Consider the following 48,876-nt stretch of genomic DNA (forward strand, 5'->3'; position numbering starts at 1 on the left):
TGCAGGTTTACAAGCGATGCCGATTACCAGTACGGCTCCAGAGCTATGGATGTTAGGATCTTCTAACGCAAGTGCCATCATGGCCGCCAGCAAAGGAACTGCCTATTCATTTGCACAGTTTATTAACGGAAATGGTGGGGTTCCCTATGTTCAACAATATAAAGAACAATTTAGGCCTTCCGCTATATTGCAAGAGCCGAAAGTAAATGTAGGGATTTTTGTCATCTGTGCAGAAACAGATGAAGAGGCTGAATTGATTGCGAGTAGTTTGGACTTAGGTCTACTCCTTTTAGAACAAGGGATTCGTTCCAAAGGTATTCCAGACATCGCAACGGCTCAATCTTATTCCTACTCTGAATTAGAAAAACAGCGAGTATGGTTTAACCGCCAACGTATGATTGTCGGTGGCATCGATTCTGTGAAGCAGCAATTGTTACAACTCAGCGATGCGTATGGAGCAAATGAATTGATTGTCGTGACGATCACCCATGACATGGAGCACAAACTTAACTCTTACCGCTTGTTAGCAGAAGCGTTTGGTTTACAACAACGTCCATCTTAATTATCTCTGTATAGAAAAGTGAAAGAAAAGCCAAAAGCCTCCTACTCTTCTCATAGAGTCGGAGGCTGTATGTCATATACGACTAGATCACTACATAAAAGATGTACACTACACAAGTACAGTTGAATGCGCACATACCCCTTGTTTGTTCACAAGAAGAAGTGGAAAACAAAACCATGCGTTGTGCATAACGTTGTGCATAAATACATTTAGTTAGAAGGTTTTAGCAGGTGAATCGGGTGAATCTAGTTTCACAGGCACCCATTTTCTGACACTATTCAGTAACCACATGTGCGTTGCTTGTTCTAAGTGATGTTTATACAACACTTTTTCGCTTAGTTGTCCTTGCTCCAGTAAGTATTCTCTGTACGTTCCCGCTAGTAATCCACAGTGTCGTGGTGGCGTATAGTGGACCCCATCTATTTGCAAAACAATATTACCAATCGTAAATTCAGTGAGTTGTTCTTGTTCGTTCCATAACAATACATCAAATGCGGATGGAAATTGCTTTATATGGTATTCATATATCGTTCTATTTGTCGTTTTATAATGTAAAAATAGGTCATGCTTATCGATTGGTTCTTTCGCTAATGCTACAGTGTATGCTTCTTCTGTATGTGACATCGTCAAAGCACTTCCGCTTATATCGATATGTCCATTCACATCTGCCACTAACCTAACACGCCACCGCCCGTTTTTATACTGAGAAATGAATGATTGTATACTATGCATGACATGCGATTCTTTAATGGAAAATTGAAGTTGTTGGGCAGAACGAAGTAATCGCTTTACATGATACGATAACAAAAAGATGCTTCCATCTTGTAGCAGCATCGTTTCCAGTAACTGAAAAGAAGTCCCTCTCTCAAAGGAATGACTATCCTGTTTACTCATTATGATCCTCCGAATGCACTCTATTTCCGATCAGCGTGTAAGAAGGGTGTGACTCCTTCCCCTCATGTACGCACGTTGTGATCGCTTGTAATAATGCTTTTGCTTTGAGCAGCATTTCATCAAATTCATTATCCACATCGGATAACATGACAATGGCTCCACCTACACCAATTGTAATACCCTGTTCATCTTGAATCATCGTACGAATAACGACGTTGAAATCAGCGGAGCTATTCACCCCAAAATAACCGATAGAGCCTGAATAAATACCACGCGCTCTCTGCTCTAACTTTTCAATAATTTGCATACTTCTTATTTTCGGAGCACCTGTCATGGAGCCTGTAGGAAAAGCAGCTTTCACCACATCCATGGCCGACATGCCCTGCTTCAGTTGTCCACGGATAGTTGTCACTAACTGATGCACTGTCTCAAAAGACTCAACAGCCATTAATTTCGGTACGTGTACACTTCCTACTTCACACACTTTATTTAAGTCATTACGCAACAAGTCCACGATCATTAAATTTTCAGATCTGTCTTTTTCGCTTTGCTGTAACGTGTGCTTCCTTAATTCGTCTAGTGCTGGGTCACTACTGCGTGCGATGGTGCCTTTTATCGGCTTGGCCTCTACCTTCCCATCTGTATGCACTTTTACAAATCTCTCTGGCGAGGAACTTAGCACCTGGAATGTATCACAGTGGATATACGCCGCATACGGAGCTGGATTGATTTCACGTAAATGAAGATACAACTGCAGCGGGTCCAGTGTCATGTCGGTGCTTATTTCGTTCGTCAAATTAATTTCGTAAGAATGGCCGTCCTGCAAGTATTGTTTAATATCTTGAATTTGCTTTGTGTATTGGGCATACGATTGATCTAAGGTAAAGACGATGTCTTGCTCTACATCCTCTTGTACTTCATGCTCTGCATCCTCTTGTACTGCATTTTGTCCTGCCTCATGCTTTGCACATTCTTCTTGTTTTGCATGTACTAAAAGAGGGTGCTTCGTGTTTAGCACTCCATTCCCATCTACTACGTCCTCGCGTTCCAGCTGTTGCAAACGGTGTAATGTATGGTTGATCCATGCTTGTGCTTGTTCGTCATTGTTTTTTTTGGTCAGGCATAGGAGCGCCATTTTATTTCTGGCGTGATCAAATGCAATCACTCGATCCGCAAATATAAATGCAGCATCCGGTTGATTGGCACGATAAGATGCTTCTCCTTCTCCTTCTGCTTTCATGTCATAACCAAAAAAACCAACGAATCCTGTGTTGAAATCGTAGGGATATTGCTGCAAACGAAAGTGTTTGTCCTGAATTTCTTCTTCCATGTAGTCATATATACTTTGTTCCCTTGTCACTTGTCCACTAGGAGTGTTCACGATAAGTTGCTTGCTGTGTACATCATATTGCACCCACTGACTATGCGGCCCCCCGTAAGCGCCCATATAGGAAAAAGAACCGTGGGCACTACTGTCTAACCAGAAACTATAAGGCGTTTCACCGTACAACAAAGCAAATACGTGCGCTGGAGCATACATCATATCCACTTCTTTCACCATCACCTCATAGTGATTATTTTCTGGGGATGGCTGTTGTGCTGATGCTAACAGAGGCATGTCATGTTGCTTTTCTTGTTGTATATCCTGTTGTGCAGAACGGTAGTCGTTTGGTTGTCCATCACTGTGTTGTCTTAGCGGTACATCTTCACGCTCGCGCTGGTTGTCATCATACGTTTGACAAAGATGAAAAAAGTTCTCCATCATTTGTCTACCATATACGGTACATATGGACTCCGGATGAAATTGTACCCCCCATATCGGCTTAGACGTATGGGCAACGGCCATGACAATATCATCTTCAGACGTAGCAATCACTTCTAACGGCGGCACAACAGGTTGCTGTAACATTAAGGAGTGATACCTCACGATGTCCGCTGCTTGCGGAACGTTAGCAAATAAAGGGTGATGGTTGTGCATGCAGCGGCTAATTCGACCATGCATCACTTCCGGTGCATGCACAACGGGCGTACCAAAAAAATGTCCAATACCTTGGTGTCCGAGGCACACCCCTAATATCGGAATATCCAGTTCAGCAATCACTCCCAGTCCTATACCAAAATCGGAATCATCAGAAGGTGTCCCTGGACCTGGAGAAATAACGATACTGCGAATGTCTTCTCTCTCTATCAGTAATTGAAGTTCATTCACATCCATATCGTCATTGCGAATGACAACCGGTTCGACTTGCTGAATGTCTGCAATTAAATGATATAAATTAAACGTGTATGAGTCATAATTGTCTATTAATAATGTTTTCACGCTTTCTCACCTTTTACCATGTCTGCAAATTCATCAGTGGTTCCGCCTTCATATCTAGCGGGGTAAACTCTTTATTTTCCCATTTTAAAAACGCTGCTGCTCCAATCATTGCCGCATTGTCCGTACAATACTCCAGCGGCGGAATGATTAAGGATAATCCTTCTTTATCACACGCTTGCTGTAAAGCAGTCCGCAACCCTTTATTCGCTGCCACACCACCAGCAATACAGCATTGCTTCACCCCATAGTGTTTTGCTGCTCTGATCGTTTTCGTGACCAGTACATCGATAACAGAAGCTTGGAATCCATGCGCAATATGACTTGGGTCCACTTCTTCCCCTTTCATTTTCGCTTGATTCAGTACGTTCATTACGGCTGACTTTAGCCCGCTAAAACTAAAATCGTAAGACGTTTTCTCTAACCATGCTCTTGGCAAATCAATACTATCATCCGCACCTTGAGCTAGTTTATCCACATGTGGACCACCTGGATAAGGTAAAGATAATGCTCGTGCTACTTTGTCATATGCTTCTCCGACAGCATCGTCTCTCGTCTGCCCGATGATCTCAAATGATCCTCTTTCTTTCACATACACAAGCTCCGTATGTCCACCAGATACGACCAGTGCAATCAGTGGATATTGAAAAGAAGTGACGAACTCATTGGCATAAATATGACCAGCAATATGATGGACACCGATGAGTGGAAGGTTTAGAGCGAAAGCTAAACTTTTAGCTGCTACGATACCTACTAATAGTGAGCCAACTAATCCTGGGCCCTGTGTAACGGCAATAGCTGAAAGTTCATGGAAACCAATGCCGGACTGTCTCCTCGCTTCCTCCATCATCCATGTCATGCTCTCCACGTGTTTGCGAGAAGCAATTTCTGGTACCACTCCACCAAATTTCTGATGTGTTTCAATTTGACTGGAAACGACGTTCGCTAGTACGTGCTTTCCATCTTCCACAATAGCAACTGAGGTTTCATCACAACTCGTTTCAATTGCCAGAATGCGTATTTTTTGTTTGTTCAATTTTCCTCACCGTTTCCTCATCTATTTCTAACCACATGATGATGGCATCTTCTTTATTATCGGAATAATATCCTTTGCGAACACCACTATCCAAAAATCCTATTTTACGGTATAAAGCTTGTGCGGCATAGTTAGAAGCTCTAACTTCCAGCGTCGCTCTTTTGACAGCGTATACCATCGCCATCTCCAGTAAACGATACAGCATCACTTCCCCTAGTTTTTTTCCTCTATAGGAAGGATGAACAGCAATATTCGTAATATGAGCCTCGTCTACAATCATCCACGTGCCGGCATAACCGATGATTTCTTCATCGCGTAACATGACGATATAACGAGCAAAATGATTTTTAACAATTTCAGATTCGAACGCTTCTCTGCTCCATGGATAATGATAGCATTGTTGTTCTAATGCATGCACTGCTGGGATGTCTTTGACTTCCATCATGCGAAACGAAATATCTTTAGCTTCTTTACTTTCGGTCATTCATTATGCCTCTTTTCATTTCATGAATCTTTGTTGGACTGACTTGCTATCCACTTCGCTTCTGCTTCTGCCAGTTGTGCATAATTAGGAGTAAAAGTGTGTAACTGCTCCACTTCTTTCCCTTCCTGACCAATCAAGGCAACATCCACTGCATCTAAGGTCGTCGCGTTAAAGTAAACCGCAACATCATGTGCTGCACATGTCGTTTGAAAATCCTGCAACAACGGTTCAAAGAGAGCTGTATCCCCTACAAAATAAATAGCGGATGGCAACGATGCATCACCATCATCCTGTTGTTCACGTAGAACAATTAGTTTTTCATTCAATTGTTGCAGCCATTCTTGAAGATTCATCACACCATCTTCCACATATAAAGGATGTAAAAATGAGTGCTGATATAGTGATGTGTAGACTCTTCCTCTTCGCGCATCCATTAAAGGGACGATCCAATCTTGCTCTTCCTTCAAGTTATCAAACGATCTCACTGCACCTCTTGCTAAAGAAGCTAAGCTGGAAACGCCAATCAATGGGATCTGCTTGCTCCATGCCAATGTTTTGGCTACAGTGACGGCAATCCTTACCCCTGTGTAAGAGCCGGGACCTTGTCCAACGATAATGCCATCGATATCTTCTAATGTGAGATCACATGCTTGAAGCTGCTCTTGTATTTGTGGTACTAATCGGATAGAGTGGTTCCGCTCGGCTTTGGTTTGCTCTGAAGATAACACTTCGTTCTCCCTAAGCACAGCTACCGTTAAAGAAGATGTGGAACAGTCTAGTGCTAACCATGTTTTCTGTTTATGCTTCATCTTCTTCTACAGCTCCTAATTGTTTTAATTGTTCACCTATATGTACAAATGCACTACCTGTAGTGGTAATGTCAATTTTTCTTTGCTGTTCATCTAAAACGTGAATGTACAGTGATAATCTATCAGCAGGTAACAGTTCCTGAATGACACTAGCCCATTCGATCAAACAAACTCCACTGCCAAAAAAATAATCGTCCAATCCTAGTTCGTCTGCTTCATCCAATGTCATACGGTACATGTCCATATGATACAAAAACATCTGCTGACCTTCATATTCTTTTATTATCGTAAATGTGGGACTATTGACGACTGCTTTCACACCTAACCCTTGAGCAAGAGCCTTAGAAAATGTCGTTTTTCCCGCACCTAAATCTCCATCCAATGTGACGACCATTCCTGCTAGCATATAGTTAGACAGGAGAAGCGCCAACTCATTTGTATCTTCTACTCTTTTCGATATCATGCTATATTTTTTCATCATGTCATTCCACACCAATCTTGCAATATACTTTTACTTCATCCATTATAGCCATCGTGCTCATCTGAGCGCAACTGTAGGAATAAAAAAAAGTCCCGAATGACTCGAGACTTTTGCAGCGTTAATGTTCCTTTAGTAAATCGGTTGACACTGTCTTTTTGTCCGATGGATCTTCTTTCATATGAATCGATGCCGTCCTTGTGCTTAAATCCACATCATCGATCCAAATGGAGTGACTACCGAACATCACTTCAATTTTTTTGCTCGATTCTAGTATTTCTTTGCAACGTTCTGCTTCCATGTCGTATTCCGTCCTCCTTAATCGCTCTTCGTAGTATAAGATTGATTAATTTGATCTAAAATCGATTCTTCCTCTTGCATGGAATTTGTGGTCGTCTCCTCCACTTTTCCATTATGCTCCGTGACATTTCCACCACCGAGACCTTCATTTACCATACGATCAATGTCCATGAAGGCTTCTTCTCTTTTATCGATGTCATCATTTTTTTGCACTAATCTAGCCTCCTAACCGTCATCCATTTTTACTTTTCCCCACTATGGTTTATATTAATCAAATTTGTGCATACGGGTGCTATATAATTGCATATCCTGTTAACATCAACATTTTCAAGGAGGGTAATTATGCATACCGTTTGGAAGGGCGCCGTTAGTTTTGGCCTGGTTAACGTTCCCGTGCGCATGTTCTCCGCTACCGAAGATAAATCGATACCACTTCGATACATTCATGAACAATGCGGAACGCCACTGTCCTATGTAAGAAGATGTAAACATTGCGAAGAAGATGTGGAATGGGAGGAAATTACGAAAGGATACGAATATCAGAAAGGTCACTTCGTCAAGATACAAAAAGAAGAATTAGAGCAGCTTGCGGAACAAGCATCAAAAGAAATTAAAATACTTGCCTTTGTTGATTTACATGAAATTGATCCGATTTATTTTCAAAAAACATACTATTTATCGCCACAAGAAACAAGTGCCAATGCATATAATTTGTTGCTAGAATCACTACGCACAACTGGGAAAATAGGCATCGCCAACGTATCGATAAGATCTAAAAGCTCTTTAGCCGCTATTCGCGTTATTGATGGTTGCCTCGCGATGGAAACGATATTTTACCCAGATGAAATTAGAGCCGTGAATCAAGTTCCTCATTTACCTGAAAAAAGAGACGTCAAGGAAAATGAGCTGCAAATGGCTCAAATGTTAATACAGCAACTATCTACTAGCTTTGATCCAAGTCAATATGAAGACGAGTACCGGATAAAAATGCAGGATCTAATACAGAAAAAAATTGCCGGAGAAGAAATTACAACGGTTCCAGAACAGCCTAAAACGAATGTCATTGATCTGATGAGCGCACTGCAAGCAAGCCTCGAAGCCGTCCAACAACCTGAACCAAAACAAAATCAGAAAGACACTCCTACACCGACGAAAAAAGAGAGTGTATAGCGTTCATGTTGACTTTACCAATCACACCGATGTCACCTATACGTACTCAGGAAATGAAGCAGGGGCAAGATTGGATTTACCAAATCAAATGGGATGGTGTGCGTATCATAACCCATATCAAAGATGGGAAAGTACGTTTATACTCCAAAAATGGATTGCCTAAAGAAACCGTTTATCCTGAAATGGCGGACGTTTTTGCAAATGTAAAAGGAGAATTTATTTGCGATGGGGAGATGATTGTCTTCAACGATCAAACACAAAAACCTGATTTCTCTGCAATCCTACAGCGAGAAAAAAGCAAAAAAATTTCAAATGCATCGCCTAGTGTCACCTATGTGTTATTTGATTTGTTGATGATGGAAGGAAAAGACATAACTAAGCTCCCTTTCTCACAGAGGCATGAACATTTACAAGCAAGCTTTCCGCATAAAACTTCACAGTGCTTTATAACCGATGTATTTACAGATGGAGAAGCGCTCTGGCAGTGGGTGGAAACACATGGATGGGAAGGCGTCATATGCAAAAAAAGCGGTAGTCCGTATATCGAAGGCAAGCGGCATACCGCTTGGTATAAGAAGAAAAGAGTGATTACCCTTTCTGTCCATCTCACTGCTGTAGAAGTCAGAGGCGGTGTGATAAAAAGTTTGCAAATGGAGTACGATGGACAACCTATCGGTCATGTTTCCATTGGTTTGAATGGCAGTATGCGAGAAGCTATAAAACAACATATCGGTGAAGTGGTAACCGGTAAGGTGCTGTTGCAACCGCCAATCTCTGCTGTTGTTCAAGGCCTGGAATTTACGCCTAACGGTTCCCTTAGACATCCGCAAATCACATCATGGGGAGGATACAAATGACGACCGAAACAATGATGATCGGCGATATTACATTGTCACTTACTAATCCTGACAAGATGTTATGGCCAGAGGTTGGCATTACTAAGCGAAAGTATTTGCATCAATTAATGCTGCTTTCTCCTTATTTAATTTCGCATTGCGAACAACATTTTTTAACCACCATACGTTATCCGCATGGTGTACATGGCGATTTCTTTTATCAGAAAAACTGTCCGTCAACGAAACCTGCATTTGTAACCACAGCAAATTGGCACGATCATCAATATATTGTGTTGAAAGACTTAGCAACGTTACTATGGCTCGGTAACTTGGCGTGCTTAGAATTTCACATTTCCTTTCAACCCATTCACGATGCAAAACCATCTGTGTGGATCATGGATTTAGACCCAACTCATCCAGATGGTCCAAACATATTTGAAGCAGCCAGCTATATAGAGGAGGTGTTGAGCAAACTAAACATCGAATCTATCGCAAAAACATCTGGGGCAACAGGAATTCAGATTATGATCCCTATTGAACCGGAATACACATTTGACCAACTAAGAAAACTAGGAGAATTTCTTGCACATTATTTCGTAGAAAAACATCCTGATCTATTTACAATAGAACGTTTAATTAAAAATAGAGGAAAAAAAATATATGTTGATTATTTACAATATTGGAGTGGAAAAAGCATCGCGGCACCGTATACTCCAAGAGCAAACCGTTTCGCAGCTGTTTCCACTCCACTGACTTGGGAAGAAGTAAAGAGAATTCCCAACATTCATGATTATCATTTACTTTCTCTCCCCCAGCGGCTTCTCACCACCGGGGATCTATTACAAAACTTACCTAAGCAGTCATTAAAAGATATTTTGATGTTTATAGAACAAAACTAATCAAACCTAATTGGTAACGTGTTAACCTTTTAATTTTGCTTTGTTCTGTCCATCCATCTCTTCTTTTTCTTTTCGATTGAAGAAAAACTTCATGAGCGGTGGTGTCATGATTGTTGTCACCAGTACGACCACGACCACGGTAGTAAATAAATCATCTGTAATGAGCATCTCGTCTAATCCAATAGCCGCAATGATCAGTGCAACTTCTCCACGCGATACCATGCCTGAACCGATTCCAAATGAACCATTCCAACCAAACCCAGATAATTTCGCACCAATAGCTGAACCAATAAGTTTCGTTAAAACAGCAAGAATACTTAAGTAAATAATCAAATCGATGTCATCACCGATACCGGTAAATGTTACAGCAACACCAATCGATGTAAAGAACACAGGTACAAAAATGGAATACGCAATCGTATCAATTTTTTCGAACACTTTATGCTTATAATCCGTGACACTGATAGCTAAGCCCGCAACGTAAGCTCCAATAATACCTGCAACGCCTGTCATTTCTGCAAAATAAGCATACAGGAAACAGATCACTAACGCAGTGGAAACGACCGCTTCCGTCGACTTCGTTGGAGCCAGGAATTTCAAAGCAAGTGGCACCACTTTCCACGCTACTAGGATGGCTACGACGAAGAATATCACTTTCTTGAGCGCCACTTCCGCTAACGAAACATCTCCACCTGCCATACTGAGTAGAAATGCTAAGAAAATCATGACTAATACATCATCAATAACTGCAGCACCGAGAATGGTTGTTCCTTCTCTGGATTTCAGTTGATTCATTTCCTTTAGAGATTGAACCGAAATACTTACACTTGTAGCAGATAGTAACAAACCAAGGAATGCAGCTTCAATGCCCGTAAGGTTCATCATCAATCCTGCTAAGTAACCCCCAGTAAAAGGAAGAACAATCCCGAATACTCCAACGGAAGCAGATGCTTTACCTGTACGTTTAAATTCATCAATATCCGTTTCTAAACCAGCAATGAACATTAACAAAATAACACCAATATTACTAATCTCGGATAGTATATCCGTATCCGTAACTATACCCAATACAGCAGGCCCCAATAAGATACCTACCAATAATTTTCCTAAAACAGAAGGTTGCCCCAACTTCACACTAATATCACCAGCTAGTTTTGAGGCTAACAATATAGCTGCCAACTGTAAAATCAACATAACTTCACATATCCCCCATTTTCGTCATCTTGTTTCATATACATTTTATACGTATATGTTTAGAATAAGATTCATTTTTTTTATTCATTTTGCTAATGTTTTTTTTCTCGTACATATTAATAACTAATATTGGAATAACTAATGTATACCTTTTTTAATAAGCTATCTTGTTATGGATGAACGAGGAGGAACCGTCATGCTCAATAAAAGAAGAAAAAGCAAAAAGGAATACGTTGATTATGAATTCCTTAGTGATTTGAAAAATCAACCCATTCTATCTTCCGTCGAAGAGAACGATACCATACTTTCTAATATGTTCGCGGATTGTGTTGATTTTGTCAACAAAAAATTTCAATTAAAAAACGGAACCCAGGCCATGGCGACTTACATAGACGGGTTAACCTCCAGCGATCATTTAGAAAAATTAATTTCTTTATTGATGCTAATAGAAGAGGACAAACCGATTCAAACATTGCAACAATTTATTTCACAACGCATTCCGTCCACCCAGTTAAAGTCATTTGACAATTATGGAGAAATGCTAGTGAACATGCTTAGCGGTGATGTATGCATATTTCTGGAATCACAGAAGGAAGTTATCATCATTGATTATAAGTTTCCCAATTTACCGCTTCAAGAACCACAAAATGAATCGGGAATTCGTGGTCCTAGAGAAGCATTTGTGGAAAATCTCAGGTTAAAAACGTCCACACTGCGAAGAAAAATAAAAACGCCACATTTGAAAATGAAAAATATGGTAATTGGAAAGCACTCCAACACGAACATTGTGCTTTCGTATATGGATAATATTGCAGATAAAAGCATTTTAAAAGAAGTGATTAGAAGGATAGAAAAAATTGAAATAGACGCTATCTTTGACTCTGGATATATCGAAGAACTCATTATGGATTCCAATGTCACTCCATTCCCGTTGGCCATGGTGACAGAACGTCCAGACACGACTGCCGCATGTTTATTAGAAGGAAGAATTGCAATTATGGTGGATGGATCTCCTTCCGTCATGATTGTTCCGATGACATTCAATATGGTATTAAACGCGAGTGACGATTACTACGAACCGTACATGTACGTAGCCATGAAGCGATTTTTGCGCTATTTCTTTTTCGGATTTGCGTTAGTTACTCCTTCGCTATATGTTGCCATCATTACTTTCCATCAAGATTTGATGCCAACTACTTTACTGCTCAGCATTGCATCATCTAGGGAATTCATTCCCTTTCCTGCTGTGCTAGAAGTGTTATTGATGGAAATTGTTTTTGAAGTACTGCGAGAAGCCAGTATACGAATTCCTAAAACGATCGGTCAAACTGCCGTTTCCATCTTAGGTGCCCTTGTTGTCGGACAAGCTGCGGTGGAAGCAGGAATTGTGTCGGCACCCGTTGTCATCGTCGTATCGATTACCGGTATTTCTGCGCTACTCGTTCCACAATTTAATGGAGCTGTAGCACTGCGAATATTAAGATTTCCGCTTATCATATTCGCTTCTATGTTTGGCATTATTGGGATCATCTTTTTCATTATGATCATTATTGGTCATATGGCAAGTTTAAGATCGTTTGGTGTTCCTTATTTAGCACCATTCACTCCGCTCACTTGGTCTGATTTGAAAGATACGTTTGTGCGAGCGCCATGGCCATTAATGCGTAAAAGACCACATATGATCCCGAATCAAGATGAAATTAGAGAATCCAAGACATTAGAGCAAATATATCTACATCATGGAGGTCAAAAAAATAAGCCATCTCCACCTTCATCTTCTTCCAAGGAGGATGATTCTTCTTGATCATGTTAATGAGAAAAATATGTTTCTCTCTCTTCATCCTTTTACTTTTAACTGGCTGTTGGGACAGAAATGAGGTTAATGACATTGCTATCGTAGCTGCAACTGGCTTCGATATGGAAGATAGTGAAGACCAAAAGTACCGTGTATCATTTCAAATTCCACTGCCTGGTGAATTAGCTGGAAGAATAGGACAAGGTTCAGGTGATGCGAAGGCATATTATGTGGATTCTGAAGCAGGCAACATTTTAATCGATATCGACGATACGATACAATCTCGAATTTCTCGAAAGCTAACCTTTTCGCATCGAAGAGTGATATTAATCGGAGAAAAATTAGCGAAAGATGGGATAGGCGTTATATTTGATCCACTGGCTAGAATTCCGCAAAACCGCATGTCTGCTAATATCGTCGTCGTTACTGGTAAAGCTTACTCTTATTTAAATATCGATCCCAGTTTCGAATCTTTTTCTGGAGAGACCATGCGTGAATTAGCTCAATCTCAAAATGTGTATACCCAGACATTAAAGGACGCAGTGATGTCTATCAATCATCCTGGTATTGAAGCAGCCATACCAATGATGACACTAAAGACGATTGAAGGTGCTGGAGAAGACAAAGTGGAGATTGAATTAAATGGATATGCTCAATTTAAAGAGGACAAATTGGTGGGAACGTATGAAGGAGATGCAGCTCAAGGATTGTTATGGTTGAAAAAAAACATATTTCCCAACAACACCACTTTTGCCATTGAAGACAATTTGTATGTCGTTGTTAATAATCAAAAAGCGAACACGACCATCCACCCTACATTTACAGACGAAGGCATAGACATCAATGTGAAGCTTTCTGTGGAAAGTAGTGTGGTAGAGAACACTTCCTTAAGAAATTTATTTGATAAACACAATCTTGAATTACTTGAAACCAAGTTGAAAACACAAATTGAAAAACAAATAAATCAAACCATTGCATCCATGCAAGAAAAAGGAACAGATACGATCGGAGTAGGGGTCATACTGCATCGAAAACATCACCTTTTATGGAATGAAAAATATAAGTACAATTGGTCTGAGTATTTTTCGAACGCTACATTTAATATCGAATTAGACACGAAAATAACAAATATCGGGTTTATTTCAGAGAACTTATCTAAGGAGGAACAACCATAGATGGATCCTTTCTTTCTGTTGATATTTCCCATCATATATCTTATTTTTTTCATCATTGATGTGAGGCAATTAAAACAATATAAAGCAGGTGTCAAATGGACCTTCTATCTCATACAGTTGGCAACCTTCGTCCTGTACTTAGCGATGTTATTGGATGTTAATGTACCCGTGCCTACAGCATTTTATCAAGAGAAAGTAACACCTTGGATAGAGTCTTGGCTACAACCGACAAAATAAAGACAAGGAGCGTATTTTCTTGAAAAAGATAATGTGTGTCTTCATGATATGTGTTTTGTGCACCGGATGCTGGGATTTAGAAGAAATTAACGACGTGACGATTGTCGTTGCAACCGCACTAGACAAAAGTGAAGACGAAAAAAAATATAGAGCGTCTTTTCAAATTCCTTTACCAGGTGAACTAGCACCTGAAACAGGTGGAGGAAAACCATACTACGTGGATTCAAGTACAGGAGATGCGGTGACGGACATCAATGCCAGAATTCAGTCCAGATTACCTCGAAAGTTTATTTTTTCTCATCGAAGACTGTTATTGCTAGGTGAACCTTTAGCAGCAGAGATGGGCATACAACCTTTATTTGACGCATTAACGCGTACACCACAAAAAAGATTGACAGCATATATGGCTGTAACGGATGGACCAGCTTATCCATATTTTAATATTCAATCTCAAATGGAATTATACTCCGGTGAGATGATACGGGAATTAATACAATCGCAGGGGGTTTACACGCAAAATTTAAAAAATGTGATGCTTAAAATCAATCAAACTGGCATAGAAGCCATCATTCCATACATCAAACTAAAAGAAACGAAAGTGTCCAAACAAGAAAAAAGTAAAGGGCAAATCGAACTACATGGATATGCACAGCTTAAAGAAGATAAAATGGTCGGAACATTTACAGATGATGCTGCTGAAGGGCTCCTCTGGATGATTAAAGATGCTCATCCGCTGAACACGTCATTGCAAGTGAATGAGGATCAATTCATATCTGTGAACAATATTCAATCCGAAACTAGCATAACACCTGTAGTTGAAGGAGAAGACATTACCTTTGATCTATCGTTGCACGTCACGTGTGGAGTAGTGGAGGATAGCTCGAATAAGAACTTATTCAATAACAAAAATATTGAAGAAGTACAACAAAAAGTAGAAGAAAAAATTAAAAGACAAATGAACGAAGCCCTTGAGCTCATCAAAAAAAACAAAGCCGATTCTATTGGATTTGGATTGTACATCAAACATCGTTACCCGTACCTTTGGAATCAATCATTAAAGAAAAATTGGCCAGAAAAAATTCCATCGCTTGCTTTTCATACTAATGTAGATGTCACCATAGAAAATATCGGTCTCATCTCTGAAAACTTAACAAAAGAAGAAGAATGATGTGGAGTAAGACCTTCATTTACTGACTAGCTAAAAGAGATGAGGTAATGATTGTGAACAACAGTAGTACATATCGAAAAACAGAGATCATAAGCAGCAGACAATTTGCGTGGATGACCATCATTCTCATTCTTGGTGGCGGAAATTTCATCCCTACTGTCAATTATAATATCGTGATGCAAGATACGTGGTTAACGCAAATTAGTGGCTTTATTTACGTGATTCTAATTGCTTTGTTTTTCTCTTTTTTAGCACAAAAGTATCCTCAAAAAAATATTTTCAACATCATTTTTGAAGTCACAGGTTCCTTTTGGGGTTCTATACTGAATAGCATCCTTATTTTGTTTTTTACCTCCATTTTTCTTAGAGAAATGTACTCTACAGGTATTTACTTTCAGAGTACGGTATTATTGAATACGCCTATAGAGGTTTTGGTGTTTATTACAGCCATACTGATCATTTATTTTGGTCATATGTCATTCGAAAATGTGATGCGCTGTAACGAAATGTATGCACCATTTGCTATTCTTACATCCTTACTGCTACCCATTCTGCTGTTTAATGAATTTTCTTTTGATTTATTGCGGCCTGTTTTAGCCACGGATGCTGTGGATTTTCTTCGAAGTAGTGTGATCAATATGGGCTTGTACGGAGACTTAATTGTGCTTGGTGCGTTTTTACATATGCTTGGTCCACCAGAAAAAATACATTCCTCTATTCGCAGTGGGGGTATTTTCGGTATTGCAGTACTTATTCTTTTAATTGTCGTTGTCACCGCTGTGTTTGGTTATGTCATGGCTACGAGATTGTCATTAAGCTATTATGCCGCAATCCAGCTTATTCACGTATCAGATTTTTTCGATCGGCTAGATATTGTCATATATAGTACTTGGCTCCCCTCTAACATACTTAAAATTATTTTTATTTATTTTGCTATCTTGTATGGCATAGGCAGCTTTACAAAGCAAGAAATTCGACCTGTTCTTAACCGTGGTATTGGTCTTATGCTATTTTTCATTTCCATCATTGCTTATGACAGCGTACTAGAAGTATATAATTTAGCTGTATTTGGAGGCGTTTTTCACGTTGTTTTTGTTCATGGTGTTGTAGTTATCCCTTTGTTGATTATATTACTACTTAAAGCCAAGAAAGCGAAAAAAAAGAAAACAAAGCAAAAAAAACAACATGCAACGTATACGAAATGGGTTTGGATGACAAACAGTCTCATCTTTTTGTGTTTAGTTTTTTTGGGCATTGGATTTATATGGGCAGAACGATACTACTTCGTCGGTATTATCTGTGGTGTTTGTTTTGTATTGACCGTAATACTTTCCACTTATACAAGTTGGATGGAAACAAAAAAGACACCCCAGCAAAAAAAAGTGTAAGGGCAGGAGGCTAACAAATCATGAGTACATCATCTTCCATTACGACTATACAATTAGCTCGGTTAATACCTACCATCATTGTTGGGGGTTGGCCTCTCGTCCTGCCTTCTTACTTGGTCCAAGTTGCAAAACAAGATATATGGTTTGCTTTTATTTTTAGTTCCGCTTACGGATTCTTTCTTATCTTTATGTTTTATATGTTGTCTAAGACATATCCTAAACAACATATTTTCGAAATTTCGAACGCGTTATGTGGAAAAATACTTGGTACGTTGATTAACGCGGTGTTGATTATTTTAATATTTATTGCCCTTGTGCGTGATTTATCCGAAGTATCCATTTTCATACAAACGAGCTTGTTACCTGCTACACCTATTGAATTTATTATTTTTTTACAGTTAATTGTTGTTTTGTATTTTGGTAGACATGCTATCCAAACTACGTTTATGATTAACGATGTTTTTTTTATCGTTACGTTTACCGTTTCTGTCATTATATTGCCATTTGTGCTTATTGGACAGTTTTATATCGTAAATCTCCAACCTATTTTTGAATTATCCTTGATGAACTGGATTAATAGCAATTTGGTCATGTTTGAAATATTTAGTGATCTCATTGTTATCGGTGCTTTTTTACATATGATAAAAACACCTCAAATTGGTAAAGCGATGAGAACTGGTCTTACGTTTACACCGTTCTATTTAGTGATATGGATTGTATTTTTAGTCGGTGTCATCAGCCCTATCACCCTGGAAAAGCTAGCTTTTCCGCTTTATGCTTTAGTGAAGTTAGCAAAAATAAGTGAGTTTTTAGATCGGATGGATATTCTCTTTTTCAGCCTCTGGTTCCCCATTTTCATCCTGAAATTTGTTTTCCTTTTTCATGCACTCCATATCGGGATAAAGCACTTTGTTCGCAACCAGCAAGTTAAGGTCATCAATCGACCTCTAACCCTATTTATTTATCTTAGTGGGATTATACTCTTTTCAAATTATGACGAAGTGTACACGTTTACTGCTTATGGATTTTTCCACACCATTATTATACAAAGTACTATTTTTACCTTGTGGGCGATATTTTTCTTCATTAAAAAAAGAAAATCCATTCCTGGGTTACACTTATCACAATTACGGGCTTCATCTCAAAATTTGAATATGGTGACGATTGGCATCTATGTTGCTGCAACTGTATTTATTTTATGTGGTATGTACTTTGGAGATTTTTCGCATATCTTGGCCAACATTTTTGCATTTCTATATTTTGCTGCGCTCACCATCGCTTACTATATTAATCAAGTCCAATTAAACAAATCCCCGGAAGGAGGTTCGTCACATTGAAACATGGACCTGCACCATATATTACTTCCGGTCAAATTTCACGATTAATTACCACATTAATTTACAGTAGTTTTATGATTACCATCACTGCTTTTCTCGCTCAACTCGTGAGTCAAGATTTATGGTTCACCTTTATGCTAAGTATTTTATATATGCTCATTATCGGATATGTATTTTATATTTTAGCCAGCGTTTTCCCTAACAAAAATATTTTTGAAATATCTACTGTTCTCTGTGGAAAAGTCATTGGTGGCATTCTCAATGTACTCTTGATTTATTTTATTTTGTTTATCTTTATTAGAGATTTACTAAGCATTACTATTTTCATTAATACATCACTTCTACCTCATACCCCTGTTGAGATTCTTGTTTTGCTTCAGGTAGGTGTGTTTTTATATTTCGGTCGACATACGTTACAAACTAGTTTATTTCTGAATGATATATTTTTTGCTGTAACATTTATCGGTTCCATCGTGGCCCTACCCTTTTTAATTTTAGATCAATTTTCTTTCGCAAATCTACAACCTATACTAGAATTATCGATGACAGATTTGGGAAAGAGCAATATCGTGAATTTAGGTATTTTCGGTGACCTTATCATCCTTGGTGCTTTTTTAAATCATATGAAGGCCCCACAGGTGTTAAAAGCAGTAAGAGTCAGTGCTTTCTTTATTCCCCTTTACGCTATTTTATGGTCTGTCCTTTTAATTGGTGTGTTTAATCCTTCTACGATTAAAAAGTTAACGTATCCTTTTTATAACCTAGTGCAGATGACCAAAGCGGGGGAACTTCTTGACCGATTAGATATTTTTTTCTTTGGTATTTGGTTTCCTATCTTCCTGTTGGAATATATTTTTATGTATTTAGCACTTCACGTTAGCGTTAAACATATGGCCAAGAATCAACATACTACCGTATTGAATCGACCATTGAGCCTGCTAGTAGGTTTGATCATTTTACTTACATTCGTTAGTTATCAGCAAGTGTTTAGCTTGGCTGCGTATATCTCTTTTGTACATGTTATTGTCATTCAATCTATTTTTGTGTTTTGTTGGCTTTTATTTTTATTACTCAAAAAGCGCTCTTTGCTGACACAATCGCTGAAAAAGCTGAACCGTGCTAAAGACAGAAGGGTGCATTGGATTGTAGGAGGGTTGTATGTAGCAGCCTTGTTGTTTATTATCGGAGGCATGATAGGAGGGAAATATCACTATATGATCGCCAACCTTTGTGGATTATTGTATTTCATTTCCCTGTTGGCCGCATATGTTGTTAGTCTGTTCAACAGAAAAAAAGAGAACGGATAGCATGTCCTCTTCTTGTGTTGTTGTATGTTTAATGCTGTATGTTGCATCGTCCTGTGTGTTTCTTACTTTATGTTTGATCTTGTGCAACTTGTTGTTACTATTCAATCAGCTGTAGAAATTGTTGTGTCCTTTGATGCTGCGGATGTGTAAAGATGTCTTCTGGCGCTCCCCGCTCTAAAATGACACCATCATCAATAAATAACACTTCATCCGCTACGTCTTTTGCAAATCGCATTTCATGCGTCACAACGACCATCGTCATCCCTTCATGCGCTAATTCCTTCATGACAGCTAAAACTTCCCCCACCAATTCTGGATCTAGTGCAGAGGTAGGTTCATCAAATAACATGACTTCTGGTTCCATTGCCAACGCACGTGCGATGCCTACACGTTGTTGCTGACCTCCAGATAGTTGCGAAGGAAAATGATCCTTTTTATCTGCTAAACCGACTTTGTTCAATAATTTCTCTGCTTTTGCTTTTGCTGTCGCTTTGTTCTCTTTTTTCACTGTAACAGGACCTTCCATCACATTTTGCAGCACCGTCATATGTGGAAATAGATTATAGCTTTGAAACACCATACCCGTTAATCGACGAAAAGCAGCTATTTTATGTTTAGGTATACGTTTATTAAAATCAAGATGATGATCCTGAATAGAGATAGAACCTTTCGTAGGATGTTCTAATACATTGAGACAACGAAGTAATGTCGTTTTACCTGAACCAGACGGTCCAATAATGACCACGACTTTGCCTTTCTCTACTTCCAGATCGACCCCTTTTAATACGTTTACCGATTTAAAACTTTTATGAATTCCTTGCATGGTTATCATGCGGCACCGTCCCCTTCCCCTTTAATTCGTAGAAACATAGCGATCCAGACGACGTTCCATTCTATCTTGCAAGATCGATAAAATGAAGCAGATAATCCAGTACAACAAAGCAGCAAGAGAATACACAAACAGTACTTCGTATGTCGCTGCGGCTACTTCTTTCGCTCTCTGGAACATCTCTGTTACTAATATTAACGAAGCAAGGGATGTGTCTTTCACTAAGCTAATAAACGTATTGGATAATGGCGGCACGGATACTCTTGTTGCTTGTGGCAATATAATCCGAAAAAGTGCCTGTCTATAACTCATGCCAATAGAGCTCGCAGCTTCCCATTGACCTTTAGGAATGGACTGAATTGCTGCTCGTATAATTTCAGATGCATAGGCTCCTACATTAAGGGAAAAACCGATAACAGCTGTTGGAAACGGATCTAGCGTCACCCCTACTGCAGGCAGAGCGTAAAATATAATAAATAGTTGCACTAGCAAGGGCGTTCCCCTAATGGCAGAAACATACACCCTCGCAATCATTTGCAGCGGTGTTACAGATGATATTCTTGCGAATGCCGTTAATAAAGCTAATACGATACCAACGATAAACGAGATGATGGATAACGGTATCGTATAAAAAATAGCCCCCTCCAACATTGGAGGTAGGGCATCTATAGCTATGTTAAATAGGCGTTCCCATTGTTCATTGCTATTAGTTAAGTACATCTTCACCAAACCATTTCTTTGATATTTCTAGATACGTACCGTCTTCTATCATTTCTTCTAAAGCTTCATTTACTGCTTGGACAAGCGTATCATTCCCTTGTCTAAACATGAATCCACTTTGAGATGCATCTTCTGATGTTGCCGCAATTTTCACCGGTGCATCTGGTTTTACCTTTTTATAATCTAAGATGGTTATTTTATCATTGATTGTAACATCTACACGATCGGTATTCAACAGATCAATAGCTTGATTAAACCCTTCCACACTCACAATTTCTGCTTCATATTGTTTCGCAATATCAGCGTAATTACTCGTTAATGACTGTGCAGCTTTTAATCCTTTTATATCTTCGAAATTAGTCACTTCACTGTTATCTTCGCTCGTTACAAGAACAGCAGAGGAAGTAATGTAATGGTTGGAAAAGTCATATTTCTTTAAACGCTCTTCTTTAATTCCTACTTGATTCGCGATCATATCAAAGCGTTTCGCATCTAATCCAGCAAACATCGCATCCCATTGTGTTTCTTTAAATTCTGCTTCTACTCCTAAACGGTTTGCTACTTCTTTAGCAATTTCCACGTCAAAACCTGTTAATGCTCCACTTTCATCATGAAAAGTGTAAGGACGATACGTACCTTCTGTCCCAATGATCAGTGTACCTTCATCTTGTATGGTTGCAAGTAAATCTTGCTCTGATGAATCAGTTTCATTCTGGTCTGCTCCTGATGATTCAGTGTTATTTCCACAACTAGCTAATATAAAAGTTAAACTAAGTATGATCATAGCGAAAAATAATTTCTTCATTTCTATCTCTCCAATTCTGACTGTTTTTATTGGTTTTGTTGGTATTTATGTATATTATCTTATTTCCCTGCTCCTGTCAAAAGGAAATTATTTATTTTATTATGAGCTAAACATCCGTTAATCCATACCATCATTTCTTCATCTTATAGATATATTGAATGAAATTGTTCAACAAACTTGTGATAGCCATCACCACGGGTTTACAGGTGCTTAGATATAATGTAGAAAAATTTAACACAGGATGGAGGATGCCACACATGCTATCTCAAAAACACATCAAGTTAATTAAAGCAACAGCACCATTGTTTCAATTAAAAGGAAAGCAAATTACATCCCGCTTTTACCAAACCATGTTTAATGATCATCCTGAATTACTACATATATTTAACCAGACAAACCAACAGCAAGGGAAACAGCAAACCGCACTTGCTAACACATTATACGCTGCTGCAAAACATATCGATCAATTAGAAGCTATCTTACCTTCCGTCATCCAAACGGCACATAAGCACAGAGGGTTAGGCGTAAAGCCAGAGCATTACCCTATTGTTGGCACATATTTATTACAAGCCATGGCCGCGGAACTTGGGGATGAAGCAAATGGTGATGTCCTAGTAGCTTGGAAACAAACGTATGATATCATTGCTGATCTATTTATGCAAGAAGAACAAAAAATATATGAAGCGGCTGCTAATCAGCTCGGAGGGTGGGATGGTTTCCGAACGTTTGTGATTAAGCGTAAGGAAAAAGAGTCAGACACCATTACTTCATTTTATTTATATCCTGGAGACGGCAAAAGTATTGCCTCCTTCCTGCCAGGACAATATATTACGGTTAAACTTATGCCAGAAGGCTCCCATCATACGCAACTAAGGCAGTACAGTTTGTCCAATGCTCCAGGAAGTAACTATTATCGCATTAGTGTCAAAAGAGAAGATGCAAGAAAGAATAAACCAAAAGGATTCATCTCTACCTATTTACACGAAAAAATGAGTGTAGGTGATCCTATATCCCTAAGCTCTCCTGCTGGAAGTTTTACACTTGAACGTGGGAATGCCCCTGTCATGTTGCTCAGTGGTGGAGTGGGATTAACCCCGATGCTTAGTATGTTGCATAGCATGGTAGAGGATGGTTGTAAACGTGACATTTACTTTATTCATGCAGCGAGAAATGGTAACGTCCATGCCATGGATGACGAGGTAAGAGCGATTGCAGAAGCACATCAACATATTTACTATGCTACTGCGTATGAAACACCGACCATAAGCGATCTTCAACATGCAACATATGATGAAGAAGGCATCATAACAAAGAGTTGGTTACAACAAATGATCCCTGTTCACCAACAACAAAACCTTCACGTCTATATGTGCGGGCCCATTCCGTTTATGCAGCGCATGTATAGAGACCTACAAGAAATGGGCATTCATAAGCAACACATTCGTTACGAATATTTCGGTCCTACGGGTACATTGAAAGAAATAAGCAAAGTATGAGATATACTCGCACCTTCCATATATTGTTCTATAAATAATGAAAAACGAGATCAGCAAGTTTGAACACCATACCTACTTTCTCGTTTTTCATTCATCTACATCAATTTTTATTGTTGTCACTTCAGTTGAGAGAGATCCCATTATGCTTAAAGCATCATAATTTTAGATGTATCGTGTTATCGTCCGCACGTACATCTTTTACATTTAGAAAAACGAAGCGGTATTTTTCGGCTTGTAAGTGTGCCATTCCTACCAATGAATTGTAAGTAGGCTCTTCTTCTGTTTTTATTTTTTATCTGAGTTCTAAACACTCTTTTTACAATCTTTCCTTTTACAGGACTGGTTATAATGGTGAATTGTACGTTCTTACTTGGTTTGTAATTAAAAAAAGTTTTATTTCCCATTCTTTTTACACACACATCCGCATTGGACACTACCGCTATACTCGAAGAACCACAAACACCAGCAGGTATATAACATGTACATGAGTTTCCTGTGGTACAATTTGTATCACATAGTGTTGGACAACCTTCAGGATCGATCGTTCTAATATTACACACACTTGGTATTACAGTAACTCGATTTTTTCTTCTCATGACAAATGCCTCCTTTTCTCCATGTATATAGAGAAAAAGAGGCATTTGCTTGTGCTCATATCACGACATTGTTTTTATTGAGCATGTTTTTTTACAAGTGAGCTTCTGTCTACGACAAGGCCACGTCACGCTTGGAAAAAATATACCATGACAGCACATTGAAAACAACAAAATAGACTGCCAAGACTGCCAATGAAAATCCTAACGATAACTCATTAGAGATCAGCGCTGCGCCCCCTCGATACTGTGTCAATTCCAGATTAGGAAAAATACTGTACTTTCCCCAGTCATATCGCAGTAAGAAGAAGGAAATGATAGAACCTGTAAACATGATAAACATGGAAATTCCAATCGCCATTGCACTACTTCTAAAGATCGTACCAATCATAAAACCGATCGACGTAATCATCAGGAGCTCTCCAAATGACAAAGCAAAATAAATAAGCATCTGAAGCATCATACTACGCTCCACGACTTCTCCATTGTCAGCCATGTATAAAAATGAAGCAGAAAATCCGTCGAATCCTTTTAATATCCCATTAATCAAGATAGACAGTATAAATAATGTAGTTAACATGAATAACGCGAATATAATACACGCAATAAATTTTGAAAGCAGTACTTTACTTCGATGAAACGGACGAATCAACAACAATTTTATTGTACCCCAAGAAAATTCAGCCGCTACAATATCACCAGCAATAACAATCGTGAAAATACTTACCAGCGACATCAAGCCAGCAACTTGATACGCATTACTCCAAAAGGTGTTTTCATAATATATCAGCCCTTGAGCTTCCGCATATTGTTGTAACGGCGATACCCATCCCCAATTATCTAGCTCGTAGACATGCAGTAAAATGGACATGAGTAATATAATAATAATTAATATACCAAACATGACCCATGTTCTTGGACGACGATAAATTTTCATGTTTTCGTTTTTGATTAGATTAAACAATCTCTTTCCCCCCTGTCACTTCTAAAAATTGATCTTCGAGTGTTTTCGTGGCAGGAATAATGCTGTAAATGTCAATATGATGCTGTACTAAAGTTTGCACGACAGCTGGCACATGTTCTTTCTCCATATCGATAACAATGTGCTCCTTCCTCATCTCGAGGTTCATTTCTTGTTCCAATTGTTCTATGGCTTGTTTAGCCTTCTCTACATCATCTACTTCAACTATGTATTGCTGCACCGATTCGTTTGTTTTAATATGACGAACATCGATTAACTTACCTTCTTGAATAATCGCTACACGGTCACACATCAGTTCCATTTCGGATAATAAATGACTGGAGACGATGACAGATAATCCTTTCTTCTCCACCAGCTGGCGCAAATAGTCTCTTAATTCACGTATGCCAGCAGGGTCTAGTCCATTGGTAGGCTCATCTAAAATTAATAAGGATGGTTGATGTAACAACGCTTGTGCAACACCTAATCGCTGTCTCATGCCTAGTGAATACTTTTTCACCTTATCATGAATACGATTTTGCAATCCTACCAGTTGGATAACTTCATTTATGCGTTCCTTTGTTATACCGTGACTCATTCTTGCATAATGAATCAAATTTTGATAACCAGTTAAAAACTTATACATTTCTGGATTTTCTACGATGGCTCCAACGTGCTGAATAGCTTGTTCAAATTGCTTGGTAATACTTTTTCCGTGAATCGAAACGTCTCCCTCAGTGATGGATATGAGTCCTACCATCATGCGAATGGTCGTTGTTTTTCCTGCACCATTTGGACCAAGCAGTCCTAGAATTTCTCCTTTTTGCACACTTAAATCTAAGCCGTCGATAATCTTTCTATTCCCTACTTGCTTCGATACATTTTTTAGTACAGCAGTCGTTTCTACTGTCATGATTTATCCTCCCTAATCCTTCGTAGCAATTTTGAAAAAGCCGCTTAGCAGAAAATTTCTAAGCGGCAAATTATTATTTTTATATTTAGGATGGTTGTAATCTCGGTGTATCTTTTTTCACAAATTTTTGGAACAAGAAGATACTGATGATAATGCCTATTCCGATGTAATCCGTTAGTTGAGACTGATTGATTAGCAAAATCGTGGTAGATAATGCTAACAGGCGTTCAATCCATGAATACGGTTTGATCATATGTTTCTGAATGAACGTGGAGAAGGCAATAATGCCTAATAATGCTGTAACAATTGCCCAAGCTGTTTCATACCATGGCGCACCTTCTGCTTGTAATAATAAATGCTCATTCATAACAAAGGCAAATGGTAATAATAACGCTCCCGAATCGTATTTAAATCCTTGCACACCTGTTTTCACTGGTTCGGATTTGGCTATTCCTGCGGCAGCATAACCAGGCAAGTTAATCGGCGGTGTATCATCTGCCAAAATACCATAATAAAATACGAATAAATGTGCAGCAATGAGAGACACCCCTACATCCACAAGAGCTGGAGCCATTACTGCTGCAAGTACAATATAGGTAGCTGTCGTTGGCAAACCAAGTCCCATGATCATACAAGCGACCATCGCTGCGATAAGTACGGCATAAATTGGGTCAACACCTAACTCTAACCCAAACAAATTGACAGACAAGTCCAGTTCCGCTATGCCAACGATGATAGTAGATAAGCTGACACCTAATCCTGTCGTGGTCACTACACCGACTAAAATTCCGGCAGCAGCACAAGCTACCGCTACACTAACTGCGTTTTTTGCGCCCACTTCTAATGCGGCTAAAAACTCGCGCCATCCAAAATGAAGACGATCTTGCTTCGCTTCTTCTTTGAATCTTGACCTTAATACCATCCCAATAATACTAATCCCGATACAAATGGCACCTGTAATCGCAAACTCACTAGGAAGATTACCAAATACATTAAATCCAAAAGCAACGAAGACGACGAGGAGAGAAAGTAAATATCCCATCCCTTTATAATTTTCCATCCAACTAGAAAAGAGTCCTAATAAGATGATCATAATGATCGCAATGTAAGCTGCTTTCGTCGGTGTAAAACCTTGCATTAAATAATAAATTAAGCCGACGATCGGAAACGCTAGAAATCCTCGAAGCGACAATACCATCTTTAATGGTGTTAATTGTTTACGGGGAATACCTTTTATATCATGTTTTAGCGCCTCAATATGCACCATAAACAAAATCGCCATATAAGCGAGAATCGATGGAATAATCGCTGCAATAGCAATTTCCAAATAAGGCAAACCTGTTGTTTCCGCCATAATGAATGCTGCTGCTCCCATCACCGGTGGCAACAATTGTCCACTGGATGACGAAGCTACTTCAATCCCACCAGCCGTCTGTGGTTTAAACCCGACTTTTTTCATAAGGGGAATCGTAAATGTCCCCGTCGTAACCACATTTGCAACCGAACTTCCAGAAATCGAACCCATGACACCACTACCGACAACCGCTGCCTTTGCAGGACCACCGCGGAAAGAACCAAGTGCAGATAACGCGGATTGAATAAACATCTTCCCCGCTCCAGTAGCATCAAATAACGCACCAAATATAATAAATATCACGACATATGTAGATGATACATAAATCGGCATCCCGAAGATTCCTTCATCTGTATCTAGTTTCGTGACAAGACTGACAAAGTCATATCCTTGATGATAAATCGCTTCTGGAATGAGCCATTCTAAGTATGGTGTTGTTTTGTATCCGATCAAACCATACGTAATAAAAATAAGAGCGATAATCATCAGCGGTAAACCGAGCACTCTGCGAGTTGCCTCAAGAATTAATAAAATCAAAGCAAAGGAGACAACCGTATCGAATGTTGTAGGGTCTCCTGAACGTGCCGCTAACTCAGAGAAATTAATAAATTTGTATGACCCAATAAACAATGCGACTCCAGCAAGCAATAAGTCATACCACGGAATGGTCGTTTGGCCCGTCCCTTTTTTATATGGAAAAAGTAAGTAAACAATAATTAATGCCCAACTAAGATGGACGACTCTTTGTTCCGAAATCACACCAAAGCCAGCGGTATACAAATGAAATAGTGACATCGCTATGGCAATGATAGCCACACTTATCGCAAGAATACCTCTCAGCTGCCGATCGGAGCCTTCCAACTCATCAATTTTTCGCTGCATTTCATCATTAATTTTATCTGCGGTATGCTGCATAGACCTTCCTCCTCTGTTCCTAATGTATTCCTGCTCATATTGTCAGAATTTTTAGTTTTATAAACTATATATTCATTATTCTAACGGATCAGAGCTGATATTTATAGTACCAATATTTCCATTTTGGATAATTTTCCACTTGAATATAAATGATCTCGTTAGGAAAACGTTCCGATAAATTCAACGTCGTATCATCAATTTGAAAATGATGATCTGTAAAATCTCGCGGATGCATATAGATAGGCCCTTGCACTACATTCATGTCTTTAATGACATAAAAGCCATCTTTCATTGCGCCTGTTCCAGCATGTTCCGCATTATAAGCAATTCCCGCGCCAAATGAACAATTCCAACTTTCCATCAATACGAATTGTAACTGTTCATTCAGTGTCCATTTTTCGGTTAATGGGCATAATTCTACAGAATGAATAAAGGTGTGAGACAGCTGTGCACCTGTTTCTACACGTTGTACATAATACACCTCTTTACCATATTCATCTGAAATGGTAAAAACATGTATACGCTTTCCAAATAAAAAAATAAGCACGATGATAACAATCAAAAAAATGGAAAAGAAGACACTGCCTTTCAGCAATGTCTTCTTGCTGTTCAATCTATGCATCATGATCAACAGCCTTACTTTTGCTCATCAAAGTATTTTTGCACACCAGGATGAACGTCAACAGGCATACCTTCTAATGCAGTATCTATGCTGATCATTTTTCCTCTCTCATGTGCCCCTGCTAATTCATCTGTATTTTCGTAGAATGCTTTCGCTAATTCGTACGCTAAGTCTTCACTCACATCTGCGCTAATTACGATCATCGCGCTTACTGCTACCGTATTAACGTCTGCTTCAAGATCATATGCTTCTTTTTCTAATGTGTAATCCACATAGAAAGGATATTTTTCTTTCAATGTATTTCTCACATCATCTGGAAGAGCAATCACTTTTACCCCTTTAGTAGCCTTCAATTCTTGGATAGAAGCAGTAGGTGTTCCCGCTGTAACGAATGCTGCATCGATGTTGTTGTCTTTTAATTGAGCAGATGCATCACCAAAAGATAAATATTCAATTTGAATATCATCCTCAGAAATGCCAGCAGCGTCTAATACTTGGCGCGCATTTGCTTCTACTCCACTTGCTGCTTTCCCTACAGAGACTTTTTTCCCTTTTAAATCTTCCAAGGAATTAATTCCACTATCTTCCGTTGTTACCAATTGAATAACTTCTGGATACAATACACCAAATCCATGAAGTCCTTCCACTGCATTATCTGCAAACATTTCTTCCCCATTAGCTGCATAATAAGTAATGTCATTTTGGATAAACGCTAACTCATAATCTCCATCTTTAATACCATTCACGTTCGCTACGGATGCATCACTTGTCAATGCACTTACACTTTTGACCATATCAAGTTCTGAAAAGATTTTTTGTGTTGCTACTCCTAATGGGTAGTATGTACCACTGTTGCCACCTGTACCAATGTTTAAACGATACTCTGTTGTGTCGCCACCTTCATTACCACCCTCTGCATTGTCATCTGTATCATCTGATGAACCACAAGCTGCTAAGGAGAATGTCAAAATTCCTGCAAGCATAACTAATAAAAACTTCTTCATAACATAACACACCCTTTTAATTAATTTCTGATTTCTATCTGTTTTACTAATAGTATATTATAATATATTTGTCACTATTTACAATACACATAATAAAACTAACAAAAATAATAACAAGATGTGAAATTTTTTGTGACACAAAAATAGCTCTCCAACGTTCGGAGAGCCTTTATATATAAAGTCCATTTATACGAAGAAACCCGCAGCTAAAATAATAACTAATAAAATAAAGAGAACTAAAACAATAGTTGCGCAAGAGCATGCACCAGTAGCACCCATTCGATACACCTCCTTTTTCAGAGTTGATTTATCTTATGTGAATCTGCCAATACGGTGTGGACATTCCACCCTATTCACTCATAATTAAACAAAACGCCCTCCTATGATGGGAAGGCGTTTATATATAATTATTATACGAAGAAACCTGCACCTAAGATAATTACTAATAAAATAAAGAGTACTAAGACGATACCAGCACATCCACAGCCATATCTATATCCACCACATCCAGACATTCGATACACCTCCTTTTAAAGAGTTGATTTATCTTATGTCGATCTGCCAATACGGTGTGGACATCTAACCTACGTCATTTGCCCTTTTTGGCTACAAAAGCGTGAAACCCTTTACTGCGCCTGTTATTTTCAGCACGAAAACTCATGTCTACCTCCATCCATTTGTCGATATCACTATGTCCACTCCATGCTTCATCCCTTTTCAGATACAAATGAAACAAATGAAGGGATAGTGTCGCACCCACTTTAAAGGGAAAAGCGAACGAGTTCATCCGTTCATGCGTATACTAAATCCATACCTTTTGCATTATAAATGGAAAAACCATCATGAAAGGTGATGAGGTTTAAGGTGAGCGACATGAACAATGACATCAACTTCCCCACTTATGGAAGTGTAGATCTTGGAAACGTTTACGCCGCAACATATACAACATTTAAAGTGTGGTCTCCTACAGCAAAACAAGTCATGCTTATCTTTTATCATTCCTGGAATGATAAGCTCGAACATAAGCAAATCGAGATGACAAAAAGTGATGGTGGAACGTGGACAACGACAGTAAAAGGGGACTTACATGGGGTCATCTACAATTACAAAGTATATAGAAGTGGCGAATGGGAAGAAGTGGTGGATCCTTACGTTAGAGCGGTGACCGTAAATGGTCATAGAGGCGTTGTTATCGATGTAAATAAAACCAATCCGAAGCATTGGTATAAACAATATAAAACGAACTTTTCACATCCTGTTGATGCTGTTTTTTACGAACTGCATGTTCGTGATTTTTCTATAGATCACCGCAGTCCTTTTCAATATAAAGGAAAGTATTTAGCTTTTACAGAAACAAACACTACGCTACATGACGGAGTAAAAATAGGATTAGATCATCTGGCTGAACTTGGCGTGACACATATTCAACTATTGCCTGTTTTTGATTATGAAAGTGTAGACGAAAGCAATCTGCATATTCCACAGTATAATTGGGGTTATGATCCAAAGCATTTAAATGTGCCCGAGGGATCTTATGCTTCTGATCCATACGATCCTATGATTAGAATAAAAGAATGGAAGAAAGCCATCCAAATTTTACATGAGAACGGCTTTAAAGTCGTCATGGATGTAGTATACAATCACCTATTTTCTGTACATGATTCGAATTTACACCAACTGGCACCAGGTTACTTTTTTCGCTATAACCAAGATGGCGCACTCATGAATAATACTGGTGTCGGCAACGATACTGCATCAGAAAGGGACATGGTGAGGAAATGGATCGTGGACTCTGTCTGCTACTGGGCTTCTGAGTACAAAATAGACGGATTTCGTTTTGATTTAATGAGTATCCACGATGTGGAAACGATGAATGACATTCGTGAACAACTAGACAAAATTGACCCCAGCATCATCATGATTGGTGAAGGCTGGAACATTAATACGGTCCTTCCTTCAGAAGACATTGCAAATCAACATAATGCACATCGTATGCCTCGTATTGCTCAATTCAATGATTTTACCCGTGATGGATTAAAAGGCAGTGTATTTCAACCTGAAGTCAGAGGATGGATCAATGGTGACTATGCACAGCAAAACAAGGTAAAAGGAAGTGTCGTTGGAGGAGTAAAGTGGAGTGACGACATTGGTCACTTTGCCAAGGAACCTGATCAATGTGTGAATTATGTAGAATGTCATGATAATCATACATTGTGGGATAAACTATCCTTTACACAACCGCATGATGATGAGCACACTAAAATAAAAATGCATAAATTAGCGATGGCATTCCTTCTTACTTCGCAAGGCATTCCTTTCCTTCACGCAGGTCAAGAATTTTTAAGAACAAAAAAAGGGGTTGCCAACAGTTACCGTTCTGGGGATGACATTAATCAGCTTGATTGGGAAAGAAAAAGAAAGTATATCGATGTATTTCAATACACAAAGGGGCTTATAACGCTCCGTGCTGCGCATTCTTCCTTTCGAATACAGCATGCAGCGGATATTCGTAAACATCTTTTGTTTTTAGACAGTGATTCATCGATGATTGCTTATCACATTTCTCATGATGAAAGAGATATTTGGAAACACATTGTAGTAGCACACAATGCAGATCGACAGGGTAAAGCATTACACTTACCTTTTCACTCTGAATGGAATATCGTCGTTAATGAACAGCATGCTGGGACAGATATATTATCCCGTTTTCATGGCAATCATGTTATCGTACCCTCTCTTTCTACGATGGTCATGTACAAATCTTAATGGGATACAGTGGAAAATATTTCGTGTTATCTCCATGAATTTCATTATATGTTTTATATATGATAAAATAATTGGTATCTGTTTCGTTTGAGGTGAATTCATGCAGCAATGGTTAGAAAATATATTTCCAATTAGACTTTCGGACATTGAACAGTGGTTAGAAACATACCAATCTTATGGTCCTATTCCTGGCATACTGGTGCCTTTCGTTGAATCATTTCTTCCATTCTTACCTTTAATCGCCATTATCATTACAAACGTTACAGCGTACGGACTGTTACCTGGGTTTTTATTTTCATGGCTTGGTGTCACGTTAGGTGCACTGAGCGTATTTTATATTGCTCGTCTCTATCAGGCTCGATTTCGCCTGTTTATCGAGCGGAAGCACCCAAAAGGAAAAGCCTTTTTTCATTGGTTTGAAAAGAGAGGTTTTTCGGCTATCTTTATCTTTTCTTGTTTTCCGTTCAGCCCTTCTTTTATCATTAATATTGTTTCAGGTATTTCTAACATTTCTATCCGTACGTTTGCCATTGCTATTGTTGCTGGCAAAGGTGTCATGATTTTTATTATTTCTCTTGTAGGACAAGATTTTCTATCCGTCTTTTACAATCCATGGCGTCTCATTTTGATGATTAGTGTTTTTGCACTGTTATGGGTGGTCGGTAAGATAGTGGAATCCAAGATAAAACAATAATATGGTAATGATAAGGTCATGTGATAAGAATGAATTTATGATAAGCAAATACGCTATGATGAGCTATACTATATAAAAAAACACGGCATCGTGAACATCACTGCCGTGTTTTTCAATTCCATCACCATTTGCGATCTAAATCTTCAGCATATAACATGATCGCCCTCTTATATAACTTAATATCTTCGTCGCACGTCGTTTCTGCTAACTGATTTAACAAGCGTTGACATGCCTCTTTATATCGACCTAAATTATATAACACCATGGCATAAAAAGCTTCAAACTCTTTCGCTTCAGGAAATAATTCCATTCCTTTTTTCAGCATTTGTTCTGCTTTTTCATATTCCCCTAACGTGCGAAATGTACTGCCTAATCCATGCAAAGCACCTCTTAAGTCTTCGCCTGATAATCCTAAATCTATTGCTTTCTCATAATAGGGAACAGCTTCTTTCTCTAATCCCATCACATCATGTGTCCACGCACATTGATAATGCACCATACAATCAGTTGGATGTGCTTCTACTAACGATAGTAACAAAGATTGTGATGATGAAAGCTCTCCTTCTTTTCTTAATGTTACCGCTTGTTCTAATTGCGTCGAAAGATCCTTCATGATGAACTCCCCTTATCTACTAAATTCATTATACAAAATGATAAAATATAAGTTTACGGCTCAGTTGCCAACCGTAAAGGTTAACATATTGAGATTTCTCCATCTTATGTTTAGCGGTTATAAGTTGATTGAACAAGTTTATTCAACTTATTATAAGATGAAGAAATGATAAAATATAAGTTTACGACTCAGTTGCCAGCCGTAAAGGTTATGATACTGAGATTTCTTCATCTTATGTTCAGCGGTTATAAGTTGATTGAACAAGTTCATTCAACTTATTATAAGATAAAGAAATGATGAAATATAAGTTTACGGCTCAGTTGCCAGCCGTAAAGGTTAACATATTGAGATTTCTTCATCTTATGTTTAGCGGTTATAAGTTGATTGAACAAGTTCATTCAACTTATTATACGTTTATGTAAAATAACATGTGAAGTAGTCCACAGGCTGAAATGAAAGCATTTCAACCTGTTCACACTAACTTCTTCAACATATTCTATATCACGCTCACGTATTCACTACAAGTATACGTATGCCGCTCTGTCTCCATTCTCATGCGTTGCTTATAAGTCCGTTACTGCACCTTTTGCAGCAGAGGATACTTGCTTCGCATATTTATACAATACTCCTCTAGTATATCTCAGTGGCGGTGCTGTCCATGCTTGTTTTCTAGCATCCATTTCTTCGTCACTGACGTCTACACTAATTTCTCTTGTCCCACTGTCAATCGTAATCATATCCCCTTCTTTTAACAGCCCGATAGGTCCCCCTACCTGCGCTTCAGGCCCAATATGACCAACGACAAATCCATGTGTACCACCTGAAAATCTTCCATCTGTAAGTAGTGCAACGTCACCGCCAAGCCCTTTTCCAATTACGATGGCCGTTATAGAGAGCATTTCTGACATCCCTGGACCACCTTTTGGACCTACGTAGCGTATCACGATGATGTCTCCTTTTTTGATCTCATCATTCATCAGCGCCTCCGTTGCATCTTCTTCCGAATCAAAGACGCGCGCAGGACCTGTGATACTGCTTGATTTGACACCAGACATTTTAGCAACTGCACCTTCTGGAGCAAGGTTCCCTTTTAATACGACGAGTGGTCCTTCTGGTTTTAATGGTTGATCAAACGGCCTAATCACATCTTGTCCTTCCTTTAGATCAGGCATTTCCGCCAAGTTTTCAGCCAATGTTTTACCCGTTACTGTTAAGCAATCCCCATGCAGCAAGCCTTGTCTAAGCAACATTTTCATGACTCCCGGCACGCCGCCAACATCACATAAATCTTGCATAACATAACGTCCACTTGGTTTAAGATCCGCCAAATGCGGTGTACGTTTACGAATCTCTTCAAAATCATCCATATTTAAATCTACATCTACCGAATGGGCAATCGCAATGAGATGAAGGAATGCATTCGTGGAACCACCCAGTGCCATCACCAACGTAATCGCATTTTCAAATGCTTTTTTCGTCATGATATCTTTAGGGTAAATGCCTTGACGAAGAAGGTCTACTACAGCCTGTCCTGCTTTGGAACAATCATTTTTCTTTGTTTCCGCAATAGCAGGGTTAGAGGAACTACCCGGTAAGCTCATTCCCATTGCCTCAATAGCAGAAGCCATCGTATTAGCGGTATACATTCCTCCGCAAGATCCTGCTCCTGGGCAAGCATGACATTCGATTTGATCTAATTGCTCTCTGTTAATATCTCCATTGTTAAATTGACCGACCGCTTCAAATGCAGAGACAATGTCGAGATCTTTTCCCTCATGTTTACCCGGTTGGATCGTACCACCATATACAAACACGGATGGTAAGTTTAAACGACCAATGGCGATCATACAGCCTGGCATATTTTTGTCACAGCCACCAATAGCAACGACTCCATCTAATCTTTCTGCGCCAACGACCGTTTCAATAGAATCTGCAATGACTTCACGACTAGGAAGAGAAAAGCGCATCCCTTCATGTCCCATCGATATGCCATCGGATACGGTGATGGTATTAAAAATAAGAGGCGCTCCTCCTCCAGCACTAGCACCAGACTTCGCTGCTATCGCAAGTTCATCTATGTGTATATTACAAGGGGTCACTTCACTCCATGTGCTCGCGATTCCGACCATCGGTTTTTTGAAATCTTCATCTTGAAAGCCGACAGCTCTAAGCATCGCTCGGTTTGGCGCTCGGTTTGCCCCCTCGCTAATGACTTTACTTCTTATACGTAGATCTTCATTTCCCATACCATTCCCATCCCTTCATTGATCTTTCTTTTTACTCATCTTAATAACCTTAAAATTATTCGTCAAGCTTTTACTACACATTTAATCAATTTTTTTAAGATCACGGATACTTCATACGGTAATGTAAAACGCTTCTAAAACGACAATCGTCCTCATAGTAATATAGTGCAGGGACATCTTACTGCTGTCTCCGCAACGTGAAAGCTGTATTAAAGCTACAAAAACTATAGTTCAAGAAAAGGAGTTGACATGAAAAGAAAACGTAGTAAAGGCACGTTCACGTTTATGCTCGTCCCCAATGCAGACAAAGAAGTAAGGCAAGTGTCCATCCACAGTCTACTATTGTATAGCATGTTCGTGATTCTAGTTATTTTCATATGTATCATGGTGATATGGCAAATACAACAAAAAAAAGATATGAATGCACAAATTGTTCAACTCAATCAAGACGTCAAATCGCAAACAGAACAATACTTTAATACGGTCGAAATGAAAAACGAAGAAATTGAACAATTACAGAATAAAATTAACTTCCTCTCCAATCAAACGACTGAAATTGAACAGGAGATCGAAGAAATAAAAGCACTCAAAAGACAGCTGGAGCAATCACCAACTAGCGGCATTGAATTACAGTCGTATAAAGATACAGCAACACCAAACCTAATGGATATCGTTACATATGAAGGTGAAATCATCCAATCTGATCCCATCGAATCTATACTATTATCCGCGCAACAGATGGAGGCAATATCAGATGAAGTGAAGGCGCAATTAAAAGAACAAATAGAAAAAGTAGAGTCAGCACCTAGCATCTGGCCTACTTCTACAAAAAGTATTACGTCCAATTTTGGCATGCGCAGTGATCCATTTACAGGGGCATATGTCATGCATAATGGAATTGATATTGACGGTGTGACCAATGATCCCATTTATGCTACCGCTAAAGGCACTATCACTGCAGTGGGGAACGACAATTCAAGGGGGAAGTACGTGATCATCACGCACAATGAAGACATAAAAACCGTGTATATGCATCTAAATGAGGCTGTGGTGGAACAAGGCAGTACCGTAACCAAAGGACAAATGATTGGCAAAATGGGAAGTACAGGACGCAGTACAGGAAGTCATCTACATTATGAAATTCAGATCCATAATAAAGCCGTGAATCCACTCCTATACTTACCTTAATGAGAGGAGGAAACCAGTGAACATGATCAAAAAAATGGATGCATTACTTCATAAACCACATAAAATGGAGACTGTTATTGGAGAAGGGTGTATTTTTGAAGGCAAATTGTTATCCCAAACGAGCATAAGAATTGATGGCACGGTCATCGGCGAAATTACGAGTTCTGGTGATGTGCATATCGGGAAAACAGGCTCTGTCAAATCCGATATTCAAGCCAATCGAGTCGTTACTTCTGGGTTAATTGAAGGCTCTGTCAAAGCAGAGGCCGGATTGACCATCCATGCTACCGGAAAAGTACTCGCAGACATCGACGTGACTACAGTAAATATTTTTGAAGGTGGAGTATTCCAAGGCAACTGTACCATGTTAGAAAAAACGCGTAAGCCGAATGTATCCTCCAACGTAAAAGAAAAAAGCAGTCCTTCACATCCACATCGCAACTCCAAAAAACATTTAAAAGCAGTGGAAAAAAAAGCAGCACAATCTTAATGTGTAAGACTTGTACAGATGCATACCTAACCTGCATCTGTTTTTCTTGATTCATATATTCAAATATATTAATATATAAATAATATAATATATTGAGGTGCTGTCTATTGAATGTAGCCATGTATTCTGAACTTGCTGACAAATTAAAAGCCATTTCACATCCTGTACGTTTATGCATGATTCACCAGTTGATGCACAAAGAAAAATGTAATGTCAGCTATATGCAGCAATGTCTAGACATGCCACAACCGACGATATCACAACATTTGACTAAATTGAAACATGCAGGTCTCATCACATCTCAGCGGCAAGGACTAGAAGTGTATTATCGTCTGACAGATAACAATATCATTCCGTTGCTTTGCAAATTGCTACAGGACGAGCAGATTAATACAAATTAGCAAAATGCAATGCAAATGAACAAAGTAGCAAACCATTCAACTAACATCATTAACCAAAATAAAGAGGAGTTGTTCTATACCATGGGAAGCAGTCCTGAAAACAGAAAAAAAGTTGTCATTGTAGGGGGCGTTGCTGGTGGAGCATCGGCGGCAGCAAGATTAAGAAGATTAGATGAACATGCGCATATTGTCATGGTTGAAAAAGGAAGTTACATTTCATTCGCCAACTGTGGTCTTCCATACTATATAGGAGAAACCATCGCAAATCGATCCAAGCTCATTGTACAGACTCCTGAATTGATGGAAAAACGTTTTCGCATCGACATTCGAACAGAAAGTGAAGTGACATCAGTAGATAGTGAAAAAAAGGTAGTACATGTTCGTGATGGGGAAAATAACAGTTACGAAGAGTCCTATGACATTTTAATTTTGTCTCCTGGTGCAAAACCAATTGTTCCCCCACTGCCTGGCGTAACATCTGATCGCATCCTTACTTTGCGCAACATGAAAGATACGGACAACATTAAATCGTATGTAGATCAGGAACAAACAGATAGCGCGATCATTGTCGGTGGTGGTTATATCGGTTTGGAAATGGCGGAAAATTTAAAGCAACGCGGATTAAAAGTGACGTTAATTGAAGCACAGAGTCACGTCCTATCTACCTTTGATCCTGACATGGCAGCGATTTTAGATAAAAAATTAATAGAAGAAAATATTGAGTTAATGACGAATGAACGCGTTGCCTCTTTCACTGAACAACAAGATGGTGTTACGGCTACGTTAAGCAGCGGCAAAACCGTGAAAGCTTCCCTCGTTATTTTAGCAGTCGGTGTGCAACCAGATACTGCCTTTCTAGCTGATAGCTCTATCGCCCTTACAGACAAAGGATACATTAAAGTAAATGAAAAACTAGAAAGTAGTGTAGAACACGTCTATGCTGTGGGAGATGCAGTAAGTATTACCTTCCCACAGGGTGAATCTATGGCTATCGCTTTGGCTGGGCCGGCGAACAAACAAGGGCGAATCGTCGCAGATGTCATCTCTGGCATGCCGACTACTTTCAAACGCTTCTCCAAATCTTCCATCGTAAAATTGTTTGATATGACTGCAGCAAGCACAGGTGAAAATGAAAAGAGCCTACAACAAGCGCAAATACCATATAACAAAATTTTTGTTCATCCCCCTTCTCATGCTACTTACTATCCAGGGGCTTCTGCTATGGTGATTAAATTATTGTTTGCAGATGATGGTAAAGTGCTAGGAGCGCAAGCGATCGGTAAAGACGGGGTAGATAAACGAATCGATACGATTGCCACTACGATACATTTCGGTGGCAGTGTACATGATTTAGCAGAACTGGATTTAACTTATGCACCTCCATACTCCTCTGCAAAAGATCCTGTGAACTTAGCTGGATTTGTAGCGCAAAATGCGTTGAATGGACTCAGTCATTATGTGGAGCCGACACAGTTAGACGATAAAGATCCGTCCTCATCTGCTATAAAGTTAGATGTAAGAACAGAGGCTGAGTTTCAGCGTGGGCATGTGGATGGCGCATTAAACATTCCTGTCGATGCGTTACGTGAACGTCTAGATGAGCTAGATACTTCCAAACCTATCCATGTGTATTGCCAAGTAGGGCTAAGAGGGCACGTCGCTTCGCGCATTCTAGCTCAGCACGGATTTAATGTAAAAAACGTAACCGGTGGATATAAATCTTATACGCAGGGGAAATAACAAGATAAAAATGTAATATACGTTATAGAAAATACAATAATTCTTCCTAATTGTAAGTCGTCCGATTGTTTAATAGGCAAGGGACGACTTCTTTTTTTATTTTACAACATCCATTACAACAATATCTTTCTCGCTTCAAGCATCCGTTGCAAGACCGTAAACAATTCAATGATGAGGAATAAAATCGTGGTCCAAACAAGAATAGATGGGAATAATATCATAATAGAAAACAGGATAAAACCTTCTGTACGCTCTGCTAATCCCGCTTGATAATAGAACGTTTTTATCCCTTTCTTTTCGGTTAATGCACCGACCGTCAAAAAAATCGTCATCGACAGTACGATAGATACAGTGAGCAATAAAAGTGGGAGCATAGCTTGTGGGAATCGAATAGCTAGACCAATAATAACAGAACATTCCACCACCCTATCGAACGTAATATCCATTAACGTTCCCCAGGCTGAAGTTTTGTTCTGCATTCGTGCCATAGAACCGTCTACCACATCCAATAACCCTGAAAACCATAGTACGATAACCGCAGCGACCAATTGATCCAGCACAATCAATACACCTGTTGTACTTCCAATCAAAAACGCGGCCCACGTCACATGATTTGCTGTCAGATTCCATCGTGTGAGCACATGTGCTATTTTATCAATACTAGGCTGTATATATTTCCTGCCGTATGTATCTAGCATGATTCACTACTCCCCTTTTTTCTCATCCTCAATGAAATGATATGTCCCGAATTGCACCGTCACTTCATCACCCATTTGTACATTTGCAGCACTCTCTGTAAACTGTCTACTATGTAAGTTTGTACCGTTCATATCCAGTATATAATCATAATACCCTTGTCTATATTGTATATTTTTTACCTTTGCAGTCAAAGGAGCATTTTCATGTTTCGTTGTCCTACTTGTCATCGAAATGGTTTCAGGTCTTAAAACTAGCCAACCACTTACCTTGCCCATGTTAGCATGCTGAAACGTATGCACGAAAGAAGAAGACGTAAACGTATCTTGCTCCCACATGCCATAAAATATATTTTTACATCCTATAAAATTAGCCACCTCGGGAGATGCTGGTGTTTCGTAACACTGCCGCGGTGTATCGATTTGCTTTACCATTCCATCGATTAAAATAACAAGCCGGTCAGCAATCGCAAACGCTTCATCACGGTCATGTGTCACAAAAATCATCGTCGTATTGGATTTTTGCTGTACATCCTGTACTAAATCTCTCATTTCTAAGCGTAGTTCCGGATCTAATGCACTGAAAGGTTCATCCAGCAGTAGTAAGTTTGGTTTCGCAGCCAGCGCCCTTGCGAGTGCTACACGTTGCTGTTGCCCTCCGCTCAATTCATGTGGGTACCGTTTTTCCATCCCTTCCATTCCTACTGCCGCCAACCATTCCTTTGCCTGCTCATGCTGTTGTTTTTTAGCAACCTTTCGCATTTTCAATGCAAATGCCGCATTATCGAGAATGGTGAGATGAGGAAACAACAGTGGTTGCTGAAACATCATCGCCATCTCCCTTTTTTCTGGAGGAAGATCGTTTATTTCTTTTTCCCCATCCAAAACTACCCCTTGTTTTAGCGGCAATAATCCAGCGACAATGTTAAGCAACGTACTTTTCCCACTTCCTGAAGGGCCTAATATGCCAATTCTCTCCCCTTCTTGAATGGAAAAATGAATATCTCGCAAAATCAACTTATCTTCATATGCATAAGAAAGGTGTTGAAGCTGAAATGAAGTCATAACGGAATTCCTTTCCTCCGATAGTAAAATGTTAAGATAAATTGCATGAAAAACAAACTTAAAAGTGTCATGATCGTATACACCATAATAAAGACAGAGCCGATGGCTTGGTCGCCACCGCTAATATACGGAAACATGAGAACAGGAATGGTCTGCACTTTTCCTGATCCAATCAGTAATGTAACAATATATTGGCTAAAAGAAACGAGCATACTTAAACTACAGCCCACGATTAATCCAGGAACAAGATGCGGTATCACAACATATCGTAATCGCTGCCATCCGTTCGCGCCTAGCGTAGCCGCCTGATTCTCCCAGTCAAAACTTAACGTCTGAAAGCTAATCACCAGCGCTCTAATCATATAAGGAAGCGTTGGAGCAATATGAGCCAATATGACACCTGTCACCGTTCCAATGAGTCCATATCGTAAAAAGTCTAAATAGATGCCCATGCTCGTAATCAGCGGAGGAACAATGAGCGGTGCATAAAATAATAGTTCAATCCAGGCTTTCCCTTTCCATTTAAACCTTGCAATCGCATTAGCAGCTGGAATGGATAATAGTATATTAATGAACGTGACAACGAAAGCAATAACCACCGTCATCCATACCGCATTCCAAATCGACGTGTTAGACAAAAAAACATATTCCCATGCCCGCAAGTCATATCCACTTGGGAAAAGATCTGGCCAAGACCAATGCACGGAAAAACTCATTAAAATTAAAGGCACGAAAGGGATACATACGATAAAAAGTAGGACGAAAGACAGCGATACTACCCATAGCGTGTATTTATTCTTTTTCAACACCACATCACCACCTTGCTCCGCGAACGTGCCACTGTAGTTTTTTTAACGAACGGAGTATCAGCAGGCCGAGGACAGCCGTAATGATGACGAGTAAAATATTCACTGCCAACGCTTCTTCTCTAAAGTCAAACCCACCGCTACTGTAATATTGATAAGATAAGACCGCAATGTGCTTCGGATAGGTCACACCGAGCAAATAAGGAACTTCAAATGCAGTAAAAGTAAACGCAAAAACAATATAGCCTGAGGTCAAAACGCTTGGAAGAAGCAGTGAAAAAATAGTGAAAAAATATTGCCGTATGGAAGCGCCATGTACTCTGGCCATCTGCATCCATGAGGGTTCTAGTCTAAGCAACACCGGATACACTAGCAGAAAAATGAACGGAACTTCTTTCCACACATAAGTAAATATAATCGACCAACCATAAGGATCATGGACAAGGATAGGAAACTGATCTATTTGTTCAATCCAACCTAAACTGTAGGATAACCTCGATATCCAACCACTTTGCGTAAATAGCAAAAAAAACATATATGCCACTGCAATATGTGGAAGCAATAGTGGCAGCTGCTGTAAACGTATCACGCTCTTGATCTTTGTTCCACCTGAAACACGTAGTGATAAATAGTACGTAGCAAAAGCCATCATCGTCCCTATCCACATCGACACGATAGTAGAAGTAGAGGCAATGGTCAAAGAATAGGTTAGAGAATTCCAAAAGTCTTCGGATAACAGCACACTGCGATACGCTTCAAAAGAAAGAGAATACGTGCTAGAAGCCACATACACACCTACACTTTGTAGTAGCCCCTGCAGTATTCCTCCTAAAAACAACATCACGAGCATCAACACAGCAGGCAAAACATAAACGTATGGCTTAATTTTTTGCCACATGTTCAAACCATTCTTTCTCTAGATAAGGAACATACTCCGCTCTAATTTCCGGCACTTGATGCGAAGAGAGCTCTTCTTCTGATAACGTAATATCCCCTCTCGCTTGCTCTATTTCCATTATACGCTGCACATCATCTGCTTCTAATAAACTAGCATCTAGCACCATGCCTTCACCCCAATATGTTGGATCACTCTTACGAATCTGCGCTTCTGGTGAAACGAGAAAATTAATCGCTACCATCGCAGCTGCTTTGTTTGGCGCATTGAATGGAATGGATAAATAATGAGAGTTAGTTAATGTGCCTTGCTCCAATACAAACGTTTTTGTGGTAGTGGGAAAATTACCATTCATGACTTCATTACTTGCTTTAGCAGGGTCATAGGCCATGGTCATCCACACCTCTCCTCCTGCAAAGAGCGTATCCAACTTACTTGCGCTTTCTGGATACGTTTTTCCTTCTCTCCACAAATAAGGCTCTATCTCATTTAAATAATCCCACATCGGTTGCACATCATCCTTGAGCGCGTCTTCATTCAGCGCAACATCATAGTTCTCATAGCCACCTGTCGTCTCATATAACACGTGTCGAATAAAAGCACTCCCATGAAAATCTGGAGGAGCAGGATACGTAAACCTTCCAGGGTTATCCATGACCCATTGCTTCAATTCCTCCATACTTTTAGGAGGAGAGGTTACTTTTTCACTATCATAAATAAAAACGAATTGTGCTTTACCCCATGGCACTTCTAACCCTTCCGTATCCATGCCAAAGTCAGTAAACAATGCTTTTGAATCCAAATCCATATAACGATTTACATTGGGAATCTTGTCAGCAAAAGGTTGCCACAACAACCCTTCCTCTTTGGTAGATTTGAAGTTTTCACCATTGATCCATATGATATCCGCATTCCCTGTTGCTCCTGCCTTTTTTTCGGCAAGTAACTGCGTGAGAACATCCTTTGTATCACTTACTGGAACTCTTTTAAATGTAACGCCGTAACGCTCTTGCATTGCTGGGGCAACATAGTCATCCATATAGCGGTTAATGGACTCGCTTCCACCCCACATGTACATCGTAACGGTACTGCTATCTGCTTTCGCCACGATCTCTTCCCATGATTGATCCAATAATGTCATATCTTCTTCTAGATCATCCTTAGTACTACAAGCTGTGAGCACCACCATGACAAAGAACAACGAGCACGCAATGAACCACTTTCTATTCAACTCATGACACCTTCTTCCTCTTCTTTATATAACGGTATAATGGAGCTGTTAAAGATAGTAGTACAACAAAAGTCACGGCCAAAATAAACTGCCACGAAAAAACGTTGTGAAACGAATGCCCTAAATTATTAAAAGCAAATGCTGCTGGCAAGATGCCCAGCGATGTGGCAATAGCATAGTCACGAAACGAAACTTTAGATAGACCTGCGCCATAATTAATCGCATCAAATGGAATAAGCGGAATGAGCCTTAAAATCAGAATCGTTTGAAACCCTTTTCCTTCTGTAATTTGTTCTACTTTCCCTAATCGCTGACCAAACCAACGCTGAACGGCTTCTTTACCAAAATAACGAGATATACCAAAAGCAAGGTATGCACCGAGCGAAGCGCCAATGAGATCATATAATGTCCCCCACCACGGTCCAAATGCATAACCACCTGATAACGTTAAAATGAGCGATGGAAAAAGAATTAATGGCCTTACTGTGTACAAAAATATATATACAAGCGGTCCCCAAATACCAAAGGACAAAATAAAATCTCTTATAATTTCAGGAGAAAACTGATGCAGTTCAAAACGAATAGCGACGATAACACCCGTAATAACAAACAGCGACAACAGGATCAATTTCATATAACGTGATTTTATACTTAGTTTCATCTGAACCACCTCACATACCTGCGCACCCATTTTACAATAGGTCCGGTAAACAACGTTTCTCTCCAGTATAAATCTGCTGTTTGTTGCACCGCCATACTGCGGGCAGGATAAGGATGAATGACTTGTGAGATAGATCCTATTTTATGTTTATATTGCTTCGCAAATACGACCTCCTGCATGATATCCCCTGCACCGCTTCCTACTGCATGCGCACCTACGATATATCCTTTTTTATCTGTGATGATCTTGATCATTCCCGTTGTCTCTTGATCAATAATAAACCGATCAGATTGACTCAACGGTAACGTATACACCTTTATTGTATGACCTATCTTCTGTTTTGCTTCTTTTTCTGTATATCCTAAATGAAACAATTCCGGATCGGTGTAGATAACCCATGGCAAATGATCATACGTGGCCTTTTGTCTTATCCCTAACACAGCACTACTGACCACCTTTTTACCTTCATATGCTGCTTTGTGTGTGAAGGAAGGAACGCCGTTCACATCTCCGATGGCATAAATATGCTTTTTATTGCTCTGTAATGCCGAATTGACAGGGATAAAACCATTACTTTCCATTTTAATGCCTGCTGCATCACATTGCAATGATTCCGTATTCGCTGTACGTCCCGTAGCAATCAACAATTGATCACATGACGTGGAATGTGTTTCGTTTTCTTGGCTATAGTGCACGACTTTTTTATTTTCGTTACTTGTTATTTCTTCGATGCTTGCGTTATATATGATGTTAACGCCCTCCGCTTGTAAATTTTGAACTAAAACATCTCGTATGTCTTCATCTTCAAACGGGAGTAATGCGTTAGATCTTTCAAAAATCGTTACTTTCGTACCTAATCTTTGAAATATTTGGGCAAATTCAATACCGATGACACCACCGCCGATGATTCCCAACGTATTTGGTTTTTCCTCTAGATCAAAGATGATGTCGTTCGTTAGAAATGGCACTTGATCTAATCCTTTAATTGGTGGAATACTTGGTCTTGATCCTGTGGCAATGACAATCTTCTTACCGTGTAATGATTCATTTTCCACTTTCACCACATGGTCATCCACGAACTGTGCAGCGCCCTTGAACACTTGAATACCAAGATCAATGAAACGTTGTTCATCGTCATGTTCTTGTATCGTATCTATGGCTTGTTTAGATTGATTGAGTACAACTTGAAAATCCGGTTCCCCTTGGATTTGAGTATGAAAAAGCGATGCTGCTTTATGCATATGATGTACTAATTTTGCAGAAGAGACTAGCGATTTGGTCGGAACACATCCTGTCCACAAACAATCTCCACCTAGTCGGTCTTTCTCTATTAATGCGACGCTAGCACCTAAATTAGCCGCTCCTACAGCAACCACTAATCCACCCGCTCCGCCGCCTATAACGATCATATCGAATTTTTGCATCGTAAACCCTCCTCTATCTGTTCATTGCCTTGTTTATGTTCTGGTATGGAGAAAAGGAATAAAAATAAAACCTTGTTATTTTATCTGTTTAGTATAACTTAGTTTCAGCTAAATTTTATAAATATGACAAGATTTAAGGAATAATTAATATTCTCTTAAGATGTTCTGTAGCTCATCAAACATACAACGTTTAGCTATACCAAACATGTATGACCATAGGGCTTGTCATCTTATTGGGCTATAGCACAAATGGTTGCGTTGCAATAGAAGCAAGAAAAAAGCCTTGAAAGGCTCATTATCCATGAACTCATCAAGACTATAACTTTATTTTTGATTTTTCTGAATTTAATATTAAAGCAAATAAAAAAACACATCCGTACGCTGAGAAGCTATATGTATCAAGGGTCTTCTTTATCTACATTGTATCACAAGACCAACCTGAAATAGACAGACCCATCGCCGAAAAAATACAAGGTTATACCCACAAACCATATGAAGCTGAAATTCAATCTAGATAAACCATTCACTCGGGATGTACTGTTAGAAACATATTATTTATAATGTAGGACAGACATGGAAATTAAAGGAGGTAATAATCATGACGTATCCAAAAGTACCGAACTATCATCATGTAGCTGATGTAATCAGAGATTACAGTTCATTAAAACATGAATTAGGTTCACAAGGTGTGCAAGACATACTGGATCATGTATATGAAGAGATGCAAAATGCGGTAAAAAAGTTAGACAATTTAGCTATTGATAAAGCGCTTTCAAACCAAGAACCAAATGACTTACAACATATTCGAAATCTTAGACCGAGTGGTCCTAGAAAACTGTGGACTACATGGGATGAAGAGAAATACAAGGACAAACTAGAAGGCGCATTTCTAGCAAGAATGGCAGGCTGTACATTAGGTGCACCTGTAGAATTTTGGTCGATACAAGAAATGAAAAATTGGGCGACTTATATTGGCGACACTTTCCCCCCAGTAGATTACTGGTCTAAAATAAAGCAGCCTTATGAACTTCGCTATAGTAAAGGCGATTTTATTTATTATACAAGAGATGAAATGCATAAAGTGCCTGTCGATGATGATATCACTTACACGATACTCAGTCTCATGATTGTAGAAAACTACGGTGCTGATTTTACAACAGAAGATGTAGGTAAAGCATGGCTTAAACATCTTCCACTCGCTTGCACTGCGGAAGAGATCGCATTAAACAACTTAAAACAAAATATGCAAGCTAACAACTGTGCAGAATACGATAACCCCTATTCCCAATGGATAGGTGCGGATATTCGTTCCGATGGGTTTGCGTACATGGCTCCTGCTTATCCACAAAAAGCAGCACAAATGGCATACTATGATGCTTATTTAAGTCATCGTCGCAATGGAATATACGGAGAAATGTTCTTTGCTGCTGCGCAGTCTGCTGCATTTGCAGTGGATGATGCTGTTGAAGCGTTGAAAATTGGACTAACAGAAATTCCTGCTCAATGTAAATTAGCAGAAGATGTCACATGGGCGATGGAAATCGGTAAAACTATAGCGAACTATCAGGAAGCTAGAGATGCAGTAGATCAGCGTTTTGAAGGAATGAGTCATGCGCATACAAATAACAATGCTTGTCTTACCATCTTCGGTTTAATGATTGGAGGCCATGATGTTACCAAGGTTATTTCTGAAACGGTAGCGATGGGAATGGATAATGATTGTACAGCAGCAACCGCTGGCAGTATTGTAGGTGCTATTGTAGGTAAAAAGGGTGTTTCTGAACATTGGTACAAAAACTTCAACAATACAGTAGACACGTATTTAACCCATATAGGTGAAGTGAACATAGACGATATGCTTATGAGGTTCACGAAACAAGCTAAAACAGTATATAAAGTGTAACTTCGAAACGTTTCTTTGTATTATTTTTTACTACATAAGATCTATCATCTTACTATGACCCTTTTTTTACAATCTTAGTAGGCGATAGAACTTTAACGTTTTCTGAAAGAAGTCTCCATCTTCAAGCGTGTGAAGGGCGAAGCCCAACGATAAGGTGGAGATGAATTTCGGTTGGCGTTAGCCAAAAATATTGTATGTTATTTTCAACATTGATATAATCAATATTAGTTAATCAGTATTAGTTAGTAGAAAGGTTGTTATATCAATGACGTTAGATAACAATAATCACTCAGTTTTCTCCCTGCATTATCACCTTGTTTTGGTAGTGAAATATGGTATCGTTCAAGGCACATCCTAATAGCCAATGATCAACGTTTCTAAATGCTTATAAAAGCAAGGAAGAAAGTAGGTGTCAGTGATGTTGAAAGCATATAAGTATCGTATCTATCCAAATCAAGAA

General features: G+C 39.2%; 46 protein-coding genes (1 of these 46 cut by a window edge). 19 read left to right on the forward strand and 27 right to left on the reverse strand.

Annotation, left to right across the window (positions count from 1 at the left end):
- A protein-coding gene (locus D1Z92_RS11085) for an LLM class flavin-dependent oxidoreductase (protein ID WP_128895741.1) crosses the window boundary here: on the forward strand, nucleotides 1-562 show its 3' portion. Its footprint begins 455 nt before the window's first position; 562 of the gene's 1,017 nt are visible here — the last part of the coding sequence; its start codon lies beyond the left edge, outside the window; the stop codon is at nucleotides 560-562.
- A gap of 213 nt (nucleotides 563-775) precedes the next feature.
- On the opposite strand, the gene D1Z92_RS11090 is transcribed toward D1Z92_RS11085, so the two are convergent.
- The 8 genes from D1Z92_RS11090 to D1Z92_RS11125 all read right to left on the reverse strand — a co-directional run bounded on the left by D1Z92_RS11090 (nucleotide 776) and on the right by D1Z92_RS11125 (nucleotide 7,093).
- A complete protein-coding gene (locus tag D1Z92_RS11090) occupies nucleotides 776-1,456 on the reverse strand; it encodes an aminotransferase class IV (RefSeq protein ID WP_128895742.1) in 681 nt (226 codons plus the stop codon).
- Entirely contained in the window at nucleotides 1,449-3,776 is a 2,328-nt protein-coding gene (pabB, locus tag D1Z92_RS11095; RefSeq protein WP_128895743.1) for an aminodeoxychorismate synthase, read from the reverse strand. Before pabB ends, D1Z92_RS11090 begins: the two co-directional genes overlap by 8 nt.
- Nucleotides 3,777-3,789: 13 nt before the next feature.
- Entirely contained in the window at nucleotides 3,790-4,809 is a 1,020-nt protein-coding gene (tsaD, locus tag D1Z92_RS11100; protein WP_128895744.1) for a tRNA (adenosine(37)-N6)-threonylcarbamoyltransferase complex transferase subunit TsaD, read from the reverse strand.
- The gene (rimI, locus tag D1Z92_RS11105) at nucleotides 4,775-5,293 is read right to left on the reverse strand and encodes a ribosomal protein S18-alanine N-acetyltransferase (RefSeq protein ID WP_128895745.1); all 519 of its coding nucleotides are present in this window, start codon (nucleotides 5,291-5,293) and stop codon (nucleotides 4,775-4,777) included. Before rimI ends, tsaD begins: the two co-directional genes overlap by 35 nt.
- A gap of 20 nt (nucleotides 5,294-5,313) precedes the next feature.
- Nucleotides 5,314-6,102 (reverse strand): tRNA (adenosine(37)-N6)-threonylcarbamoyltransferase complex dimerization subunit type 1 TsaB, encoded by a 789-nt coding sequence (gene tsaB / locus D1Z92_RS11110; RefSeq protein ID WP_128895746.1) that lies wholly within the window; start codon nucleotides 6,100-6,102, stop codon nucleotides 5,314-5,316.
- Nucleotides 6,092-6,583 carry a tRNA (adenosine(37)-N6)-threonylcarbamoyltransferase complex ATPase subunit type 1 TsaE gene (gene tsaE / locus D1Z92_RS11115; RefSeq protein WP_240666686.1) on the reverse strand — a complete coding sequence of 164 codons (492 nt, stop codon included), beginning with the start codon at nucleotides 6,581-6,583 and terminating at the stop codon, nucleotides 6,092-6,094. Before tsaE ends, tsaB begins: the two co-directional genes overlap by 11 nt.
- Nucleotides 6,584-6,701: 118 nt before the next feature.
- Nucleotides 6,702-6,881, reverse strand: coding sequence for an H-type small acid-soluble spore protein (locus D1Z92_RS11120; RefSeq protein ID WP_128895747.1), 180 nt, complete (start codon nucleotides 6,879-6,881; stop codon nucleotides 6,702-6,704).
- A gap of 17 nt (nucleotides 6,882-6,898) precedes the next feature.
- Nucleotides 6,899-7,093 (reverse strand): hypothetical protein, encoded by a 195-nt coding sequence (locus D1Z92_RS11125; RefSeq protein WP_128895748.1) that lies wholly within the window; start codon nucleotides 7,091-7,093, stop codon nucleotides 6,899-6,901.
- 129 nt (nucleotides 7,094-7,222) lie between these two features.
- On the opposite strand from D1Z92_RS11125, the gene ku reads away from it, so the two are divergent.
- Genes ku through ligD form a run of 3 tightly spaced genes read left to right on the forward strand, consistent with a single transcriptional unit; the run spans nucleotide 7,223 to nucleotide 9,785 of the window.
- Nucleotides 7,223-8,050: a non-homologous end joining protein Ku gene (gene ku / locus D1Z92_RS11130; RefSeq protein ID WP_128895749.1), complete on the forward strand. Its 828-nt coding sequence runs from the start codon at nucleotides 7,223-7,225 to the stop codon at nucleotides 8,048-8,050.
- Between the two features lie 5 nt (nucleotides 8,051-8,055).
- Nucleotides 8,056-8,907: an ATP-dependent DNA ligase gene (locus D1Z92_RS11135; RefSeq protein ID WP_128895750.1), complete on the forward strand. Its 852-nt coding sequence runs from the start codon at nucleotides 8,056-8,058 to the stop codon at nucleotides 8,905-8,907.
- Nucleotides 8,904-9,785, forward strand: coding sequence for a non-homologous end-joining DNA ligase (gene ligD / locus D1Z92_RS11140; RefSeq protein WP_206099743.1), 882 nt, complete (start codon nucleotides 8,904-8,906; stop codon nucleotides 9,783-9,785). Before D1Z92_RS11135 ends, ligD begins: the two co-directional genes overlap by 4 nt.
- Nucleotides 9,786-9,806: 21 nt before the next feature.
- Here the strand turns inward: ligD and D1Z92_RS11145 are convergent, their stop codons facing one another.
- Complete coding sequence (locus D1Z92_RS11145; protein WP_128895752.1) at nucleotides 9,807-10,979, reverse strand: cation:proton antiporter; 1,173 nt, start codon at nucleotides 10,977-10,979, stop codon at nucleotides 9,807-9,809.
- A gap of 196 nt (nucleotides 10,980-11,175) precedes the next feature.
- Between D1Z92_RS11145 and D1Z92_RS11150 the strand changes: the two genes are divergently transcribed.
- From D1Z92_RS11150 to D1Z92_RS11180, 7 genes are read left to right on the forward strand one after another with little or no spacing between them, the layout of a single operon-like run.
- Nucleotides 11,176-12,783 (forward strand): spore germination protein, encoded by a 1,608-nt coding sequence (locus D1Z92_RS11150; protein ID WP_164931578.1) that lies wholly within the window; start codon nucleotides 11,176-11,178, stop codon nucleotides 12,781-12,783.
- A 2-nt stretch (nucleotides 12,784-12,785) separates the two neighbouring features.
- The gene (locus tag D1Z92_RS11155) at nucleotides 12,786-13,949 is read left to right on the forward strand and encodes a Ger(x)C family spore germination protein (protein ID WP_240666693.1); all 1,164 of its coding nucleotides are present in this window, start codon (nucleotides 12,786-12,788) and stop codon (nucleotides 13,947-13,949) included.
- Nucleotides 13,950-14,186 carry a hypothetical protein gene (locus D1Z92_RS11160; RefSeq protein WP_128895755.1) on the forward strand — a complete coding sequence of 79 codons (237 nt, stop codon included), beginning with the start codon at nucleotides 13,950-13,952 and terminating at the stop codon, nucleotides 14,184-14,186.
- Between the two features lie 19 nt (nucleotides 14,187-14,205).
- A complete protein-coding gene (locus D1Z92_RS11165) occupies nucleotides 14,206-15,354 on the forward strand; it encodes a Ger(x)C family spore germination protein (RefSeq protein ID WP_128895756.1) in 1,149 nt (382 codons plus the stop codon).
- A 47-nt stretch (nucleotides 15,355-15,401) separates the two neighbouring features.
- The gene (locus tag D1Z92_RS11170) at nucleotides 15,402-16,742 is read left to right on the forward strand and encodes a GerAB/ArcD/ProY family transporter (RefSeq protein WP_128895757.1); all 1,341 of its coding nucleotides are present in this window, start codon (nucleotides 15,402-15,404) and stop codon (nucleotides 16,740-16,742) included.
- Nucleotides 16,743-16,762: 20 nt separating this feature from the next.
- Nucleotides 16,763-18,079, forward strand: a complete 1,317-nt coding sequence (locus tag D1Z92_RS11175) for a GerAB/ArcD/ProY family transporter (protein ID WP_128895758.1) — start codon at nucleotides 16,763-16,765, stop codon at nucleotides 18,077-18,079.
- Nucleotides 18,076-19,386, forward strand: a complete 1,311-nt coding sequence (locus D1Z92_RS11180; RefSeq protein ID WP_164931579.1) for a GerAB/ArcD/ProY family transporter — start codon at nucleotides 18,076-18,078, stop codon at nucleotides 19,384-19,386. Before D1Z92_RS11175 ends, D1Z92_RS11180 begins: the two co-directional genes overlap by 4 nt.
- Nucleotides 19,387-19,483: 97 nt before the next feature.
- On the opposite strand, the gene D1Z92_RS11185 is transcribed toward D1Z92_RS11180, so the two are convergent.
- Genes D1Z92_RS11185 through D1Z92_RS11195 form a run of 3 tightly spaced genes read right to left on the reverse strand, consistent with a single transcriptional unit; the run spans nucleotide 19,484 to nucleotide 21,740 of the window.
- The gene (locus tag D1Z92_RS11185) at nucleotides 19,484-20,218 is read right to left on the reverse strand and encodes an amino acid ABC transporter ATP-binding protein (RefSeq protein ID WP_128895760.1); all 735 of its coding nucleotides are present in this window, start codon (nucleotides 20,216-20,218) and stop codon (nucleotides 19,484-19,486) included.
- A 21-nt stretch (nucleotides 20,219-20,239) separates the two neighbouring features.
- The gene (locus tag D1Z92_RS11190; protein WP_128895761.1) at nucleotides 20,240-20,935 is read right to left on the reverse strand and encodes an amino acid ABC transporter permease; all 696 of its coding nucleotides are present in this window, start codon (nucleotides 20,933-20,935) and stop codon (nucleotides 20,240-20,242) included.
- Nucleotides 20,922-21,740: an amino acid ABC transporter substrate-binding protein gene (locus tag D1Z92_RS11195; RefSeq protein WP_128895762.1), complete on the reverse strand. Its 819-nt coding sequence runs from the start codon at nucleotides 21,738-21,740 to the stop codon at nucleotides 20,922-20,924. The genes D1Z92_RS11190 and D1Z92_RS11195 overlap by 14 nt, the downstream gene beginning before the upstream one ends.
- Before the next feature lie 257 nt (nucleotides 21,741-21,997).
- Between D1Z92_RS11195 and hmpA the strand changes: the two genes are divergently transcribed.
- On the forward strand, nucleotides 21,998-23,236 hold the full coding sequence (gene hmpA / locus D1Z92_RS11200) for an NO-inducible flavohemoprotein (protein WP_128895763.1): 1,239 nt from the start codon (nucleotides 21,998-22,000) through the stop codon (nucleotides 23,234-23,236).
- A 705-nt stretch (nucleotides 23,237-23,941) separates the two neighbouring features.
- Here the strand turns inward: hmpA and D1Z92_RS11205 are convergent.
- The 6 genes from D1Z92_RS11205 to D1Z92_RS17500 all read right to left on the reverse strand — a co-directional run bounded on the left by D1Z92_RS11205 (nucleotide 23,942) and on the right by D1Z92_RS17500 (nucleotide 30,113).
- Complete coding sequence (locus tag D1Z92_RS11205) at nucleotides 23,942-24,793, reverse strand: ABC transporter permease (RefSeq protein WP_128895764.1); 852 nt, start codon at nucleotides 24,791-24,793, stop codon at nucleotides 23,942-23,944.
- A complete protein-coding gene (locus tag D1Z92_RS11210) occupies nucleotides 24,786-25,703 on the reverse strand; it encodes an ABC transporter ATP-binding protein (RefSeq protein ID WP_128895765.1) in 918 nt (305 codons plus the stop codon). The genes D1Z92_RS11205 and D1Z92_RS11210 overlap by 8 nt, the downstream gene beginning before the upstream one ends.
- 85 nt (nucleotides 25,704-25,788) lie before the next feature.
- Nucleotides 25,789-27,972, reverse strand: a complete 2,184-nt coding sequence (locus D1Z92_RS11215; RefSeq protein ID WP_240666687.1) for a TRAP transporter permease — start codon at nucleotides 27,970-27,972, stop codon at nucleotides 25,789-25,791.
- 88 nt (nucleotides 27,973-28,060) lie between these two features.
- Nucleotides 28,061-28,597 carry a DUF1850 domain-containing protein gene (locus tag D1Z92_RS11220; RefSeq protein ID WP_128895766.1) on the reverse strand — a complete coding sequence of 179 codons (537 nt, stop codon included), beginning with the start codon at nucleotides 28,595-28,597 and terminating at the stop codon, nucleotides 28,061-28,063.
- A gap of 11 nt (nucleotides 28,598-28,608) precedes the next feature.
- Entirely contained in the window at nucleotides 28,609-29,598 is a 990-nt protein-coding gene (locus tag D1Z92_RS11225; RefSeq protein ID WP_128895767.1) for a TAXI family TRAP transporter solute-binding subunit, read from the reverse strand.
- Nucleotides 29,599-30,008: 410 nt separating this feature from the next.
- Nucleotides 30,009-30,113, reverse strand: coding sequence for a sporulation protein YjcZ (locus D1Z92_RS17500; RefSeq protein WP_206099744.1), 105 nt, complete (start codon nucleotides 30,111-30,113; stop codon nucleotides 30,009-30,011).
- Nucleotides 30,114-30,471: 358 nt separating this feature from the next.
- Here D1Z92_RS17500 and pulA point away from each other — a divergent pair, with 358 nt between their 5' ends.
- Nucleotides 30,472-32,364 carry a type I pullulanase gene (gene pulA / locus D1Z92_RS11230; protein ID WP_164931580.1) on the forward strand — a complete coding sequence of 631 codons (1,893 nt, stop codon included), beginning with the start codon at nucleotides 30,472-30,474 and terminating at the stop codon, nucleotides 32,362-32,364.
- A 100-nt stretch (nucleotides 32,365-32,464) separates the two neighbouring features.
- The gene (locus tag D1Z92_RS11235; RefSeq protein WP_128895769.1) at nucleotides 32,465-33,058 is read left to right on the forward strand and encodes a TVP38/TMEM64 family protein; all 594 of its coding nucleotides are present in this window, start codon (nucleotides 32,465-32,467) and stop codon (nucleotides 33,056-33,058) included.
- A 121-nt stretch (nucleotides 33,059-33,179) separates the two neighbouring features.
- Here D1Z92_RS11235 and D1Z92_RS11240 read toward each other — a convergent pair whose 3' ends face one another.
- The gene (locus D1Z92_RS11240) at nucleotides 33,180-33,671 is read right to left on the reverse strand and encodes a tetratricopeptide repeat protein (protein ID WP_128895770.1); all 492 of its coding nucleotides are present in this window, start codon (nucleotides 33,669-33,671) and stop codon (nucleotides 33,180-33,182) included.
- Nucleotides 33,672-34,234: 563 nt separating this feature from the next.
- Complete coding sequence (ilvD, locus tag D1Z92_RS11245) at nucleotides 34,235-35,917, reverse strand: dihydroxy-acid dehydratase (protein ID WP_128895771.1); 1,683 nt, start codon at nucleotides 35,915-35,917, stop codon at nucleotides 34,235-34,237.
- A gap of 249 nt (nucleotides 35,918-36,166) precedes the next feature.
- Between ilvD and D1Z92_RS11250 the strand changes: the two genes are divergently transcribed.
- From D1Z92_RS11250 to D1Z92_RS11265, 4 genes are all read left to right on the forward strand, one after another.
- The gene (locus D1Z92_RS11250; RefSeq protein WP_128895772.1) at nucleotides 36,167-37,105 is read left to right on the forward strand and encodes a M23 family metallopeptidase; all 939 of its coding nucleotides are present in this window, start codon (nucleotides 36,167-36,169) and stop codon (nucleotides 37,103-37,105) included.
- 22 nt (nucleotides 37,106-37,127) lie between these two features.
- Nucleotides 37,128-37,595 (forward strand): bactofilin family protein, encoded by a 468-nt coding sequence (locus D1Z92_RS11255; protein ID WP_240666695.1) that lies wholly within the window; start codon nucleotides 37,128-37,130, stop codon nucleotides 37,593-37,595.
- A 107-nt stretch (nucleotides 37,596-37,702) separates the two neighbouring features.
- Complete coding sequence (locus tag D1Z92_RS11260) at nucleotides 37,703-37,996, forward strand: ArsR/SmtB family transcription factor (RefSeq protein WP_240666689.1); 294 nt, start codon at nucleotides 37,703-37,705, stop codon at nucleotides 37,994-37,996.
- A gap of 81 nt (nucleotides 37,997-38,077) precedes the next feature.
- Nucleotides 38,078-39,736 (forward strand): FAD-dependent oxidoreductase, encoded by a 1,659-nt coding sequence (locus D1Z92_RS11265; RefSeq protein ID WP_164931581.1) that lies wholly within the window; start codon nucleotides 38,078-38,080, stop codon nucleotides 39,734-39,736.
- A gap of 113 nt (nucleotides 39,737-39,849) precedes the next feature.
- On the opposite strand, the gene D1Z92_RS11270 is transcribed toward D1Z92_RS11265, so the two are convergent.
- From D1Z92_RS11270 to D1Z92_RS11300, 7 genes are read right to left on the reverse strand one after another with little or no spacing between them, the layout of a single operon-like run.
- Nucleotides 39,850-40,434 (reverse strand): CDP-alcohol phosphatidyltransferase family protein, encoded by a 585-nt coding sequence (locus D1Z92_RS11270; protein ID WP_128895775.1) that lies wholly within the window; start codon nucleotides 40,432-40,434, stop codon nucleotides 39,850-39,852.
- Between the two features lie 6 nt (nucleotides 40,435-40,440).
- Nucleotides 40,441-41,496, reverse strand: a complete 1,056-nt coding sequence (locus D1Z92_RS11275) for an ABC transporter ATP-binding protein (protein WP_128895776.1) — start codon at nucleotides 41,494-41,496, stop codon at nucleotides 40,441-40,443.
- Nucleotides 41,493-42,305: an ABC transporter permease gene (locus D1Z92_RS11280; protein ID WP_206099745.1), complete on the reverse strand. Its 813-nt coding sequence runs from the start codon at nucleotides 42,303-42,305 to the stop codon at nucleotides 41,493-41,495. Before D1Z92_RS11280 ends, D1Z92_RS11275 begins: the two co-directional genes overlap by 4 nt.
- 4 nt (nucleotides 42,306-42,309) lie before the next feature.
- The gene (locus D1Z92_RS11285; RefSeq protein ID WP_128895777.1) at nucleotides 42,310-43,200 is read right to left on the reverse strand and encodes an ABC transporter permease; all 891 of its coding nucleotides are present in this window, start codon (nucleotides 43,198-43,200) and stop codon (nucleotides 42,310-42,312) included.
- Complete coding sequence (locus D1Z92_RS11290; protein ID WP_240666690.1) at nucleotides 43,184-44,428, reverse strand: ABC transporter substrate-binding protein; 1,245 nt, start codon at nucleotides 44,426-44,428, stop codon at nucleotides 43,184-43,186. Before D1Z92_RS11290 ends, D1Z92_RS11285 begins: the two co-directional genes overlap by 17 nt.
- Nucleotide 44,429: 1 nt before the next feature.
- Nucleotides 44,430-45,089 carry a TVP38/TMEM64 family protein gene (locus tag D1Z92_RS11295; RefSeq protein WP_164931582.1) on the reverse strand — a complete coding sequence of 220 codons (660 nt, stop codon included), beginning with the start codon at nucleotides 45,087-45,089 and terminating at the stop codon, nucleotides 44,430-44,432.
- Entirely contained in the window at nucleotides 45,086-46,513 is a 1,428-nt protein-coding gene (locus tag D1Z92_RS11300) for a dihydrolipoyl dehydrogenase family protein (RefSeq protein WP_128895779.1), read from the reverse strand. Before D1Z92_RS11300 ends, D1Z92_RS11295 begins: the two co-directional genes overlap by 4 nt.
- A 598-nt stretch (nucleotides 46,514-47,111) precedes the next feature.
- On the opposite strand from D1Z92_RS11300, the gene D1Z92_RS11305 reads away from it, so the two are divergent.
- Entirely contained in the window at nucleotides 47,112-48,416 is a 1,305-nt protein-coding gene (locus D1Z92_RS11305; RefSeq protein ID WP_128895780.1) for an ADP-ribosylglycohydrolase family protein, read from the forward strand.
- The last annotated feature ends 460 nt before the right edge of the window (nucleotides 48,417-48,876 follow it).

The organism is Longirhabdus pacifica (assembly GCF_004115085.1).
Classification (GTDB): domain Bacteria; phylum Bacillota; class Bacilli; order Paenibacillales; family DSM-105158; genus Longirhabdus; species Longirhabdus pacifica.

Coding starts and splice junctions, on each gene's coding strand:
- D1Z92_RS11090 (WP_128895742.1), bottom strand. CDS start 1,456: ATGAGTAAACAGGATAGTCATTCCTTTGAGAGAGGGACTTCTTTTCAG.
- rimI (WP_128895745.1), bottom strand. CDS start 5,293: ATGACCGAAAGTAAAGAAGCTAAAGATATTTCGTTTCGCATGATGGAA.
- tsaB (WP_128895746.1), bottom strand. CDS start 6,102: ATGAAGCATAAACAGAAAACATGGTTAGCACTAGACTGTTCCACATCT.
- tsaE (WP_240666686.1), bottom strand. CDS start 6,583: ATGATGAAAAAATATAGCATGATATCGAAAAGAGTAGAAGATACAAAT.
- D1Z92_RS11120 (WP_128895747.1), bottom strand. CDS start 6,881: ATGGAAGCAGAACGTTGCAAAGAAATACTAGAATCGAGCAAAAAAATT.
- ku (WP_128895749.1), top strand. CDS start 7,223: ATGCATACCGTTTGGAAGGGCGCCGTTAGTTTTGGCCTGGTTAACGTT.
- D1Z92_RS11135 (WP_128895750.1), top strand. CDS start 8,056: ATGTTGACTTTACCAATCACACCGATGTCACCTATACGTACTCAGGAA.
- ligD (WP_206099743.1), top strand. CDS start 8,904: ATGACGACCGAAACAATGATGATCGGCGATATTACATTGTCACTTACT.
- D1Z92_RS11145 (WP_128895752.1), bottom strand. CDS start 10,979: ATGTTGATTTTACAGTTGGCAGCTATATTGTTAGCCTCAAAACTAGCT.
- D1Z92_RS11150 (WP_164931578.1), top strand. CDS start 11,176: ATGCTCAATAAAAGAAGAAAAAGCAAAAAGGAATACGTTGATTATGAA.
- D1Z92_RS11155 (WP_240666693.1), top strand. CDS start 12,786: ATGTTAATGAGAAAAATATGTTTCTCTCTCTTCATCCTTTTACTTTTA.
- D1Z92_RS11160 (WP_128895755.1), top strand. CDS start 13,950: ATGGATCCTTTCTTTCTGTTGATATTTCCCATCATATATCTTATTTTT.
- D1Z92_RS11170 (WP_128895757.1), top strand. CDS start 15,402: ATGATTGTGAACAACAGTAGTACATATCGAAAAACAGAGATCATAAGC.
- D1Z92_RS11175 (WP_128895758.1), top strand. CDS start 16,763: ATGAGTACATCATCTTCCATTACGACTATACAATTAGCTCGGTTAATA.
- D1Z92_RS11185 (WP_128895760.1), bottom strand. CDS start 20,218: ATGATAACCATGCAAGGAATTCATAAAAGTTTTAAATCGGTAAACGTA.
- D1Z92_RS11190 (WP_128895761.1), bottom strand. CDS start 20,935: ATGTACTTAACTAATAGCAATGAACAATGGGAACGCCTATTTAACATA.
- D1Z92_RS11195 (WP_128895762.1), bottom strand. CDS start 21,740: ATGAAGAAATTATTTTTCGCTATGATCATACTTAGTTTAACTTTTATA.
- hmpA (WP_128895763.1), top strand. CDS start 21,998: ATGCTATCTCAAAAACACATCAAGTTAATTAAAGCAACAGCACCATTG.
- D1Z92_RS11210 (WP_128895765.1), bottom strand. CDS start 25,703: ATGACAGTAGAAACGACTGCTGTACTAAAAAATGTATCGAAGCAAGTA.
- D1Z92_RS11215 (WP_240666687.1), bottom strand. CDS start 27,972: ATGCAGCATACCGCAGATAAAATTAATGATGAAATGCAGCGAAAAATT.
- D1Z92_RS11220 (WP_128895766.1), bottom strand. CDS start 28,597: ATGATGCATAGATTGAACAGCAAGAAGACATTGCTGAAAGGCAGTGTC.
- D1Z92_RS11225 (WP_128895767.1), bottom strand. CDS start 29,598: ATGAAGAAGTTTTTATTAGTTATGCTTGCAGGAATTTTGACATTCTCC.
- D1Z92_RS17500 (WP_206099744.1), bottom strand. CDS start 30,113: ATGTCTGGATGTGGTGGATATAGATATGGCTGTGGATGTGCTGGTATC.
- pulA (WP_164931580.1), top strand. CDS start 30,472: ATGAACAATGACATCAACTTCCCCACTTATGGAAGTGTAGATCTTGGA.
- D1Z92_RS11235 (WP_128895769.1), top strand. CDS start 32,465: ATGCAGCAATGGTTAGAAAATATATTTCCAATTAGACTTTCGGACATT.
- D1Z92_RS11240 (WP_128895770.1), bottom strand. CDS start 33,671: ATGAAGGATCTTTCGACGCAATTAGAACAAGCGGTAACATTAAGAAAA.
- ilvD (WP_128895771.1), bottom strand. CDS start 35,917: ATGGGAAATGAAGATCTACGTATAAGAAGTAAAGTCATTAGCGAGGGG.
- D1Z92_RS11250 (WP_128895772.1), top strand. CDS start 36,167: ATGAAAAGAAAACGTAGTAAAGGCACGTTCACGTTTATGCTCGTCCCC.
- D1Z92_RS11255 (WP_240666695.1), top strand. CDS start 37,128: ATGATCAAAAAAATGGATGCATTACTTCATAAACCACATAAAATGGAG.
- D1Z92_RS11265 (WP_164931581.1), top strand. CDS start 38,078: ATGGGAAGCAGTCCTGAAAACAGAAAAAAAGTTGTCATTGTAGGGGGC.
- D1Z92_RS11270 (WP_128895775.1), bottom strand. CDS start 40,434: ATGCTAGATACATACGGCAGGAAATATATACAGCCTAGTATTGATAAA.
- D1Z92_RS11275 (WP_128895776.1), bottom strand. CDS start 41,496: ATGACTTCATTTCAGCTTCAACACCTTTCTTATGCATATGAAGATAAG.
- D1Z92_RS11285 (WP_128895777.1), bottom strand. CDS start 43,200: ATGTGGCAAAAAATTAAGCCATACGTTTATGTTTTGCCTGCTGTGTTG.
- D1Z92_RS11295 (WP_164931582.1), bottom strand. CDS start 45,089: ATGAAACTAAGTATAAAATCACGTTATATGAAATTGATCCTGTTGTCG.
- D1Z92_RS11300 (WP_128895779.1), bottom strand. CDS start 46,513: ATGCAAAAATTCGATATGATCGTTATAGGCGGCGGAGCGGGTGGATTA.
- D1Z92_RS11305 (WP_128895780.1), top strand. CDS start 47,112: ATGACGTATCCAAAAGTACCGAACTATCATCATGTAGCTGATGTAATC.